General features: G+C 60.3%; 57 protein-coding genes (2 of these 57 only partly in view). 29 read left to right on the forward strand and 28 right to left on the reverse strand.

What is annotated here, in order from left to right:
* A protein-coding gene (locus tag J1D76_RS19415) for a methionine ABC transporter ATP-binding protein (RefSeq protein WP_421139928.1) crosses the window boundary here: on the reverse strand, positions 1–515 show its 5' portion. 493 nt of this gene lie to the left of the window's left edge; only the first 515 of its 1008 coding nucleotides appear in the window; its start codon is at positions 513–515; the stop codon falls past the left edge of the window.
* Positions 516–725: 210 nt separating this feature from the next.
* On the opposite strand from J1D76_RS19415, the gene katE reads away from it, so the two are divergent.
* Entirely contained in the window at positions 726–2864 is a 2139-nt protein-coding gene (katE, locus tag J1D76_RS19420) for a catalase HPII (RefSeq protein ID WP_421139929.1), read from the forward strand.
* 92 nt (positions 2865–2956) lie between these two features.
* Here katE and J1D76_RS19425 read toward each other — a convergent pair whose 3' ends face one another.
* From J1D76_RS19425 to zur, 4 genes are read right to left on the reverse strand one after another with little or no spacing between them, the layout of a single operon-like run.
* Entirely contained in the window at positions 2957–3673 is a 717-nt protein-coding gene (locus tag J1D76_RS19425; protein ID WP_421139931.1) for a PA5502 family lipoprotein, read from the reverse strand.
* A gap of 37 nt (positions 3674–3710) precedes the next feature.
* Positions 3711–4499 carry a zinc ABC transporter permease subunit ZnuB gene (gene znuB, locus J1D76_RS19430; RefSeq protein ID WP_421139932.1) on the reverse strand — a complete coding sequence of 263 codons (789 nt, stop codon included), beginning with the start codon at positions 4497–4499 and terminating at the stop codon, positions 3711–3713.
* Positions 4492–5277, reverse strand: coding sequence for a zinc ABC transporter ATP-binding protein ZnuC (gene znuC, locus J1D76_RS19435; RefSeq protein WP_421139934.1), 786 nt, complete (start codon positions 5275–5277; stop codon positions 4492–4494). Before znuC ends, znuB begins: the two co-directional genes overlap by 8 nt.
* Complete coding sequence (gene zur / locus J1D76_RS19440; RefSeq protein ID WP_421139935.1) at positions 5277–5759, reverse strand: zinc uptake transcriptional repressor Zur; 483 nt, start codon at positions 5757–5759, stop codon at positions 5277–5279. Before zur ends, znuC begins: the two co-directional genes overlap by 1 nt.
* Positions 5760–5825: 66 nt before the next feature.
* Between zur and J1D76_RS19445 the strand changes: the two genes are divergently transcribed.
* Positions 5826–6746, forward strand: a complete 921-nt coding sequence (locus J1D76_RS19445) for a zinc ABC transporter substrate-binding protein (RefSeq protein ID WP_421139936.1) — start codon at positions 5826–5828, stop codon at positions 6744–6746.
* Between the two features lie 43 nt (positions 6747–6789).
* Here the strand turns inward: J1D76_RS19445 and J1D76_RS19450 are convergent, their stop codons facing one another.
* Both J1D76_RS19450 and J1D76_RS19455 read right to left on the reverse strand, forming a co-directional pair.
* Positions 6790–7740, reverse strand: coding sequence for a homoserine kinase (locus J1D76_RS19450; RefSeq protein WP_421139937.1), 951 nt, complete (start codon positions 7738–7740; stop codon positions 6790–6792).
* A 57-nt stretch (positions 7741–7797) separates the two neighbouring features.
* Entirely contained in the window at positions 7798–8088 is a 291-nt protein-coding gene (locus J1D76_RS19455; protein ID WP_421139938.1) for a DUF2782 domain-containing protein, read from the reverse strand.
* A 74-nt stretch (positions 8089–8162) separates the two neighbouring features.
* On the opposite strand from J1D76_RS19455, the gene polA reads away from it, so the two are divergent.
* Complete coding sequence (gene polA, locus J1D76_RS19460) at positions 8163–10967, forward strand: DNA polymerase I (RefSeq protein WP_421139940.1); 2805 nt, start codon at positions 8163–8165, stop codon at positions 10965–10967.
* A 392-nt stretch (positions 10968–11359) separates the two neighbouring features.
* On the opposite strand, the gene yihA is transcribed toward polA, so the two are convergent.
* Positions 11360–12004, reverse strand: a complete 645-nt coding sequence (gene yihA / locus J1D76_RS19465) for a ribosome biogenesis GTP-binding protein YihA/YsxC (protein WP_421139941.1) — start codon at positions 12002–12004, stop codon at positions 11360–11362.
* A 191-nt stretch (positions 12005–12195) separates the two neighbouring features.
* On the opposite strand from yihA, the gene J1D76_RS19470 reads away from it, so the two are divergent.
* From J1D76_RS19470 to J1D76_RS19500, 7 genes are all read left to right on the forward strand, one after another.
* The gene (locus J1D76_RS19470) at positions 12196–12486 is read left to right on the forward strand and encodes a c-type cytochrome (protein ID WP_103397941.1); all 291 of its coding nucleotides are present in this window, start codon (positions 12196–12198) and stop codon (positions 12484–12486) included.
* Positions 12487–12531: 45 nt separating this feature from the next.
* On the forward strand, positions 12532–13161 hold the full coding sequence (locus J1D76_RS19475; protein WP_421139942.1) for a c-type cytochrome: 630 nt from the start codon (positions 12532–12534) through the stop codon (positions 13159–13161).
* Positions 13162–13360: 199 nt separating this feature from the next.
* Positions 13361–14002, forward strand: coding sequence for a thiol:disulfide interchange protein DsbA/DsbL (locus tag J1D76_RS19480; RefSeq protein ID WP_421139943.1), 642 nt, complete (start codon positions 13361–13363; stop codon positions 14000–14002).
* Positions 14003–14016: 14 nt separating this feature from the next.
* The gene (locus tag J1D76_RS19485) at positions 14017–14895 is read left to right on the forward strand and encodes an endonuclease/exonuclease/phosphatase family protein (protein WP_421139945.1); all 879 of its coding nucleotides are present in this window, start codon (positions 14017–14019) and stop codon (positions 14893–14895) included.
* A complete protein-coding gene (locus J1D76_RS19490; protein ID WP_421139947.1) occupies positions 14892–16910 on the forward strand; it encodes a diguanylate cyclase in 2019 nt (672 codons plus the stop codon). The genes J1D76_RS19485 and J1D76_RS19490 overlap by 4 nt, the downstream gene beginning before the upstream one ends.
* Before the next feature lie 103 nt (positions 16911–17013).
* Positions 17014–17793 carry an N-acetylmuramoyl-L-alanine amidase gene (locus tag J1D76_RS19495; protein ID WP_421139949.1) on the forward strand — a complete coding sequence of 260 codons (780 nt, stop codon included), beginning with the start codon at positions 17014–17016 and terminating at the stop codon, positions 17791–17793.
* A 76-nt stretch (positions 17794–17869) separates the two neighbouring features.
* Positions 17870–19483 carry an EAL domain-containing protein gene (locus tag J1D76_RS19500; RefSeq protein ID WP_421139950.1) on the forward strand — a complete coding sequence of 538 codons (1614 nt, stop codon included), beginning with the start codon at positions 17870–17872 and terminating at the stop codon, positions 19481–19483.
* 7 nt (positions 19484–19490) lie between these two features.
* Here the strand turns inward: J1D76_RS19500 and J1D76_RS19505 are convergent, their stop codons facing one another.
* Both J1D76_RS19505 and algB read right to left on the reverse strand, forming a co-directional pair.
* The gene (locus tag J1D76_RS19505; protein ID WP_421139951.1) at positions 19491–21281 is read right to left on the reverse strand and encodes a KinB sensor domain-containing domain; all 1791 of its coding nucleotides are present in this window, start codon (positions 21279–21281) and stop codon (positions 19491–19493) included.
* A gap of 10 nt (positions 21282–21291) precedes the next feature.
* Positions 21292–22638 carry a sigma-54-dependent response regulator transcription factor AlgB gene (algB, locus tag J1D76_RS19510; RefSeq protein ID WP_421139952.1) on the reverse strand — a complete coding sequence of 449 codons (1347 nt, stop codon included), beginning with the start codon at positions 22636–22638 and terminating at the stop codon, positions 21292–21294.
* Between the two features lie 441 nt (positions 22639–23079).
* Here algB and J1D76_RS19515 point away from each other — a divergent pair, with 441 nt between their 5' ends.
* The 3 genes from J1D76_RS19515 (at position 23080) to gltP (ending at position 25766) form a co-directional block, all read left to right on the forward strand.
* On the forward strand, positions 23080–23364 hold the full coding sequence (locus J1D76_RS19515) for a hypothetical protein (protein ID WP_421139953.1): 285 nt from the start codon (positions 23080–23082) through the stop codon (positions 23362–23364).
* Between the two features lie 69 nt (positions 23365–23433).
* Positions 23434–23598: a DUF1328 domain-containing protein gene (locus J1D76_RS19520; protein ID WP_003177151.1), complete on the forward strand. Its 165-nt coding sequence runs from the start codon at positions 23434–23436 to the stop codon at positions 23596–23598.
* A gap of 836 nt (positions 23599–24434) precedes the next feature.
* Positions 24435–25766, forward strand: coding sequence for a glutamate/aspartate:proton symporter GltP (gene gltP / locus J1D76_RS19525; protein WP_421139954.1), 1332 nt, complete (start codon positions 24435–24437; stop codon positions 25764–25766).
* A gap of 59 nt (positions 25767–25825) precedes the next feature.
* Here gltP and J1D76_RS19530 read toward each other — a convergent pair whose 3' ends face one another.
* Entirely contained in the window at positions 25826–26680 is an 855-nt protein-coding gene (locus J1D76_RS19530; protein ID WP_421139956.1) for an SDR family oxidoreductase, read from the reverse strand.
* Between the two features lie 189 nt (positions 26681–26869).
* Here J1D76_RS19530 and exbB point away from each other — a divergent pair, with 189 nt between their 5' ends.
* From exbB to J1D76_RS19565, 7 genes are all read left to right on the forward strand, one after another.
* Positions 26870–27838: a tonB-system energizer ExbB gene (exbB, locus tag J1D76_RS19535; RefSeq protein ID WP_421139958.1), complete on the forward strand. Its 969-nt coding sequence runs from the start codon at positions 26870–26872 to the stop codon at positions 27836–27838.
* A gap of 6 nt (positions 27839–27844) precedes the next feature.
* Positions 27845–28273, forward strand: coding sequence for a TonB system transport protein ExbD (gene exbD / locus J1D76_RS19540; protein ID WP_421139959.1), 429 nt, complete (start codon positions 27845–27847; stop codon positions 28271–28273).
* The gene (locus J1D76_RS19545; RefSeq protein ID WP_421139960.1) at positions 28270–29019 is read left to right on the forward strand and encodes a TonB family protein; all 750 of its coding nucleotides are present in this window, start codon (positions 28270–28272) and stop codon (positions 29017–29019) included. Before exbD ends, J1D76_RS19545 begins: the two co-directional genes overlap by 4 nt.
* A 222-nt stretch (positions 29020–29241) precedes the next feature.
* Positions 29242–30171, forward strand: a complete 930-nt coding sequence (locus tag J1D76_RS19550; protein WP_421139962.1) for a LysR substrate-binding domain-containing protein — start codon at positions 29242–29244, stop codon at positions 30169–30171.
* A 9-nt stretch (positions 30172–30180) separates the two neighbouring features.
* Complete coding sequence (recG, locus tag J1D76_RS19555; protein ID WP_421139963.1) at positions 30181–32256, forward strand: ATP-dependent DNA helicase RecG; 2076 nt, start codon at positions 30181–30183, stop codon at positions 32254–32256.
* 79 nt (positions 32257–32335) lie between these two features.
* The gene (locus tag J1D76_RS19560; RefSeq protein ID WP_421139964.1) at positions 32336–33736 is read left to right on the forward strand and encodes an aminoacyl-tRNA deacylase and HDOD domain-containing protein; all 1401 of its coding nucleotides are present in this window, start codon (positions 32336–32338) and stop codon (positions 33734–33736) included.
* A gap of 117 nt (positions 33737–33853) precedes the next feature.
* Positions 33854–35083 carry a nucleoside recognition domain-containing protein gene (locus J1D76_RS19565; protein ID WP_421139965.1) on the forward strand — a complete coding sequence of 410 codons (1230 nt, stop codon included), beginning with the start codon at positions 33854–33856 and terminating at the stop codon, positions 35081–35083.
* Here J1D76_RS19565 and J1D76_RS19570 read toward each other — a convergent pair.
* Positions 35065–36162: an aminopeptidase gene (locus J1D76_RS19570; protein ID WP_421139966.1), complete on the reverse strand. Its 1098-nt coding sequence runs from the start codon at positions 36160–36162 to the stop codon at positions 35065–35067. The genes J1D76_RS19565 and J1D76_RS19570 overlap by 19 nt on opposite strands.
* Positions 36163–36221: 59 nt before the next feature.
* Between J1D76_RS19570 and J1D76_RS19575 the strand changes: the two genes are divergently transcribed.
* A complete protein-coding gene (locus J1D76_RS19575; RefSeq protein ID WP_421139967.1) occupies positions 36222–36644 on the forward strand; it encodes a hypothetical protein in 423 nt (140 codons plus the stop codon).
* A gap of 40 nt (positions 36645–36684) precedes the next feature.
* Positions 36685–37107 carry a hypothetical protein gene (locus J1D76_RS19580; protein WP_421139969.1) on the forward strand — a complete coding sequence of 141 codons (423 nt, stop codon included), beginning with the start codon at positions 36685–36687 and terminating at the stop codon, positions 37105–37107.
* A gap of 4 nt (positions 37108–37111) precedes the next feature.
* Here J1D76_RS19580 and J1D76_RS19585 read toward each other — a convergent pair whose 3' ends face one another.
* Together J1D76_RS19585 and J1D76_RS19590 are read right to left on the reverse strand one after the other, a co-directional pair.
* Positions 37112–37345 (reverse strand): DUF1161 domain-containing protein, encoded by a 234-nt coding sequence (locus J1D76_RS19585; protein ID WP_421139970.1) that lies wholly within the window; start codon positions 37343–37345, stop codon positions 37112–37114.
* A gap of 182 nt (positions 37346–37527) precedes the next feature.
* Positions 37528–37959: an OsmC family protein gene (locus J1D76_RS19590; protein ID WP_421139971.1), complete on the reverse strand. Its 432-nt coding sequence runs from the start codon at positions 37957–37959 to the stop codon at positions 37528–37530.
* A 239-nt stretch (positions 37960–38198) separates the two neighbouring features.
* On the opposite strand from J1D76_RS19590, the gene J1D76_RS19595 reads away from it, so the two are divergent.
* The gene (locus tag J1D76_RS19595) at positions 38199–39200 is read left to right on the forward strand and encodes an LLM class flavin-dependent oxidoreductase (RefSeq protein ID WP_421139972.1); all 1002 of its coding nucleotides are present in this window, start codon (positions 38199–38201) and stop codon (positions 39198–39200) included.
* Positions 39201–39264: 64 nt separating this feature from the next.
* On the opposite strand, the gene J1D76_RS19600 is transcribed toward J1D76_RS19595, so the two are convergent.
* On the reverse strand, positions 39265–39486 hold the full coding sequence (locus tag J1D76_RS19600; protein WP_421139973.1) for a DUF1161 domain-containing protein: 222 nt from the start codon (positions 39484–39486) through the stop codon (positions 39265–39267).
* A 124-nt stretch (positions 39487–39610) separates the two neighbouring features.
* Positions 39611–39826, reverse strand: a complete 216-nt coding sequence (locus J1D76_RS19605; protein WP_421139974.1) for a dodecin — start codon at positions 39824–39826, stop codon at positions 39611–39613.
* A 156-nt stretch (positions 39827–39982) separates the two neighbouring features.
* Here J1D76_RS19605 and J1D76_RS19610 point away from each other — a divergent pair, with 156 nt between their 5' ends.
* The gene (locus tag J1D76_RS19610; protein ID WP_421139976.1) at positions 39983–40306 is read left to right on the forward strand and encodes a DUF883 family protein; all 324 of its coding nucleotides are present in this window, start codon (positions 39983–39985) and stop codon (positions 40304–40306) included.
* Here the strand turns inward: J1D76_RS19610 and J1D76_RS19615 are convergent.
* The gene (locus J1D76_RS19615; protein ID WP_421139978.1) at positions 40303–41196 is read right to left on the reverse strand and encodes a LysR family transcriptional regulator; all 894 of its coding nucleotides are present in this window, start codon (positions 41194–41196) and stop codon (positions 40303–40305) included. The two genes, J1D76_RS19610 and J1D76_RS19615, sit on opposite strands and share 4 nt — an antisense overlap.
* A gap of 112 nt (positions 41197–41308) precedes the next feature.
* Between J1D76_RS19615 and trpB the strand changes: the two genes are divergently transcribed.
* The 3 genes from trpB to J1D76_RS19630 all read left to right on the forward strand — a co-directional run bounded on the left by trpB (position 41309) and on the right by J1D76_RS19630 (position 43906).
* Positions 41309–42544, forward strand: a complete 1236-nt coding sequence (gene trpB / locus J1D76_RS19620; RefSeq protein ID WP_421139980.1) for a tryptophan synthase subunit beta — start codon at positions 41309–41311, stop codon at positions 42542–42544.
* Positions 42544–43356 carry a tryptophan synthase subunit alpha gene (gene trpA, locus J1D76_RS19625; RefSeq protein ID WP_421139981.1) on the forward strand — a complete coding sequence of 271 codons (813 nt, stop codon included), beginning with the start codon at positions 42544–42546 and terminating at the stop codon, positions 43354–43356. The genes trpB and trpA overlap by 1 nt, the downstream gene beginning before the upstream one ends.
* A gap of 121 nt (positions 43357–43477) precedes the next feature.
* The gene (locus J1D76_RS19630) at positions 43478–43906 is read left to right on the forward strand and encodes an anti-virulence regulator CigR family protein (protein ID WP_421139982.1); all 429 of its coding nucleotides are present in this window, start codon (positions 43478–43480) and stop codon (positions 43904–43906) included.
* Between the two features lie 121 nt (positions 43907–44027).
* Here the strand turns inward: J1D76_RS19630 and J1D76_RS19635 are convergent, their stop codons facing one another.
* The 11 genes from J1D76_RS19635 to J1D76_RS19685 all read right to left on the reverse strand — a co-directional run bounded on the left by J1D76_RS19635 (position 44028) and on the right by J1D76_RS19685 (position 54198).
* Complete coding sequence (locus J1D76_RS19635; RefSeq protein WP_421139983.1) at positions 44028–45989, reverse strand: DUF4105 domain-containing protein; 1962 nt, start codon at positions 45987–45989, stop codon at positions 44028–44030.
* Positions 45986–46306: a DUF2388 domain-containing protein gene (locus J1D76_RS19640; protein WP_008002141.1), complete on the reverse strand. Its 321-nt coding sequence runs from the start codon at positions 46304–46306 to the stop codon at positions 45986–45988. The genes J1D76_RS19635 and J1D76_RS19640 overlap by 4 nt, the downstream gene beginning before the upstream one ends.
* Positions 46307–46333: 27 nt before the next feature.
* Positions 46334–46648, reverse strand: a complete 315-nt coding sequence (locus tag J1D76_RS19645; RefSeq protein WP_421139984.1) for a DUF2388 domain-containing protein — start codon at positions 46646–46648, stop codon at positions 46334–46336.
* A gap of 108 nt (positions 46649–46756) precedes the next feature.
* On the reverse strand, positions 46757–47077 hold the full coding sequence (locus J1D76_RS19650) for a DUF2388 domain-containing protein (protein ID WP_421139985.1): 321 nt from the start codon (positions 47075–47077) through the stop codon (positions 46757–46759).
* A gap of 146 nt (positions 47078–47223) precedes the next feature.
* Positions 47224–47433: a DUF1127 domain-containing protein gene (locus J1D76_RS19655; protein ID WP_421139987.1), complete on the reverse strand. Its 210-nt coding sequence runs from the start codon at positions 47431–47433 to the stop codon at positions 47224–47226.
* Positions 47434–47691: 258 nt separating this feature from the next.
* Entirely contained in the window at positions 47692–47907 is a 216-nt protein-coding gene (locus J1D76_RS19660) for a DUF1127 domain-containing protein (protein ID WP_030129620.1), read from the reverse strand.
* Positions 47908–48227: 320 nt separating this feature from the next.
* The gene (locus tag J1D76_RS19665; protein ID WP_421139988.1) at positions 48228–49721 is read right to left on the reverse strand and encodes an acetyl-CoA hydrolase/transferase family protein; all 1494 of its coding nucleotides are present in this window, start codon (positions 49719–49721) and stop codon (positions 48228–48230) included.
* Positions 49722–49934: 213 nt separating this feature from the next.
* Positions 49935–51383 carry an NAD(P)(+) transhydrogenase (Re/Si-specific) subunit beta gene (locus tag J1D76_RS19670; protein ID WP_421139989.1) on the reverse strand — a complete coding sequence of 483 codons (1449 nt, stop codon included), beginning with the start codon at positions 51381–51383 and terminating at the stop codon, positions 49935–49937.
* Positions 51380–51730, reverse strand: a complete 351-nt coding sequence (locus J1D76_RS19675; RefSeq protein ID WP_421139990.1) for an NAD(P) transhydrogenase subunit alpha — start codon at positions 51728–51730, stop codon at positions 51380–51382. Before J1D76_RS19675 ends, J1D76_RS19670 begins: the two co-directional genes overlap by 4 nt.
* A gap of 11 nt (positions 51731–51741) precedes the next feature.
* Positions 51742–52863: a Re/Si-specific NAD(P)(+) transhydrogenase subunit alpha gene (locus J1D76_RS19680; protein WP_421139991.1), complete on the reverse strand. Its 1122-nt coding sequence runs from the start codon at positions 52861–52863 to the stop codon at positions 51742–51744.
* Between the two features lie 435 nt (positions 52864–53298).
* Entirely contained in the window at positions 53299–54198 is a 900-nt protein-coding gene (locus tag J1D76_RS19685) for a LysR family transcriptional regulator (protein ID WP_421139997.1), read from the reverse strand.
* A 157-nt stretch (positions 54199–54355) separates the two neighbouring features.
* Here J1D76_RS19685 and J1D76_RS19690 point away from each other — a divergent pair, with 157 nt between their 5' ends.
* Together J1D76_RS19690 and J1D76_RS19695 are read left to right on the forward strand one after the other, a co-directional pair.
* The gene (locus J1D76_RS19690) at positions 54356–55537 is read left to right on the forward strand and encodes an acyl-CoA dehydrogenase (RefSeq protein ID WP_007969743.1); all 1182 of its coding nucleotides are present in this window, start codon (positions 54356–54358) and stop codon (positions 55535–55537) included.
* A 13-nt stretch (positions 55538–55550) separates the two neighbouring features.
* Positions 55551–56004: the 5' end (the start) of a CaiB/BaiF CoA transferase family protein gene (locus J1D76_RS19695; RefSeq protein ID WP_421139992.1), read on the forward strand. Its footprint extends 767 nt past the window's final position; the window shows 454 of its 1221 coding nt (coding positions 1–454); it begins with the start codon at positions 55551–55553; its stop codon lies off the right edge, out of view.

Genomic DNA, 56004 nt, shown 5'->3' on the forward strand with positions numbered 1-56004 from the left:
AGGGCGCTGGTGGCTTCATCGCACAGCAGGATTTTCGGCTTGGTCGCCAAGGCGCGGGCAATGCCCACACGCTGCTTCTGGCCGCCGGACAATTGCGCCGGGTACTTTTTCGCGTGGTCGGACAAACCCACCCGCGCCAGCAACTCGGCCACGCGCGAGTCGATCTCGCTGCGCGACAGTTCGCCGGCCAGGGTCAGTGGCAGCGCGACGTTATCGGCGACTGTCTTGGAGGCCAGCAGGTTGAAGTGCTGGAAAATCATTCCGACCTGCTGACGGAAGCGGCGCAGGCCGTTGGCGTCGAGAGCGGTGACTTCTTCACCGTCGACGATGATCTTGCCGCCGCTGGCGTTTTCCAGGCGATTGATCAGACGCAGCAGGGTACTTTTTCCTGCGCCGGAATGACCGATCAAGCCGTAAACCTGCCCGTTCTCAATCGTCAGACTGGTCGGATGCAGGGCGGGAATTTCCTTACCGGCGACGCGGTAGGTTTTATGGACGTTTTGAAACTCGATCACGTAGCGAACCTTGTGGGGCGCGTTAGAAAAGGATCAGCGGATAGCCGGGCGCGCATTTTAGCCTGTCCGTATAGAGGTTCTTAGCATTTATTTTGCTTTTGTCCTGTCTTTTGGCAATAACGCGATCAAAGGTCAGAAAAAAGGAACGGCTGGAGAAGCCCGCCAGTCACTACTTAGGCCATGAAAATATGCCTGAGGAGTTCACGCCTGATGACTACCAAGAAGCCTGCCGCCACCCAGAGCGACCTGGCCGGGACCGATACCCCGGACCGCCACAACACCAACGCCAAGCTCGACAGCCTGGAAACCTTCCGCTCCGACGCCACCGGACAGGCCTTGCGCACCAACCAGGGCGTCAAGGTTTCGGACAACCAGAACACCCTGAAAGCCGGGGCCCGCGGGCCGTCGCTGCTGGAAGATTTCATCATGCGTGAAAAGATCACGCACTTTGACCATGAGCGCATTCCCGAGCGCATCGTTCATGCTCGCGGCACGGGTGCCCATGGGTTTTTCCAGAGCTACGACAATCACGCCCAACTGACTAAGGCCGGTTTCCTGCAGGACCCGGCGAAGAAAACCCCGGTGTTCGCGCGCTTTTCCACGGTGCAGGGGCCGCGAGGGTCAGGCGATACCGTGCGCGATGTGCGAGGTTTCGCCGTGAAGTTCTTCACTGACGAAGGAAACTTCGACCTGGTGGGCAACAACATGCCGGTATTCTTCATCCAGGACGCGATCAAGTTTCCCGACTTCGTGCACGCGGTCAAACCGGAGCCACACAACGAAATCCCCACCGGCGGCTCGGCCCACGATACGTTCTGGGACTTTGTCTCACTGGTGCCGGAATCCGCGCACATGGTGATGTGGGCGATGTCCGACCGGGCGATTCCAAAGAGCCTGCGCAGCATGCAGGGCTTTGGCGTGCATACCTTCCGACTGATCAACGCCGAAGGAAAGTCGCGCTTCGTCAAGTTCCACTGGCGCCCTACGGCCGGCACCTGTTCATTGGTGTGGGACGAAGCGCAGAAGCTTGCGGGAAAGGACACTGACTTCCATCGGCGGGATCTATGGGAATCGATCGAGACCGGCGACTACCCGGAATGGGAGTTGGGCGTGCAGATTGTCGAGGAAGAAAAGGAGCACGACTTCGATTTCGACATTCTCGACCCGACCAAGCTGATTCCCGAAGAAATCGTGCCCATTACACCATTGGGCAAGATGGTGCTGAACCGCAATCCGGACAACTTCTTTGCCGAAACCGAGCAGGTTGCCTTCTGCCCCGGGCATATCGTGCCGGGGATCGATTTTTCAAACGACCCTTTGCTGCAAGGTCGGTTGTTTTCCTACACCGATACGCAAATCAGCCGACTGGGCGGGCCGAATTTTCACGAGATCCCGATCAATCGCCCGGTGTCTCCGTTCCACAACGGTCAACGGGACGCGCAGCACCGCAGCACCATCGACAAGGGGCGCGCCTCCTACGAGCCGAACTCCATTGATGGCGGCTGGCCGAAAGAAACCCCGCCGGCTGCACAGGACGGCGGCTTCGAGAGCTACCCGGAGCGCATCGATGCAAACAAGATTCGCCAACGCAGCGAGTCGTTCGCCGACCACTTTTCTCAGGCGCGATTGTTCTTTAACAGCATGAGCAAGCACGAGCAGGAACACATCATCTCGGCCTACAGTTTTGAGTTGGGCAAGGTCGAGCGTGAGGCGATCCGCGCACGGGAGGTGAACGAGATCTTGGCCAACATCGATCTGGAACTGGCCAAGCGTGTGGCGCAGAACCTTGGGTTGCCCGCGCCAAGTGGGGGCACCGTTGAGGCGCGCAAAACCTCGCTGGATCATTCGCCAGCTTTGAGCCAGGCCAATTTGCTCCCGGAAAACATCAAGACACGCAAAGTCGCGATCCTGGCGGCCAATGGGGTCGATGGCGCTGCGATCGAGGCGATGAAGAAAGCCTTGGCCGCCGAAGGTGCCCACGCGAAGTTACTGGGCCCGACCTCGGCGCCGGTGAAAACCGCCGATGGCAAGACGCTCGCGGTCGATGCCTCGATGGAAGGCTCGCCCTCCGTGACCTTCGACGCGGTGTTCGTACCGGGCGGGGCAGCGTCGATCAAGGCACTGAGCACGGATGGCGTGGCGCTGCACTACTTGTTGGAGGCGTACAAGCATCTGAAAGCCATCGCCTTGCAGGGCGAGGCGAAGCAGTTGCTGGATGTATTGAAGCTGGAGGCGGATGCGGGGTTGATCGTGGGGGCGGATGCGAAACTGATCAAAGCGTTTTTCGCCGCGATCGGGCAGCATCGGGTGTGGGATCGGGAGGCGAAGGCCAAAATGATTCCGGCCTGAGGATTTTCGTTAGCAAAGTGGACGCCTTCGTTGGCAAGCGCTCCTACAGGTTCGGCGTGATCTCTGTAGGAGCGGGCTTGCCCGCGAAGCTTTTAAGGCTTGCGCGGACTCAGAACAACCTGCGCCGGCACAGTGCGCAGAATCTGCCGTTCAAGCTTCAGGTCAAACTGCGGATCGAGCTTGTTCACCCGTTTGGTCAGCAACGTCGACAACCACGGGAAGTCATCGGTGCGCGGTACCTGCAGGCTCACATCGCACTGATAATTCACCACATCGGTGGCGATGGCATCCAGTTGGCGTCGAAGTTTGCTCATATCGTTGATGTTCAGCGCAACGGTCGTGCTTTCGGCCGTCGGGTCGATGACCTTGGCTTTTGGCTTGGCTTCAGCGGCCTTGACGGCGGCTTCGGTTTTTTCCAGCTCGGCCTTGCGTGCCTGGGCTATCGGGCCGTTGGCGCCGCCGGTCAACGCCGGTGCCTTGGGCATCAAGGCGCGGGCGCGGCTCAGGGCCGTCGCGGCGGCATTGACGTCACCTTTTTGCAGCACGATCTGGCTGCGGCGCAGGTAGGCTTCGGCCAGTTGCCGCTGGTATTGCTCGAGTGAAGCATCGTTGGGCGATTCGGCCTGCAACGCTGCCAATTGATCCTCGGCGGTGGCCAGTTCATCGCTGGCGATGTTGTGCTCCAGCTGCACGATGGCCATGGCCCGTGCATCGGCGGCCTTGGTGGCTTGCGATGGCGTGCTTTGGCAGGCGCCCAGCAGCAAGGAAAATGCCACGAGGAGCAGATAACGGGAGGCGAACGACTTCATTCCTGCGACTCTCTATTTGCGCAAAAAACGAGCAAGTCTACACCCCTCGACGGGGCAGAACAAAACTCAGCAGAAACAGCGCGGCGGCCGTGACCACAATCGACGGGCCGGCCGGGGTGTCCTTGAACCAGGACAACGACAGCCCGCCGCACACGGCGAGTATGCCCAGCAGGCTCGCGCCCAGTGCCATCTGCTCCGGCGAACGGGCGTGACGTTGTGCCGCAGCGGCCGGGATGATCAACAGCGACGTAATCAACAATACGCCGACGATTTTCATCGCCACGGCAATCACCACCGCAATCAACAGCATCAACGCCATGCGCAACCCGGCGACGGGCAGGCCCTCGACCCTGGCCAGTTCCTCGTGCACCGTGATCGCCAGCAATGGCCGCCACAAGGCAATCAGCAACGCCAATACCGCTGCACTGCCGCCCAGGATCCACGCCAGGTCGGTCGGGCTGATCGCCAGCAGGTCGCCGAACAGGTACGCCATCAGGTCGATCCGTACTTCGTGCATGAAGCTTAGTACCACCAGGCCCAGAGAGAGCGTGCTGGGTGCGAGAATTCCCAAAAGTGTGTCGGATGCCAGCGGTTGGCGTTGTTGCAACGTCACCAACAGCACCGCCAGCAACAGGCAGCCGACGGTGACGGCCACGGTCGGGCTGACATCCAGCAGAAAGCCGAGCGCGACGCCGAGCAACGCGGCGTGGGACAGGGTGTCGCCAAAATAGGCCATGCGCCGCCAGACCACGAAGGACCCCAGCGGGCCAGCGACGATGGCCAGGGCCAAGCCTGCAAGCAGGGCGTAGAGCAGAAAATCAGCCATGCTTGCAGCTATCTCCGTGAACATGGGGTTGGCCCGACGCGGGTGCCTTGACCACCGAGCCGTGCAAATCGTGGGCGTGGTCGTGATGGTGGTGATAAATCGCCAGGCTTTGTGCGTTTTTTCCGAACAGCTCGACGAAGGCCGGATCGCCGCTGACCTGCTCCGGATGACCGGAGCAGCAGACATGACGATTGAGGCAAACCACCTGATCGGTGGTGCTCATCACCAAGTGCAAGTCGTGGGATACCATCAGTACGCCGCAACCGTGACGGTCGCGCAGGCGGGTGATCAGGCTGTACAGCTCAGCCTGACCGGCGACATCAACGCCTTGCACCGGTTCGTCGAGCACCAGCAGTTCCGGTTCGCGCAACAGCGCCCGGGCCAGTAGCACGCGTTGCATTTCGCCTCCGGAAACGCTTTGCACCGGGCTATCGATCACGTGTTCGGCACCGACTTCCTTGAGCGCCGACAGGGCCATCGCCCGGTCCACGCCCGGCACCAGCCGCAAAAAGCGCAGCACCGACAGTGGCAGGGTCGGGTCGACATGCAGCTTTTGCGGCATGTAGCCGACGCGCAGTTTTGGCTTGCGCCAGACGCTGCCGCTGTCAGGTTTCAGCAGGCCGAGCACGGCGCGCACCAGCGTGGTCTTGCCGGCGCCGTTGGGGCCGATCAGGGTCACGATCTGGCCCGGCTCGACGCTTAGCTCGATGTTGTCCAGCACCGCTTGCCCGGCGAACGTGACGGCGACCTGCTCAAGACGGATCAACGCGTTGCTCATCAAGCCCCCTGGCAACCCGAACACAGGCCGACCACTTCGACGGTCTGGCCTTCGACGATGAACCCGACATCCCTGGCGCTGGCGATAATCGAGTCGCTGATGGATTTTTGTTCGAGTTCGATAGCGGCGTGGCACACCCGGCAAATCAGGAACTGGCCTTGGTGGGTATGTTCCGGGTGGTTGCAGCCGATAAAGGCGTTAAGCGAGGAGATGCGGTGCACCAGGCCATTTTCCAGGAGGAAATCCAGCGCACGGTACACCGTCGGCGGCGCGGCGCGGCGGCCGTCCTGCTCACTGAGCACCGCGAGAATGTCGTAGGCACCCAGTGGCTTGTGGCTTTGCCACACCAGTTCCAGCACGCGCCGACGCAACGCGGTCAGGCGCAGGCCTTGGCGTGTGCACAAGGCATCGGCCTCGGACAGTGCGCTGTGAACGCAATGCGAGTGGTCGTGGGGGCGGCTGGCGATCGGTGTTTTTAGCATGAGCGGCGACGAGTTTTGTGAGAGACGTTATTATGTTACCCCTTCTCGCCTCTTCGAGTGGTCATCGTGTCCCGACTTTTTTCTATCTTTGTCGCATTTATCGCAAGTTTTCTGCTGATCGGTCCGGCGCAGGCCGAAGTCAACGTCCTGACCAGCATCAAGCCATTGCAGCTGATCGCGGCGGCGGTGCAGGACGGCGTGGCGGTTCCAGAGGTCTTGTTGCCACCGGGTGCCTCGCCGCATAACTACGCGTTGCGCCCTTCCGACGTGCGCAAGGTGCAATCGGTCGATCTTTTGTACTGGATCGGCCCGGACATGGAAGGTTTCCTGCCTCGCGTGCTCAATGGTCGTACGCTGCCCAGCGTCGCCGTGCAGGATTTACCGGGTATGAAACTGCGCCGCTTCGCCGAAGATAGCCACTCGCATGCTGAAGATGCCGACGAACATGACCACGATCACCGTCCTGGTACTTTGGACGCGCACTTGTGGCTCACACCGGTCAACGCCCGGGTCATCGCCACGAAAATGGCCGCTGATCTAAGCGCCGCCGACCCCACCAATGCGGCGCGTTACCAGAGCAACCTCAAGGCTTTCGACGAGCGCCTCGATGCGCTGGACCAACGCTTGAAAAAGCGCATGGCCGATGTCCAGGGCAAACCCTACTTCGTGTTCCACGAGGCCTTCGATTACTTTGAGGACGCCTATGGCCTCAAGCATGCCGGAGTGTTCAGCGTCGCAGCCGAGGTACAACCCGGTGCGCAGCACGTCGCGGCGATGCGTGCGCGATTGCAGGAAGTGGGCAAGACGTGCGTGTTCAGCGAACCGCCGTTGCGCCCGCGCCTGGCGGAAACCCTGGTGGCAGGTTTGCCGGTAAAACTGGCGGAACTGGATGCGCTGGGCGGGTATACGCCAGCCACTGCCCAGGGTTATGAGCAGGTGCTGGAGAAATTGGGGAATGATCTGGCGGGGTGCCTGGAGTCGTTGTAATCGACACCAAACCTGTGTCGAGGGGGCAACCCCCCTCGCCACATTAAAGGGCAAATGGCAGCGGTGTATTGACCGTCTGGCGCTGCGCCAACCGCAGCTGGAACTCCATCGGATCATGGATCAGCACGTCCTGCCCGGCGAACGACTGCGCCGCAATCAAGCGTGACAACCAGAACCGCACACACGCCACCCGCAACAGGGTCGGCCACAACTCGGCTTCGGCTGCGGTGAACGGTCGCAACGCTGCATAAGCACCGAGCAACGCGCGCGCGCGCGGGCCGTCAATCACGCCATCGTCGTCCGAGCACCAGTCGTTCAGGGCAATCGCCACGTCGTAGAGCATCGGCCCGGAACACGCATTGTAGAAATCGATCAGCCCGGTCAGGTGCGTGCCTTCGAACATCGCGTTGTCGCGGAACAGGTCGGCGTGGATGTTGGCGCGCGGCAACGCGAGAATTTTCTCTTTTTGTTGAGCGATTTCATCCAGCGCCCGCTGCAGCAGGCCTTTCTGCTCAGGGTTTACGTGGGACAGGAACTGCGTGCCCTCTTCCAGCATCCAGTCCAGGCCGCGGTCGGTCTTGCGCTTGATCATGTTGGCCTGGGTGGCCAGGTGCAGATGCCCGAGCAGCTCGCCGACCTGTGCGCAATGCTGCGCGTTGGCATGCTTGATGTGCTTGCCGGACAGGCGCGGTTGCAGCAGTGCAGGTTTGCCCGCCAGTTCGCGCAGGGCCACCCCGTCAGTGGTGCGAATGGCGTAAGGCACCGGCAGGTCGGCGCCGTGCAGCACGTCGAGCAGTTCGATGAAGAACGGCATTTCCTGGACCGGACCGCGCTCGACCAGGGTCAGGACGAATTCGCCCTGCTCCAGGCTGATAAAGAAATTGGTATTTTCGCTACCGGCGGCAATCCCCTGGAAATCAAGCAGGCGGCCGAGGCCATAAGGGGCGAGAAAAGCTTCCAGCTCGGGCCGAGCCAGGGGGGTGAACACAGACATGTTTTAACTGCCAGTACGGGCGCGGACGTTGGGCCTGCGCCAATTGAAATTAAGAAACTACTTCCACTCAAAGATCTTCCACGACGGAATCAGCATATCCGGCTGATCCGAGCGGACGAAGTTTGCATCGGTACCGTCCGCACGCACCAGAAAATACGGCTTGCCGCCTTTGGGTGTGACCTTGATCGCGTACAGGAAGCCGTTCTGACGGTATTCCTGAATGACCTTGTCCCCTTCCGTGTGGATCGTAACTTCTGGCTCCTGCTTGGAAACATCGTCCGCTGCCATGACGGCCAGTGGGGCGATTGCAAACAAGCCAGCGAGCAACAGGCGATTTAGTGTGCGCATGATAACCTTGTCCCTTTGTCGTCAACGGTCCCGCTATTCTAGCGCCGGACCCGCCGAAAAGGTTGATCCTGCTCATGAGCCAAGCCCCCCTCGTCCTGGTGGACGGTTCTTCTTACCTGTACCGCGCCTTTCATGCGCTGCCACCGTTGACCACGTCCAAAGGCCTGCCGACCGGCGCGGTCAAGGGCGTGTTGAACATGCTCAAGAGCCTGCGCAAGCAATACCCGGACAGCCCGTTCGCCGTGGTGTTCGACGCCAAGGGCGGGACATTCCGCGATGAAATGTTCGCCGAATACAAGGCCAACCGCCCGAGCATGCCCGACGACATGCGCGTGCAAATCGAGCCGCTGCACCAGAGCGTGATCGCCCTGGGCTTCCCGTTGCTGTGCGTCGAAGGCGTCGAGGCCGATGACGTGATCGGCACGCTGGCCCGCAGTAGCGCGGCCGCGGATCGTCCGGTGATCATCTCCACCGGCGACAAGGACATGGCGCAGCTGGTCGATGGCCACATTACCTTGGTCAACACCATGACCGGTAGCAGCATGGATGTGGAGGGCGTGAAGGAGAAATTCGGCGTCGCTCCCGAGCAGATCATCGATTATCTGGCGCTCATGGGCGATTCTTCCGACAACATTCCGGGCGTTCCGGGCATCGGCCCGAAGACCGCATCCGGCCTGCTGGTGGGGGTGAACGGCGGCCTGACCGAGCTCTATGCGCAGCTCGATATCGTGCCGACCCTGCCGATTCGCGGCGCCAAGACCCTGCCGGCCAAGCTCGAAGAACACAAGGAGATGGCGTTCCTTTCCTATCAACTGGCGACCATCAAGGTCGATGTGCCACTGGACGTGGGCCTCGAGGATTTGCAGATGGGCCCGGAAGACCCGGCCAAGCTCTACGAGCTGTACACCCTGCTGGAATTCAAGAGCTGGTTGAACGACCTCGATCGCGACGCCAAGCGTCTGGAATTGAGCGCTGCCGCCGAACCTGCACCGGCCGCCGATTTGTTCAGCGCGCCAGAGGCTGAAGTGCCAGCGGTGGCCGCTGAAGCCCAGTACGAAACCATCCTCGACCAAGCGCGATTCGATGCCTGGCTGGAAAAACTGCACAACGCCGAGTTGTTCGCCTTCGACACCGAAACCACCGGCATCGACGCGCAGCAGGCGCAACTGGTCGGCCTGTCGTTTGCGGTCCAGGCCAACGAAGCGGCCTACATCCCGTTGACCCACTCCTACATCGGCGTGCCGCAGCAACTGGATCGCGACACCGTGCTGCGCGCGCTCAAGCCGATTCTGGAAGATCCGGACAAACTCAAGGTCGGCCAGCACGCCAAGTTCGACATGAACATCCTGGCCAACTGCGCCATCGGCGGCGATCAAGGCAACGGCATCACCGTGCGCGGTATTGCCTTCGACACCATGCTTGAGTCCTATGTGCTCAATTCCACAGCCACGCGCCACGACATGGACAGCCTGGCGCAGAAGTATCTGGACCACACCACCGTGAGTTTCCAGGACATCGCCGGTAAAGGCGTGAAACAGCTGACGTTCGACCAGATCGCCCTGGAGCAGGCCGGGCCGTATGCCGCTGAAGACGCGGACATCACCTTGCGCCTGCACCAGGCCCTGTTTGAAAAGCTCTCGGCCATTCCAAGCCTGGCGAGCGTGCTGACGGATATCGAAATCCCGTTGGTGCCAGTGCTGGCGCGCATCGAGCGCCAGGGTGCCTTCGTCGACGCCGCGCTGCTGGGCGTGCAAAGCATCGAACTGGGCGACAAGATGGTCGCCCTGGAGCGCGAAGCTTTCGAGATCGCCGGTGAAGAGTTCAACCTCGGTTCGCCCAAGCAACTGGGGGTGATTCTCTACGAGAAACTCGGTCTGCCGGTGCTGAAAAAGACCGCCAAGGGCCAGCCATCCACGGCCGAAGAAGTGCTGGCGAAACTGGCCGAGGATGATTATCGGTTGCCTAAGGTGCTGATGGAATACCGTTCCATGAGCAAGCTGAAAAGCACTTACACCGACCGTCTGCCGGAGCAGATCAACCCGCGTACCGGGCGGATTCACACCTCCTATCATCAGGCCGTGGCCTCCACTGGGCGGTTGTCCTCCAGCGATCCGAACCTGCAAAACATCCCGGTGCGTACCGCCGAAGGGCGGCGCATCCGCCAGGCGTTCGTGGCGCCGGCCGGTTACAAGCTGCTGGCTGCGGACTACTCGCAGATTGAACTGCGGATCATGGCCCACCTGTCGCGTGACGAAGGGCTGATGAATGCCTTCCGCGACAATCTGGACGTGCACACCGCGACCGCCGCCGAAGTGTTCAAGGTCGAATTGGCCGAGGTCACCTCCAACCAGCGCCGCAGCGCCAAGGCGATCAACTTCGGCCTGATCTACGGCATGGGCGCGCAGAAGCTCGGCAAGGACATTGGCGTCGACACCAAGACGGCCAAGGCGTACATCGACACCTACTTCACCCGTTACCCAGGCGTTCGCCAGTACATGGACCGCACGCGGACCCAGGCGGCCGAGCAAGGCTATGTCGAGACGTTCTTCGGCCGTCGCCTGTACTTGCCGGATATTAACTCCAACAAGCCACAGGAGCGCGCCGCGGCCGAACGCACGGCGATCAACGCGCCGATGCAGGGCACGGCGGCGGACATCATCAAGAAAGCCATGGTGGCGGTGGATAACTGGCTGGCGGCATCGGGCCTCGATGCGAAAGTCATTTTGCAGGTGCACGATGAACTGGTGCTCGAGGTGCGTGAAGACCTGGTGGACCAGGTTCGCGATGAAATTCGCGTGCACATGAGTGAGGCGGCGAAACTGGATGTGCCGTTGCTGGTCGAAGTAGGTATCGGAAATAACTGGGACGAGGCTCACTGACCCTTGTTGTGGGAGCGAGCCAGTTTGCGATGGCGTGTCAGGCGCATCTATTTCGAATGGATTCCATCGCGAGCAAGCTTGCTCCTACAGGAAAAGGTCGTCTTCTGCGGCGGCAGCCAGCAAGGACACTGCTTAGTTCAGTTGGTTATCAGAATTATTCCAAAGCCATTAGAAAAAAATCTGAACTAATCTTGTAAATCACCACTCAGAGTTACTGAATGGCTGGTGAAGCCCTTCGATGCTCCTATGTTGTGTTAAGTGTTGGCAGATATCTGGACCCCGCCCTAGCGGTCTAGAACTTGAACCCCGGAACTTCTCCCTCCCCATATGAAGTCCGGGGTTTTTTTTGCCTGCAGAAACTGCCTGGGGGCGCCCCAGGCAGTTTTCGCGGCTTACTCGGGCGCTGACTCGGCGCCCTTGTCCGCCAGTTCCATCCAGCCAGCCAGCACGGTATACGCCTCTTCCAGGCCCATACGCTTGGGGGCCGAAAACAGCTGGATCGTGATGAGATCGCCCCAACCCTTGCGGATTTCTGCCTGGACCTTGAGCAAAGTGTTCTTGGCTGCGCCGTAGGTCAGCTTGTCCGCTTTGGTCAGCAGAATGTGCATCGGCATGCCGGCGGCGACGGCCCAATCGAGCATCAACAGGTCGAAATCGGTCATCGGATGGCGGATGTCCATCATCAGGATCAGACCTTTCAAACTCTCTCGGCCGCCCAGATACGCTTCCAGGTGACGCTGCCAGTGTTGCTTGAGCGGGATCGGTACTTTTGCATAACCGTAACCCGGCAGGTCGACCAGACGGCGTTCATCGTCTAGCTTGAAGAAATTCAACAGTTGCGTGCGCCCCGGCGTTTTCGAGGTGCGCGCCAGGCTGGCATGGGTCAGGGTGTTCAACGCACTCGACTTGCCAGCGTTGGAACGCCCGGCGAAGGCGACTTCGAAGCCCTCGTCATCCGGACATTGGTCGACTTTGGCGGCGCTGAGCATGAAGGTGGACTGTTGGCACAGACCGAGAATGGGATTCTTGAGTTGCATGGGATTTCCGATGTGGGCGGCGCCAGGAATGGGCGCGGCAAGCGGTGTCGCTTCCGTTTCAGTGACGCCAGTATATAATGCCGCAGATTTTGTGTGCGCTTTGTCCCAGCGTAGGATGAAGTTCACGAGAGCGACAGACCTTGATTGCGCATTAGAACGCAGCGCGCTCTCAACCCTGAAAAGGTCGTTTTATGACGAAATGGCTGCTAGCTGCCGGTGTCTTGATGCCGCTTTACAGCGCTCAGGCTACACAGGATCCGGAAGCTGTGTACAACCGTGTTTGTGGTGCCTGTCATTCCGGCCAACTCCCAACGGCGCCGAAAAAGGGCGATCAGGAAGCCTGGACGCCGAGGTTGGCGAAAGGTATGGAGACGCTGGTGCAACACGTGACCCAGGGTTTCAAGGCGATGCCGCCGCGTGGTTTGTGCATGGACTGCAGTGCCGAGGATTACCAAGCCATCATCCATTGGATGAGCGAGTAAGCCCGGCCCATAACTCTTAACCCTTAGCCGTAGTTGGATTAGCTGATGAAGAAATTGATCGTGAGTCTGCTGTTGACCGTGGGCATCTCCGGCATGGCCCATGCTGCAGGTGAGGCAGTACAACCGGGTGATGCAAAGGCCGGCCAGGCCAAAGCCGCCGTCTGTGGCGCCTGCCACGGCCCGGATGGCAACAGCATGGCGCCAAACTTTCCAAAGCTGGCGGGTCAAGGTGAACGCTACCTGACCAAGCAACTGCACGACATCAAGTCGGGCAAGCGCACCGTTCTGGAAATGACTGGCCTGCTCACCAACCTGAGCGATCAGGACCTGGCGGACATCGCCGCCTACTTCTCCAGCCAGAAAGGCAGTGTTGGTGCCGCCGACGAGAAACTGGTCAAGCGCGGCGAGAACCTGTTCCGCGGCGGTGACCTGGCTAAAGGCCTGCCCGCGTGCACCGGTTGCCATTCGCCAAATGGCGCAGGTAACGCCGCCGCCGGCTTCCCGCACCTGGGTGGCCAGCACGCTCAATACGTTGCCAAGCAACTGACCGACTTCCGCAAGGAAGAAGGTGGTCGCACCAACGATGGCGATGCCAAAACGATGCAAACCATTGCCAAGCGACTGAGCGATGAAGACATCGCCGCGGTGTCCAGTTACATTCAAGGCCTGCACTAAGGCCGACGGATCGGGCGTTGAACGGGGTGCTTATCGCTCGCCACGTTAACGCTCGATTAATCCGTCACGGCAAGTATAAAAAGGGTGGCTTTGGCCGCCCTTTTTTGTGGCCGCTGCCGTTACACTACAGAACTCAAGCCCGCCAGGATCTGTCTGAAAAGCAGCCGCGCGAGGCGAAAAAATTGTCCAGGAGTGAAGCATGCGTAATCTGATCATCAGCGCCGTTTTTGCCGCTGCCAGCCTGTTTGGCATGACTGCCCAGGCCGCTGAAGCCCCCGCCGCCCCTTATGTAGAACTGAGCAACCCGGTCCCGGTCGCCGTGCCTGGCAAGATCGAAGTGGTGGAGCTGTTCTGGTACGGCTGCCCGCATTGCTACGCGTTTGAGCCGGTGATCAATCCATGGGTCGAGAAGCTGCCGTCGGACGTGAACTTCGTGCGCATTCCTGCCATGTTCGGTGGTCCATGGGACGCCCACGGTCAAATGTTCCTGACCCTTGAAGCCATGGGTGTCGAGCACAACGTTCACGCCGCGGTGTTCAATGCGATCCAGAAAGAACACAAGAAGCTGACCGACAAGAATGACATGGCTGACTTCCTGGCTACCCAGGGCGTCGACAAGGAAAAATTCCTCGCCACCTTCGACTCGTTCGCCATCAAGGGTCAGATCACCAAGGCCCGTGAACTGGCCAAGAAGTATGAAATCTCTGGCGTGCCAACCATGATCGTCAATGGCAAGTACCGCTTTGACGTGGGTTCCGCCGGCGGTGCCGAACAGGCCCTGCAACTCGCCGACCAACTGATCGATAAAGAGCGGGCGGCTAACAAGGCTGCCGCCAACTAAGGGCAGTCGCTGCCATGCGCCGATGGGGTACTGAACGCATCGTTGGCCGGCATGATCCGCGGGTCAACGAACATCACCTGGAGTCCACGGGCTTGCCCGCAGACAGCCGTCTTCGCTTGCTCAGTTTCAACATCCAGGTCGGCATCAGCACCGAGCGCTATCGGCACTACCTGACCCGGGGCTGGCAGCACCTGCTTCCGCACACCGGGCGCGCCGACAACCTGCAAAAGATTGGCAACCTGCTCAGCGACTTCGATCTGGTCGCCCTGCAGGAAGCCGATGGCGGCAGCCTGCGTTCAGGCTATGTCAACCAGGTCGAGCACTTGGCCCAGCTCGGTGCCTTCCCCTATTGGTATCAACAACTCAATCGAAACCTCGGTCGCCTCGGCCAGCACAGCAATGGCGTGCTTAGCCGTCTGCGGCCGTGGGCCATCGAAGATCATCCGTTGCCGGGGCCAAAAGGTCGTGGGGCGATTCTGGTCCGCTTCGGCGAAGGCCCGGAAGCACTGGTGGTGGTCATGATGCACCTGGCACTTGGGGCTCGCGCCCGGAGCCTGCAACTGGCCTACATTCGCAACCTGATCGGCGATTACAAGCACCAGGTGCTGATGGGTGACATGAACACCCATGCCAGCGACCTGCTGCAAAACTCCCCGCTGCGCGATCTCGGCCTGCTTGCGCCGCAGCTGGAAGCGACGTTCCCCAGTTGGCGCCCTCAGCGTTGCCTGGACCATATCCTCCTGAGCCCGAGCCTGACCCTGGAAAAGGTCGAGGTGCTGGCACAGCCCATTTCCGATCACCTGCCGGTCGCGGTAGAGATTCGTCTGCCGGGTTCGCTCACGGCCGATGCATTGCCCGCGTTGAGTCCTGCCCTTCGCGGAACCCCTGAATGAGCGACGACGCACAGCGCTGGAAAGAGAAATACCTCAAAGGCATCGAACAACAGGAAAAACTCGAACGGCGCTGGGACGCGCGGCTCGACCTGTTGCGTCGCGGGCTGGTGCGCAGCACGCTGGCGGCGGAGGGCACAGACCGCGCGGTGGACCAGTGCATGAAGGAAATGCGCGAAGTCGTGCGCACCGATGACATGGACGCCGGCCTGGCCGCGCTGATTCCACGCCTGGAAAAAGCCGTGCTCGACTCCGAGCAGCGCCGGGAAACGCGGGTCAACCAGACCAGCGCGGCCCTGACGGCACTGGTCACCCAGTTGCAAACGTTACCATTGCCTCGGGACGTGAGCCGACCTCTGAAGAATTTCGCCAAGCAACTGGATGCACGAGTCAGTCAGGCTCGTGAGATTCCACTCTTGCTCAGCGAACTGAGCGGCTTGCAGGGCAAAGCCCTAAGCCAGTTGGAAACGCCGGCGGAACCGGGTCGGCCGAGCCTGCTCCAGCGATTGTTCGGTGGTCGCGAGGCGCAAGAGACGGCGCAATCAACGGCCGCGCCGCCCGTTCAGACCATCGCCTCGCCGCCCGCCGCTTTGGCAGAAGTCCCGGCGGCGCCGGTCGATTCGGCCCCGGTTGTGAGTGAGCCGGCTAACGTTGAGGTGCCCGCAGTCGAGCCCGCGCCGGCGATGGGTGCACCTTCTCCGGTTTCGGCAGCTGCCGTTGTTCAGCCACAGCCACAGCCCGCCAGCACAGCAGAGGTTTGCCCCCAAGCGGAAGCCGTCATCGATTCGATCGAGCACCCGGCCCCGGAAACCTTCGCAACGCCGCTTGAACCGGAAACAAATCCGGACGAATGGATTGCGCCAATCTCACCCGATAGCCCACTGCCGAAGCCCGCGCAAGACGTCGACGTTATCGGCCCGGCGCCAATCGAACACGACTTTCACTACGCACTCCCGGATTCCCCCGAACCTTCCTACAGTTCGGTCGCCAGCCATATCGAAGACACCCTGCTGGGATTGCTCGAAGACCTGACGCTGCCCGAGCGTCATCGCCCGCAAGCCGAATCCATGCGCGATCGGCTGAAAAACGGTCTGAACTGGTACGAATTGCTGCCGATTCTCGACGACTTCGCCACGCTGATGTTGGCCATCACCGACAGCGGCCAGCATGAGTTCGAAGCCTATCTGCAGCGGTTGAACGAACGCCTCGAATCGTTCCAGAGCAACCTGCAAGCCGCCTCCGCAGGGCACGCCGACAATCGTTCGGCGGCGCGGGAGATGGACACGCAGATCCGCGAACAAGTCGACGGCTTGCAAAGCAGCATGCAGGAAGCGGCGGACCTGGATGACCTCAAGCACGTCCTGGAAAACCATCTAGAAGGCCTGCTGGGCACGATGGACCAGCACCAAAAACAGCGTGACGAGCGTGAACAGGAAGTTGCAGCGCGCCTGCACAGCCTGGCCGAGCGGGTCGCGCACATGGAGCAGGAGGCCCAGGGGTATCGCGAACACCTTGAAGAGCAACGGCAGAAGGCGATGGTCGACCCGTTGACCGGCCTGCCCAACCGGGCGGCCTGGAGCGAGCGCCTGGAGCATGAAGTCAAAGAGTGGCAGCAGCATGGCAACACCCTGCTGTTGGCCATGCTCGACCTCGATCATTTCAAGCGCATCAACGATAACTACGGGCACCTGGCCGGTGACAAGGTGCTGAAGATCATCGCCAGTGTGTTGCGCAAGCGGCTGCGCGGGACGGATTTCATTGCCCGGTTCGGCGGTGAAGAGTTTGTGCTGCTGATGCCGTCCACGGTGCCGGCGGCGGGGCTGAAGTTGCTGGAAAACCTGCGCGCTTCGATACAAGCCTGTCCGTTTCACTTCAAGGGTGAGCCAGTGACCATCACCGTTTCGATGGGCATGACGGCGTTCAGGCCCGGCGAGCATGGCGACCAGGTACTCAAAAGAGCCGATCAAGCGCTGTATCGTGCAAAAAATGCCGGCCGCAACCGGGTGGAGCCGGGCTAAGCCTCAAGTGTTCCAATTTGTTTAATTCGTCTCGATAGCCGTCAGGTCCCCGGGCAGTACGTTACACTGTTGCATTATCGTCTTGTGTGTACTGCCCTTCGCCATGAAATATTTTGTCCTGATTGTCTCGTTGATCCTGTTGGCCGGTTGCTCCAGCGGTCCCCGCATCGACACCAGCCATCCTTCGGCCAATTACGACAGCCGCGTGCAGTTCGTCGTGGTGCATTACACCAACGCTTCGCTTGAACGTTCATTGCAATTGCTGACCCATGGCGAAGTCAGTAGCCATTACCTGATCGGCGACGACAAGGGCGCAACCATCTACAAGCTAATGGATGAAAATCTGCGCGCCTGGCACGCCGGGGAAAGTGAATGGAGTGGCCGGACCTGGCTGAACTCCAGCTCGATCGGGATCGAAATCGTCAACCCGGGCTTCAAGGACACCCCTACCGGGCGCCTGTGGTATCCCTACAGCGAAGCCCAGGTGCAATCGTTGATCGTGTTGCTCAAGGACATCAGCAAACGCCACGGCATCAAGCCTCGCGACATCATCGGCCACAGCGATATCGCGCCGTTGCGCAAGCTTGACCCGGGACCGCTGTTCCCCTGGAAGCGCTTGGCCGCCGAAGGCCTGGGCCTCTGGCCGAACGAACAGGCAGTGGCACGTCAGCAAGTGCAATTTAACGCGCAATTGCCGAGCATCAGTTGGTTCCAGGCGCAATTGGCCCGCCTGGGTTATGCCTCGCCGCAAACCGGCGAGCTGGATGTTGCGACCCGTCACGTGATCGCGGCATTCCAGATGCATTTCCGTCCAGCGCGATTCGATGGCACGCCCGATGCGCAGACCGCCGCCCTGCTTTTGGTCCTGAATCAGACAAAATAATGACGACCGCCAGACGGTGCGCGCTTTTTTTCAAGTAGCAGCTATAACTCATTGGTAATCCGCCGGATATTCCAAAATGCCTGCTGCTCGAGAAACCTTACGGAATTGGTTCCATCGCCCTTGGTTTTTGGGGCTGCTGGCGGCTGTCTTGAGTGCGACCTTGTTGATGACGGGCAGCCTGTTTGTGGCCATCCATCAGGTCGAACAGAACGAAAGTGAAGAAATGAATGCCCAGGGCGAACGCTTTCTCGCGCGTCTGGAACAGCTCTTCGGACAACTGCGTGAAAGCCTCGACGACCTTGAGGCGCAACCTCTGCGTGGCTGCGATGCGGAAATGATCGCGACCTTGCAGCAAGTGACGTTCAATTATCGCTTCGTCTACGAAGCCGCCTACATGGACGCTTCGCGAATCTGCTCCAATCGCCCTCGCCAGGAAGGCTTGTCATTGAGTCGCCGGCCAGACATCAGGGGTCCGACCTACAGCTATTGGCTCAATACCACCACCGAGCCCGATGACAATCGCGCAGCGCTGATGCTCGGCCGGGGGAATTTCAGGGTCGCCACGTCACGCGGGCATCTCACCGACATGGTTGATTTGTCACCGGGCAGCAGCCTGCTGGTGGTTCTTGACCATGGCACGCGGGCCATCCCGGTGATCGGCGCATCACAGGTCTGGCCGCCAACCCAGGCCTGGCCGCCGAAAAACCGCGACGCGCTGCAAATTACCCAGACGCGCCTGATCTACCGCATGCCCACCGATAACCCGGAATATCAATTGGTGCTGATCAGCCCGCGCTCCGGCATGCATATTCCGACAGTCTGGTGGTGGCTGCTGCCGGCGAGCCTGGCGCTTGGTATTTGCGTTGGCTTCCTGGTGTTCCTACTGGTTCGCCAGCGCCAGTCACTGGATGCCGAATTGACCGGCGCGATTCGCCGTGGCGAGTTGCAGGTGCTCTATCAACCGATCTTCGATCTCGACAGCCGCAATTGTGTCGGCGCAGAAGCGCTGCTGCGCTGGCGCAGGCCGGATGGCACCCTGACCAGCCCCGACCTGTTCATTCCAATGGCCGAGAACACCGGGCAGATCCGGCAGATGACCGACTTCGTCCTGCAGCGTTTGCTTGAACAACTCGGCCAATTGTTGCGGGCCAATCCGCAACTCTACATCTCGGTCAATCTCGCCGCGTGTGACGTGATGGTGCCGCGGATCGGCCAGGTGATGGCGCGGCTGCTGACCTTGCACCGCGTTGCGGCGCAGCAGATTGCCTTTGAAGTCACCGAGCGTGGGCTGATCGATGTGGTGGTAGCCCGGGAAAACCTGCAAGCCTTGCGCGATGTCGGGCACCAGGTGCTGATCGACGACTTTGGTACCGGCTATTGCAGCCTCGCCTACCTGCAAACCCTGCCGGTCGATTGCCTGAAAATCGACAAGGCGTTCATTGATGCACTGGGGCACGACGCCGCCAGCAGCGGCGTGGCCCCGCACATCATTCACATGGCGCAGTCGTTGCACCTGAAGGTGATTGCCGAAGGCATCGAGCATGAGTCCCAGGCGGAACTCCTGAGCAGCGAAGGTGTGAGGTTCGGCCAGGGCTGGTTGTTTGCCCACGCGTTGAGCGCGGTTCAGCTCATCGAGTTGATAACCCGCGGGCGGCGCCTCGCGGGCCGGCGCATGGACGATGAGGCGTGAAGCCAGCCTAGACCGTCAGCGCCATGTAGAACTGGGTGCCCTGCCCCGGTCGTGAATAGACGCCCATGCGCCCGCCGTGCAATTGCACAATCTCCTTGCACAGCGCCAAGCCGAGCCCGGCACCTCCTTTTTTGCGCCCGACTTGCACGAACGGCTCGAAGATCCGCCCTTGCTGGCCGTAGGCGATGCCTTCGCCATTGTCCTCGACACTGATAATGACGCGGTCGCCGTGGCGCCTGGCCTGCAGACGTATCCGCCCGCCGGCGCCGGTGTGGCGCAAGGCGTTGTCGATCAGGTTGTCGAGCACCCGCTCGAGTTGCGGCTGGTCGGCCTGCAATCGTGGCAAGGGGCCCTGCACTTCAACCAGCACATTGACGTCCTTTTCCACGGCCGATGAGGCAAAGCGTGCCTGCGCCTGCTCCAGCAAGTCCTCGATGGAACACGGTGCCAGGCTGAGTTTCTGCAGGCCGTTCTGATAGCGCGAGAAATTCAGCAAGTCGTTGATCAACTGCATCAATCGCTGCATCTCTTCGTTCACGGTGTCGAGCAGGTCGGCTTCGCGGGAATCCGCAGCAAAGTGCGCACGCTCGCGGAACAAGCCGAAGGCCATGTGCATGCCGGTGACCGGTGTGCGCAACTCATGGGAGGCGCGCAATACAAACTCGCTGCGTACCCGTTCGAACGCGCGCTGTTCGGTGACGTCGTGCAGCACCATCACCGCGCCGAGAATATGCCCCTGGGTATGGCTGACCGGGGTCAGGCTGTAGGTGAGCAGGCGCGATTCGCCGTCGACTTCGATACTCAGGTCCTCCGGCGCCCGCTCCAGCGTGCCGCCGCGCAGGACCAGTTGCAGTTGTTCATCCAGCTCAGGGCGTCCGAGGGCCGTGCCCAGTCCTTGCCCCAGGCGATCGGAATCCCAGCCCAGTTGACGCTGGGCGACGGGGTTCAGGTGTTCCAGGTGGCCTTGGCGGTCGATCATCAGCAGGCCGTCGTCGATGCTGTCGAGCACCGCTTGCAGGCGCTGCTGACCGGCCAGCAGTTCATCGACATTGGTGGCCTGATGCTCACGCAGTGCCTGGGCCATAATCCCGAAGCGCCGGGTCAGCTGGTTCAGCTCCACTGCCGAGGAGATGGGCAGGGTGACATCGAAATTGCCTTGGCCGATGTTGTCCGCCGCTTTCGCCAGCGCCTCGATCGGCGCACCGAAACGGCGGGCGATCGCCTGCGCGGTCACGAAGCCGATGATCAGCACCGCCAACCCGACAAGGCCAAGCAATCCGGCGATCAGCAAGGCCCGTTCCCGGGCCTGGCGCTCGGTGTCATTGATGTTGTCCAGTGCGCGTTTGTGTTCGGCGATCAGGCCATTGCGCAACGTGTTGAATTTGTCCGTGAGGTCATCGTGGCTGCTGAGCACATTGGTCGTATCCGGGGAGGCTTCATAAGCCTGGATAAAACGCTGGTAGTCAGCCTTGGCTTTTCTGAAGCCGTATTCGCCGCCCATGTCGGTCGGCTCTTGGGCGATGCCTTCTTCGAGCAGTTCGAAGTAATGTTGCTTGGAGGCGTCGAAAGCTGCCGTGTCCGGCTTCTGGCTGAGCATGATGATCAACTGATCACCCAGGGTCTGGCGCAACTTGAGCCCCAGGTCCAGGGTAATGAAGTTACTGCGGATCAGCGCTTCCTGGCTGCCGGCCATCTGCATCACGCTGACCAGGCCGAGCAGCAGCCCGAGCAACGCCACGGTGATCAGCGCGGAGATACTCAGGAACAGCCGGGTCCGCAACTTCATCGCCAGTTTCATCGGCTGTCGCTCACAGGTTGTACTGCTTGCGTTTGCGGTACAGCGTCGAGGCGTCGATGCCCAGGGTTTTTGCCGCTTGATCCAGCGTGTCGGCGGTGGCGAGGACCGCCCCGATGTGGGCTTTTTCCAGCTCGTCCAGGCTCAACGCCGCACCGATGCGCGGAGTATTGTTGACTGGCGTCTCGGCCATGCCCAGGTGACTGATTTCGACCCGCTCCTGCGGACAGATGATGCTCGCCCGCTCGATCACGTTGCGCAATTCGCGGATGTTGCCCGGCCAGCGATAGCTCAGCAGTGCTTCACGGGCCTCGTCGCTGAACCCACGTGCAGGACGGGCGTATTCCTTGACGAAACGCGCCAGGAAGCGATCGGCCAGGTTGAGAATGTCTTCACGGCGTTCGCGCAACGGCGGCAGGTGCAGGGTAATGACATTCAGGCGGTACAGCAGGTCTTCACGGAAACGACCATCGCGGACCATGTCTTCAAGGTTGAGGTTGGTGGCGGCGAGGATGCGCACATCGGCGCGGCGGGTGACCGGATCACCGACGCGCTCGTATTCCTTGTCTTGGATGAAACGCAGCAACTTGGGTTGTAAGGTGAGTGGAAAATCACCGATTTCATCGAGAAACAGCGTTCCGCCGTCCGCCTGATTGACCCGGCCCAGGGTGCTTTCGCTGGCGCCGGTGAAAGCGCCACGGCTGTGGCCGAAGAGTTCGCTCTCCATGAGTTCTGCGGTCAGCGACGGGCAGTTGATGGTGACGCAGGATTTCTTCGCCCGCTTGCTCCAGCCGTGAATGGCTTGGGACAACTCGCCCTTGCCAGTGCCGGACTCACCCAGGATCAGGATGTTGGCATCGGTGCTGGCCACCTGGCGCGCGGTTTCGAGGACCACTTTCATTGCCGGGCTGTGGGAATCCAGGCCGTCCTTGGGTTTGCGTACTTCACCTTCCAGGGCTTCCAGGCGCGCCGACAGCTGTCGCACTTCCAGTTGCTTGGCGGTGGCCAGGCGCAATTGGTCGGGGCTGCACGGCTTGACCAGGTAGTCGGCGGCACCGGCCTGAATCGCATCCACGGCGGTATCGACGGCCGAATGCGCCGTGACGATCACCACGCGCATCCAGGGCGCCTGGATGCGCATCTGCGCCAGGACATCCAGGCCGTTGTCTTCACCCAGGCGCAAATCGAGAAAGCACAGGTCGAACACCTGCCGCTGCAACAGCGTTTCCGCCTGCGCGGCGCTCGTGGCGGTGGCCACGCTGTAACCTTCGTCTTCCAGGCAGTATCGGAAAGTACGCAGGATGGCGGTCTCATCATCCACCAGCAGAATGCGGCCTTGATGCTCAGTGGCTGATTCCATGTTCCTACGCTCCTTAAAGAATGATCTTTTGGTTGATTCCCGGAAAAATCGGGCAAGTTGCATGATTGATTCTGAGCCATTCCTGCCATGGCAGGGTAGCTTTCATCCTGTCTATCGTTCAGCCGCCTGATTTTGCGGGCTTTTGGTCGATGCCCGGCTTCTTACAGCGGTCAGCGTGTATTTCTGACATCCGCGTCCTCCTTTCAATTCAAAAAATTTACGTCTTCCCTCAAGCCGATCGTGCATTACGCACGACGACGCGGCAGGCATTCGTGCAGGATGCGTGCGCAGTGATTTCCTTTGTTTAGGTAACTAATTGATTTAAAAGAAAAAATTATCTCTTTTAAAGCTGGCATGCGGTCTGCAATTGTCTGGTTAACCAGGGCATTCAACAACAAGCGCCCGCTACCGAATACCGACCCGAGTGGTAGGAGCTCCAGGATGAACCGTCAACATGCCGTCCACCTGCACCTTTCGCCCGCGCATATCCAGCAAGGTCTGTTTGCTGTCCTGGCGTTGTTGATCACGTTGATCGGCGGCCAGCAGTTTGCACGTTGGGAACAGGGCCAGCAGCCACAAGCGCCGCGTGTGTCGATGCAGCATCCGACCCAGACCCATTTCAGCGCTGTCAGCAGTCTTCAGGCCGACAGCACCCCGATGCGCATGATGGACGTCGACCAGGCCGGGCCTGTGGGTGAGCGTCATCAGGAGCGCTGGGTTTTCTAGGCAATAACTTCCGCCGCCCAGGCGTCGGGAAAGGCAACACCTCTAAATAGAAGCGTAAGGAGAATCACCATGTTGAGCTGGGCAATCACATTCCTGATCATTGCCATCATCGCTGCCGTACTGGGCTTCGGTGGTATCGCGGGCACCGCCACGGGTATCGCCAAGATTCTGTTTGTCGTGTTCCTGGTGATGTTCATTGCTTCTTTCTTCTTTGGCCGTCGCGGCCGAGGCTGACATGAAAGGCTTGTACAGAACACTGGCAGCCGCCCTGTATTTGGGGCGGTGGCGCCAGGAATGGCGGTTAGTGTTTCGCCGACAAGCCTGATTGCTGTACGCAGGAATTGGAAAGCGCATCCGAATTTGCACATGAAGGAGGACCACGCCTCCTTCCACCTGCGCCGCCCGAGGAGGGTGGGCGCATGACCAAGGGGTCGGGATGTTCTGCCTGTTTCAGGGGCGGAGTGACCTACGGGTACAGGGAGTACCTGCGCAAGGGCCGGGTCAGGTATAGCTGCGACGCAAGTTCGCCGGACCTTTGTGGCTCGACGGACTTGCGAAGGGCTTGTCCGCGTAACCCTTTGATGTAGCGCGTTGCCCAGATTGCTTGTGCGCAATCGCTTCCTAAACCGGTAGGCATCGGAAAATCCCTCCGCCGATGTCCAGCCTGCGACCGTATATCGTGAAAAAACACTTTTCTTTAACGGCAATTTTTCTGCCTGACCGGTCGGTTTTTGCAGAAAAACCCGCGCGCAGCCGCTGCTCAAAAAACAATCAATCCGACCTGTGATGACCGGTTCACGGCACTTATGCCTGCCGAAATGTCGCATTCGAACCGTTTGCGAGGTCGGTTCCGGTAAAAAAACCTCATGCCGATTCGGCATGGGGTAGGCGTTTACGGCATTAGACGGCGCTTCCTTGCATCGGAATAGTTGCGCCTTTTTTCGCCCGCCAGAGAGCCGTAAATACGCGTTCCGGGGCACCTTATACGGGGGCAGATGCACTAGACTTTTTCGCCATGAGCGTTCCAGTTCGCGCATCTCCCTGAGTCAAACGCAAGTAAGGGTAAAGATATGAAGAAGGCAAAGCTTAGCCTCGCCTGGCAGATCCTCATCGGTCTGGTATTGGGGATTGCAATCGGTGCGCTGCTCAACCATTTCAGTGCCGAAAAAGCCTGGTGGATCAGCAACGTCCTGCAACCGGCGGGCGATATCTTTATCCGTCTGATCAAGATGATCGTGATCCCGATCGTCATCTCTTCCCTGATCGTCGGCATTGCCGGCGTCGGTGACGCCAAGAAGCTGGGGCGCATCGGCCTCAAGACCATCGTTTACTTCGAGATCGTCACCACCATCGCCATCGTGGTCGGTCTGCTGCTGGCCAACCTGTTCCATCCAGGTTCGGGCATCGACATGAGCACTCTGGGTACCGTAGACATTTCCAAGTACCAGGCCACGGCGGCTGAGGTTCAGCATGAACACGCGTTCATCGAAACCATCCTCAACCTGATCCCGTCGAACATCTTCGCGGCCATGGCCCGCGGCGAAATGCTGCCGATCATCTTCTTCTCCGTGTTGTTCGGTCTCGGCCTGTCGAGCCTGCAAGCGGACCTGCGCGAGCCGCTGGTGAAGATGTTCCAGGGCGTATCGGAAAGCATGTTCAAGGTCACCCACATGATCATGAATTACGCTCCGATCGGCGTATTCGCACTGATCGCCGTGACCGTGGCCAACTTCGGTTTCGCCTCGCTGTTGCCGCTGGCCAAGCTGGTGATCCTGGTTTATGTCGCCATCGCCTTCTTCGCTTTCGTGGTGCTGGGCCTGATCGCTCGCCTGTTCGGCTTCTCGGTCATCAAGCTGATGCGCATCTTCAAGGATGAGCTGGTACTGGCCTACTCCACCGCCAGTTCCGAAACCGTGCTGCCGCGTGTGATCGAGAAAATGGAAGCCTACGGTGCGCCGAAAGCCATTTGCAGCTTCGTGGTGCCGACTGGTTATTCGTTCAACCTCGACGGTTCGACCCTGTACCAGAGCATCGCGGCGATCTTCATTGCCCAGCTGTATGGCATCGATCTGTCAATCAGCCAGCAGTTGCTGCTGGTACTGACGCTGATGGTCACCTCCAAAGGCATCGCCGGCGTACCGGGTGTGTCCTTCGTGGTCTTGCTGGCGACTTTGGGCAGCGTGGGCATTCCGCTGGAAGGCCTGGCGTTCATCGCCGGTGTCGACCGCGTCATGGACATGGCCCGTACCGCACTGAACGTGATCGGCAACGCCCTGGCTGTTCTGGTTATCTCGCGTTGGGAAGGCATGTACGACGACGCCAAGGGCCAGCGCTACTGGAACTCCCTGCCGCATTGGCGCAGCAAAGAAAAACTGCCCGCGGGCGAGATCACCCGCAACTGATGCAATAACCCCTGTGGGAGCGAGCGTGCTCCCACAGTTGTTTTCGGGGGCTGAATGTTCTAGCGCCCTTCCAGCACCGCCGCATACCCCTCGCGAAAACTCGGATACTTCGGCATCCAGCCCAGGGCTTTTGCCCGCGCATTGCTGCAACGCTTGCTGCCGGTGCGCCGCACGCTGGCATCTTCTGCCCACTGCGTCACACCCAGGTACTCGCGCAACCAGCCCACCACGTCCGCCAACGCTGCGGGCTCGTCATCGACACCTATATAGCAAGGATCCAGCTTCTCGCCTCGACGATCGGCTTCGAGCAGGCACGCCAGCAATCCTGCGGCGTCGTCGGCATGAATGCGGTTGGCGTACAGCGGCGGCTCGACCGCCACGCGATAACCCCGACGCACCTGCGTCAACAACCATTCGCGGCCGGGACCGTAGATGCCGGTCAAGCGCACGACACTGCTCGCAATGCCACTCTTGAGCGCCAGTTGCTCGGCTTCGAGCATGACACGACCTGAGTAACCCGCTGCCACCGCCGGCGAAGCCTCGTCGACCCATTCGCCATCCTGCTGCCCGTACACGCTGCTGCTGGAAACGAACAGCAGGCGATTGGGCACCTGCCCATAGTCGTCCAGCCATTCCAGGACATGCGCCAGGCCCTGGACATAGGCGGCGCGATACCCGGCTTCATCATGGTCGGTGGCTGCTGCGCAATAAACGACGTAATCGACGGCGCCGACTGGCCAGGTGGCCGGGCAGTCTTTATTGAACAAGTCCCCGGCGATGCCGATGACGCCTGCGGGCAGGCGTGAAACATCGCGTCGCAGGCCATGAACCTCCCAACCTTGGGCCATCAATTGCGTGGCCAGGCGGCTGCCGACATCGCCGCAGCCGGCGATCAAAACAGTTGGCGCAGACATCAGAAAACTCCCATCGCAAAGGCACAGACTAGCGCCGGCAATAGACAGGCGGCTAGCAATGCAGGAAAAAAAGAGACTCTATTACTTTTGTTAACAAGAATTAATTGCAATAATACGCACCGCTTTTGTTCTCGGCCTCTCGAGGCCTGGAAGAACATCACTCGCTTTATTCTCTCAGGTCCGGCCAGCATGACACGCAATCACTTCTCCGCTTCGCCTACCAAACGACCTCGCGCCTGGAGCGCGGTGGCCGCCCTGCTTCTGAGCCTGATGCTTGCGCCAGTCGCCGCGTTCGCCGATGCACAGGCGCCGGCCGCTCCGGCTGCCGCTGCAGCACCGGCCGATCACGCCACGCCGGCCGTCGCCCCGGTCGCGACCGATGCTGCGCAGGCAGCACCGGCAGAAGCCTTGGGTGAAGACGTTCCTGAAGTCCTCGAAGCCGACAACACCCTGGGCATGGCCCATGACCTGTCGCCGTGGGGCATGTACAAGAATGCCGACATCATCGTGAAAATCGTGATGATCGGCCTGGCCATCGCCTCGATCATCACCTGGACCATCTGGATCGCCAAGGGCCTGGAGCTGATCGGGGCCAAGCGTCGCCTGCGCGATGAAATTGCCCAGCTGAAAAAATCAGCGACCCTCAAGGAAGCCAGCGCCACCTCGGCGAAGGAAGGCACGCTTGCCAACCTGCTGGTACACGATGCCCTCGAAGAGATGCGCCTGTCGGTCAACAGCCGCGAGAAGGAAGGCATCAAGGAACGCGTCAGCTTCCGTCTTGAGCGCCTGGTCGCGGCCTGCGGTCGCAACATGAGCAGTGGCACCGGCGTGCTGGCGACCATTGGTTCGACCGCACCCTTCGTCGGCCTGTTCGGTACCGTTTGGGGCATCATGAACAGCTTCATCGGCATCGCCAAAACCCAGACCACCAACCTCGCCGTCGTCGCCCCCGGCATCGCCGAAGCCCTGCTGGCTACCGCGCTGGGCCTGGTTGCCGCGATCCCGGCGGTGGTGATCTACAACGTTTTCGCCCGCTCCATCGCCGGTTACAAGGCCCAGGTGTCCGATGCGTCGGCTCAGGTCCTGCTGCTGGTCAGCCGCGACCTCGACCACCAGCCTGAGCGCATCTCGCAACCGCACATGGTGAAAGTGGGGTAATCGGCCATGGGCCTGCATTTGAAAGAAGGGGCAGACGACGATCTGTCCGAAAACCACGAAATCAACGTCACGCCGTTCATCGACGTGATGCTGGTGCTGTTGATCATCTTCATGGTGGCGGCCCCGCTGGCCACCGTGGACATCAAGGTCGACTTGCCAGCCTCGACAGCCAAACCGGCACCGCGGCCAGAGAAACCGGTGTTCCTCAGCGTCAAGGCTGACCAGCGCCTGTTCCTCGGTGAAGATGAAGTGAAGGCCGATGCACTCGGTGCCACGCTCGACGCCAGGACCCATGGCAAGAAAGACACGACCATCTTCTTCCAGGCCGACAAGGGCGTGGATTACGGCGACCTGATGAGCGTGATGGACAACCTGCGTTCTGCCGGTTACCTGAAAGTAGGTCTGGTCGGTCTCGAGTCGGCAGTCAAGAAATGATCACACCGCGCCATAAGCTGACGCGTTACGGCGGTAGCCTGGCGGTGGTGCTGGGCGTTCACGCGCTGGCCATCGCGCTGGCGCTTAACTGGTCTGCCCGTGCGCCCATCGAATTGCCGCCGCAGGCAATGTTGGTCGAACTGGCACCGGTTCCAGCCCCGCCACCGCCTGCCCCGCCGAAGGTCGTTACCCCGCCGCAGCCACCGGCTCCGGTTGAAGAACTGCCGATACCCAAGCTTGCCGAAGCGCCGAAGGCTGAAATTGCCGTGCCCAAGCCCGTCAAGCCCAAGCCCAAGCCGCAACCGCCCAAGCCGGTCGAGAAGAAACCCGATCCGCCGAAGGTAAAGCCAGCCGAGGAGAAACCTGCCGAACCTCAGCAGACTCAGGCGCCAACGGAGAAATCCGCCCAGCCTGCGCCTGGCCCTTCGCCGGCTCAGTTGGCAGCCAAGGCCAGTTGGCAAGGCACCCTGCTGGCGCACTTGCAGAAGTACAAGAAGTACCCGGCCAGTGCACAGGCGCGGGGCAAGGAAGGCATGAACCGCCTGCGTTTCGTGGTGGATGCCGAGGGCAATGTGTTGTCGTTTGAGCTGGTCGGTGCCTCGGGCACTGCCGATCTGGACCGGGCCACCCTGGAAATGATCCGCCGCGCCCAACCGCTGCCCAAGCCTCCGGCCGACATGCTGACCAACGGCTCCATCGAAATCGTTGCGCCGTTTGTTTATTCGCTGGAAAAACGCCGCCGCTGATAACGCCCAACCCCCTGTAGGAGCGAGCCTGCTCGCGATAGCGGTTTAACATTCAACGAAAATGTCGATTGTGCGCCCTCATCGCGAGCAGGCTCGCTCCTACAGGGGTTCTGTCAGCGGTAAACCGGCATTGGCCAGTGTCACCCGACACACTCAGTCTGATAACGTGCGTCTATCGATTGCAGCCGGTATGCTTGGCCCGCAAACTCATGGACGCTTGCTATGACCCTCACAGAATTACGCTACATCGTTACCCTCGCCCAAGAGCAGCATTTCGGCCACGCGGCCGAGCGTTGCCACGTCAGTCAGCCGACCCTGTCGGTGGGCGTGAAAAAGCTTGAAGACGAACTCGGTGTGCTGATTTTCGAGCGCAGCAAAAGCGCCGTGCGCCTGACCCCGGTCGGCGAAGGCATCGTGGCCCAGGCGCAAAAGGTATTGGAGCAGGCCCAAGGCATCCGCGAGCTGGCCCAGGCCGGCAAGAACCAGCTGACCGCCCCGCTGAAAGTCGGTGCGATCTACACCGTTGGCCCCTACCTGTTTCCGCACCTGATTCCACAACTGCATCGGGTCGCCCCGCAGATGCCGTTGTACATCGAAGAAAACTTCACCCATGTGCTGCGCGATAAACTGCGCAACGGCGAGCTCGACGCGATCATCATCGCCCTGCCGTTCAACGAAGCCGATGTGCTGACCCTGCAACTCTACGACGAGCCGTTCTACGTGTTGATGCCGGCGCAACATCCCTGGACGCAAAAAGAGTCCATCGACGCCAGCCTGCTCAACGACAAGAGCCTGCTGCTGCTCGGCGAAGGTCACTGCTTCCGCGACCAGGTGCTGGAAGCCTGCCCGACCCTGACCAAAGGCCACGACGGCGCCAAGCACACCACGGTGGAATCCAGTTCGCTGGAAACCATTCGGCACATGGTCGCGTCCGGCCTGGGTATTTCGATCCTGCCGTTGTCGGCGGTCGACAGCCATCACTACGCTCCCGGCGTCATCGAAGTGCGCCCGCTCTCGGCACCCGTGCCGTACCGCACCGTGGCCATCGCCTGGCGGGCGAGCTTCCCGCGGCCGAAGGCGATTGAGATCCTCGCCGACTCCATTCGCCTGTGCTCGGTGGCCAAGCCAGCGGCACAGGTTGCTGCGGGTTAAGCGACGGTCATGAGCGAGTTGTCGCAAGTGTCGGTGACGGCACTCAAGGGTGTCGGTGAAGCCATGGCCGAGAAACTGGCCAAGGTCGGCCTGGAAAATCTCCAGGACGTGTTGTTTCACCTGCCCTTGCGCTATCAGGATCGCACCCGCGTGGTGCCGATTGGCGCATTGCGACCAGGGCAAGACGCGGTCATCGAAGGTACGGTCAGCGGCGCCGATGTGGTCATGGGCCGTCGGCGTAGCCTGGTGGTTCGCTTGCAGGACGGCACCGGTGGCTTAAGCCTGCGTTTCTACCATTTCAGCAATGCGCAGAAAGAAGGCCTGAAACGCGGCACGCGGATTCGCTGCTACGGCGAGGCCCGGCCCGGCGCTTCGGGCCTGGAGATCTACCACCCGGAATACCGCGCCATCACCGGCGACGAACCGCCACCGGTGGATGAAACCCTGACTCCGGTCTATCCGCTCACCGAAGGCCTGACCCAACAGCGCTTGCGCCAGTTGTGCTTGCAGACCCTCACCCTGCTCGGCCCCAGCAGCCTGCCCGACTGGTTGCCGAAGGAACTGGCCCGCGACTATCAGTTGGCGCCACTGGCCGATGCGATCCGCTACCTGCACAACCCGCCCGCCGATGCCGACGTCGACGAACTGGCCCTCGGTCATCACTGGGCGCAACACCGCCTGGCCTTCGAAGAACTGCTGACCCATCAACTGTCGCAACAGCGCCTGCGTGAAAGCATGCGTTCCCTGCGGGCGCCAGCGATGCCCAACGCCACCCGGCTGCCCGCGCAATACCTGGCCAATCTCGGCTTCAACCCGACCGGCGCGCAGCAACGGGTGGGCAATGAAATCGCCTATGACCTCAGCCAGCACGAACCGATGCTGCGCCTGATCCAGGGCGATGTCGGCGCGGGCAAGACCGTGGTCGCTGCCCTCGCTGCGTTGCAAGCCTTGGAGGCCGGCTACCAGGTTGCGCTGATGGCGCCTACCGAGATTCTTGCCGAGCAGCACTTCATCACCTTCAAGAAATGGCTTGAACCGCTGGGCATCGACGTCGCGTGGCTGGCCGGCAAGCTCAAGGGCAAGAACCGCGTGGCGGCGCTAGAGCAAATCGCCAGTGGCACACCAATGGTGGTCGGCACCCACGCGTTGTTCCAGGATGAAGTGCAGTTCAAGAACCTCGCGCTGGTGATCATTGACGAGCAGCACCGCTTTGGCGTCCAGCAGCGCCTGGCCTTGCGGCAAAAAGGTGTCGGCGGGCGTATGTGCCCGCATCAGTTGATCATGACCGCCACGCCGATTCCGCGCACGCTGGCCATGAGCGCCTACGCCGACCTCGACACCTCGATCCTCGACGAACTGCCGCCGGGCCGAACTCCGGTCAACACCGTACTGATCACCGACACTCGCCGGGTCGAAGTCATCGAGCGGGTGCGCAGCGCTTGCGCCGAAGGGCGCCAGGCCTATTGGGTGTGCACGCTGATCGAAGAGTCCGAAGAGCTGACCTGCCAAGCGGCAGAAACCACCTATGAAGACCTCACCGCCGCCCTCGGCGAGTTGAAGGTCGGGCTGATCCACGGCCGCATGAAGCCTGCGGAAAAAGCCGCAGTGATGGCCGAGTTCAAGGCCGGCAACCTGCAACTGCTGGTGGCGACCACAGTGATCGAAGTCGGCGTGGACGTACCCAACGCCAGCCTGATGATCATCGAGAACCCCGAGCGCCTGGGCCTGGCGCAATTGCACCAGTTGCGCGGCCGGGTCGGCCGGGGCAGCGCCGTCAGTCACTGCGTGCTGCTCTACCATCCGCCGCTGTCGCAGATCGGTCGTCAGCGCTTGGGTATCATGCGTGAAACAAACGATGGTTTTGTCATCGCCGAAAAGGATCTGGAGTTGCGTGGCCCCGGCGAGATGCTCGGCACACGGCAAACCGGCCTGCTGCAATTCAAGGTTGCCGACCTGATGCGCGATGCCGATTTACTGCCCGCCGTACGCGATGCCGCCCAGGCATTGATCGAGCGCTGGCCGACTCACGTCAGCCCGCTGCTCGACCGTTGGCTGCGTCATGGCCAACAATACGGCCAAGTGTGACAACCGTCACAGTTTGTGAAGCGTCGCCTCAAACAAGCTGGTTATACTCCTGCCCATTGTTTTAGTACGGATACAGACCATGACCGAAGTTGCCTTCGCACCCGACACCCCGCACGCTCCGTCGGTTATTCGGCTGATGCTGGGCAAGTTGGGCATTGCCTACGAAGAAGTGCTGGACCATCACGGCCTCAATGCCGCACGCAAAGTGCAGGCCGTTTTGCTGGACGACAGCGTTGGCGCGCTGATGGTGTTGTTCCCTCAGAGCCAATTGCTCGACCTCAATCGCCTCACCGAACTCACCGGTCGCCGCCTCACGGCAGTACCGACCGAACGCCTGGAAAAAATGCTCGGCAAACACAGCCTGAGCCTGTTGCCTGGCCTGCCGGCGCTCACCAGCTCGCCGTGCCTGTACGAAGAAAGTCTGCTGCGTGAACCGAAGCTGCTGGTTAATTCCGGTGAGCCGGGTGTGTTGCTGGAAATCAACAGTGACGACTTCAAGTCGATGCTGAACAAGGCCAGCGCTGCCAACTTCGGCGAAAACCTGACCAGCATCCGGCCGAACCTCGACCGCCCCGATGATGACCGCGAGGAAATCACCCAGGCCGTCCAGGCGTTTACCGCACGGCGCATCCAGCAACGTCTGGAAGCGACCATCGAGATTCCGCCACTGGCCGAAACCGCGCAAAAAATCATCAAGCTGCGCGTCGATCCCAACGCCACCATCGACGACATCACCGGGGTGGTCGAAACCGACCCGGCGCTCGCCGCCCAAGTGGTGAGCTGGGCCGCGTCGCCGTACTACGCTTCGCCGGGCAAGATTCGCTCGGTGGAAGACGCCATCGTCCGTGTGCTGGGTTTCGACCTGGTGATCAACCTGGCGCTGGGCCTGGCCCTTGGCAAAACCCTGAGCCTGCCCAAGGACCACCCGCAGCATTCCACGCCGTACTGGCAGCAATCGATTTACACTGCCGCCGTCATCGAAGGCCTGACCCGCGCCATGCCCCGCGCCCAGCGCCCGGAAGCCGGCCTGACCTACCTCGCCGGCCTGCTGCACAACTTTGGCTACCTGCTGCTGGCCCATGTGTTCCCGCCGCACTTTTCGCTGATCTGCCGCCACCTGGAGGTCAACCCGCACTTGTGCCACAGCTTTGTCGAGCAACACCTGCTGGGCATCAGCCGTGAGCAGATCGGCTCGTGGCTGATGCGCTATTGGGACATGCCCGAAGAACTGGCCACCGCCCTGCGCTTCCAGCACGACCCGGCCTATGACGGCGACCACGCCGAATACCCGAACCTGGTCTGCCTGTCGGTGCGCCTGCTGCGCAGTCGTGGTATTGGCTCCGGCCCGGACGAAGACATTCCCGAAGCCCTGCTCGAACGCCTGGGACTGAGCCGCGAAAAAGCCAACGACGTGGTCAGCAAGGTGCTGGAAGCCGAAGTGCTGCTGCGCGAACTGGCTTCGCAATTCACCCAGCAGTAGCCTGTCGCGACGTTCAAGGGCTGCGCGCAATACCTCAGACAAACCCCGGAGAAATCCGGGGTTTGTCGTTTCTGGTCACCCCGCTATCATTCGCGGATCTTTTGGGGGATTTGACTGATGCTCAATGGCCTGTGGCTTGGCTTCTTCATCGTGGCAGCCGTCTCGGCGCTGGCGCAGTGGCTGATCGGTGGTAACGCCGGGATCTTCGCGGCGATGGTGGAGAGCATTTTCGCCATGGCCAAGCTGTCGGTCGAAGTCATGGTGCTGTTGTTTGGCACCCTGACGCTCTGGCTCGGCTTTTTGCGCATTGCCGAGAAAGCGGGGATCGTCGAATGGCTGGCCAAGGCCTTGGGGCCGCTGTTCTTGCGCCTGATGCCGGAAGTCCCGCCGGGCCACCCAGCCATCGGCCTGATTACCCTCAACTTCGCCGCCAACGGCCTGGGCCTGGACAACGCCGCCACGCCGATCGGCCTGAAGGCCATGAAAGCGCTGCAAGAGCTTAACCCCAGTGCGACCGTTGCCAGCAACGCGCAGATCCTGTTCCTGGTGCTCAACGCCTCCTCGCTGACCCTGCTCCCGGTGACGATCTTCATGTACCGCGCCCAGCAAGGTGCGCCTGACCCGACGCTGGTGTTCCTGCCGATCCTGCTGGCCACCAGTTGCTCGACCATCGTTGGTTTTCTGTCGGTGGCGTTCATGCAGCGCCTGCGTATCTGGGACCCGGTGGTGCTGGCCTACCTGATCCCCGGTGCACTTGCCCTCGGTGGTTTCATGGCGCTGCTGGCGACCCTGTCGGCGACCGCGTTGGCTGGCTTGTCGTCGATTCTCGGCAACCTGACGCTGTTCGGCCTGATCATGCTGTTCCTGCTGATCGGCGCGCTGCGCAAGGTGAAGGTCTACGAGGCGTTCGTCGAAGGCGCCAAAGAGGGTTTCGATGTCGCCAAGAACTTGCTGCCCTACCTGGTGGCGATGCTCTGCGCCGTCGGGGTCCTGCGGGCGTCGGGGGCGCTGGACTTCGGCCTGGACGGCATTCGCCATCTGGTGGCGTGGGCCGGTTGGGACACGCGCTTCGTCGATGCGCTGCCCACTGCCATGGTCAAACCCTTCTCGGGCAGCGCCGCCCGGGCGATGCTGATTGAAACCATGAAGACCTCTGGCGTAGACAGCTTCCCGGCGCTGGTGGCGGCAACGGTCCAGGGCAGTACCGAGACGACCTTCTATGTGCTGGCGGTTTACTTCGGTGCCGTCGGCATCCAGCGGGCACGGCATGCGGTGGGCTGCGCATTGCTGGCAGAATTTGCCGGCGTGCTGGGCGCCATCGGGGTGTGCTACTGGTTCTTTGGTTGATCGACCCCGTCGCCCAAGGTTTTCAACGCAGCCTTGCGCTGGTCCGGTGGCAAGGCACCGAGTTTTTCCACGGCAGCGTAAAACCTTAGCCAGTCGCCATCTTCCTGATGGAACAACGCGGCGAACGCCGGCACCCATTGGTCGTACAAGCCAAACGGCAGTACTCGGGCGTTGTTCATCGGCGCATAGATCCACGCGTCGTAGCGTTTATCGCCTGCCCACTGATTGTCGCGCAGGCTTCGGTATTCGCTGCGCAAGCGCTCGAACTCGGCTGCTTTGCGCTGGCGCATGGGCTCGGCGGGCAATGGCAAGGCGTAGAGCGCTTCCAGGCGGGTTCGGGTCTTGAGCACCAACTCAGTGAACTGGTCGCGCTGCCGTGCCTGGGCGTCGTTATCGGGTGGCAGGTGGCGATAGGCGCGCCATTGGCGCGTACCTTCCTGCTCGACGAAGGTAGCAAAGGACTCATTGAACTCGGTGTCATCCTTCACATAGAAGCGCTGATGGGCCAGCTCGTGAAAGATCAGCGTGGCCAGTCGCTCATCGCCCCAGCCGATCATCGAGCTGATGATCGGGTCGTTGAACCAGCCGAGCGTCGAATAAGCCTCGACGCCCCCCATCGCTACGTCCAGACCCTGCAAGCGTTGCAACGCCGCTTCGCCCCGGGCTGCGCTCTGGTTGTAATAACCGCGGTAGGCCACGCAACCGGCGATGGGGAAACAGTGGCTGACGGGTTTCAGGGAAAATTCCGGCGTGGCGAAGACATTCCAGACGACGAAGGGCCGACCGATGTCGGCGTACAGTCGGTAGCTCTGGTTGTCGGGCAGGTGCAATTGCTGGCTGGCGAATGTGCGGGCCTTTTGCGATTGCGCCAGGTGCGTGCGTAGTTTTTGATCGCGCGCCGGGTCAGAGATCACGCTCGACACCGGCTCCCTCGCACGCAGCAACTGCAACTGGCCGCTGGCCAATTGGCTGTAATAGCTGACGCTGGTACAACCGTTGAGCAACAAAAACAGTGCCCCCGGAAACAAAACGCGAAAAACGCGATCAAGTAACCCAAGGCTAGGAAGCGGCCTGATCACAATAATTCTTCCTTGGAGAGTCTTTGCACAAGACTATCCCGCCAGACTGGAGCTCCGCTATGCGCATGTTGATACTGACAGGAGGCCTGCTGATGCTGGTCGGCTGTGCTGGTTTCGGAATACCGCGCCAAGATCCTGCGCAAGCCTGGATCGATCTCGACTCAAAGCAAAAAGACACGGCGTTGCAGGCCCTAGAGGTTGATGACAGGGCCACCGACGATAAACGCTATTTTGAAGTCCAGCCCGGTAGTCATGAATTGACGGTGCGCTACCAATTCGCGGTCCAGCCCACCAACATCGGCCCCGACGCCGAGCCGTTGTGGCGCGATTGCCAGATCAACGTGAAATTCAAGGATTTCAACGCCGGCGAACGCTATCAGCTGCAAGCAGGAAATATCGGTTTCCGCCCCTGGGCAAAACTCTACGATCAACAACGCAAAGTGATCGGCCACGGCACGCCGGCGGGCTGCCAACACACCTGATCGGGGTTATGCTGGATGTATCTCCCTTGGGACATCCATCATGCGCAGGTTGATGCTGTTACTCGCCGTCGGTGTGGTCGCGGGCTGCCAGAGCCCGATGCCGACCCCCAATCCAAAAATGGCCTGGGTCGAATTCTCGACCCCCTTCCCCAATGACAAGTTGTTGATGGCCGAACGACTGGACAAACAACGCCTGCCCGATGGGCGTTATTTCGAGGTGATGCCCGGCAGCCACGAGCTGATCGTGCGTTTCGACTTTGAAGTGCCCGGTGGCGGGGGGATGGACTTGATGGGCGGCCCTTCTGAGCGCATCTGTTACTTGACCATCAACTTCGATCATTTCGAAGCCGGCCAACGTTATGTGCTTCAAGGCCGCTCGATTGCCTTCACCCCGGAGGCCAGGCTGTACAACGCCAAGCGCGAGATCGTTGCCGAAGACCGGGAGTCCTACTGCCTGATGTGACGTGTCAGCGGTCGTTTTTCTGGTAGATGATTTTTTTCGTACCGTTTTCGCAGGTGCCCACGACCATGTTCTGGTCATGGACTTCGTCGTTGGTGACGATTTCGAGCGTGTAGGACGTGACGCCGCGGGCCTGGATCTTGGCTTCGATCTCGGCCTTGAGCTCTTCGCAGGGTTTCGGTGCCGCGAGGGCCGACGTGGCCAGTGCGCAACATATAACCGCCAGGGCAAAACGTTTCATGGTTGAAGCTCCTTTGAGGCAGCACCCATACAGTCATGGGTTTTCGCTGCTGTCATTTATTCGACCACAGTTTTGGCGGGCAAATCTGACGCAACGCAAAAAAGATCGCCGCCTTGGGCACCTTCTGCCGAATGATCCCGGCAGGATGTCCAAGGCGGCGATCTTTTGGCTGTAACGCCAGCCTAGCCGACCAGCGTGGCTTCCAGGCTGATCTTCGCATTCAGCACCTTGGACACTGGGCAGCCCTCCTTGGCCTTGGCGCTCAGTTCATCGAATTGCGCCTGCGTCGCCCCGGGGATTTTTGCCTTGAGGATCAACTTCACGGCGGTGATCGCGAAGCCGCCATCCACCTGGTCGAGGGTGACTTCTGCCTGGGTGTCGATGCTTTCTGCCTTCAACCCGGCGTCCCCGAGGATCATGGAGAACGCCATGGAGAAACAGCCGGCGTGGGCGGCACCGATCAACTCTTCCGGGTTCGTCCCCTTGCCGCCTTCGAAGCGCGCCTTGAAGCCGTAGGGCGCTTCGCGCAGCACACCGGTTTCGGTGGAAATCGAGCCAATGCCGGTTTTCAGATCACCTGCCCAATGAGCCGATGCTTTCTTGATGATAGCCATGCCTGTCTCCTCAAGGTCGGCGCGAAGTGTCGCGCCTTCGTGGTTTTTGGTTGCCAGGGTTGTGAGGATAGACGGTGGCGCAAAGTTCACTTCATCCGATCGGTCTGCTTTTTTCGCAGGATTTTTTACCTGGCTATTGAAACTCGGGTATATGCCCACATTGCATGAACACGCTTTTGGATTCGGCAGGTTTGCGTTCGCAAGGACAGACCTGCGCCCTCAATTGGAGAAGCAGGTTTATGAAACGACTGTCCGATATCAAGTTTTCGACCCTCGATCTGGTGCCGGTGCGCGAAAACGGCAGCGCGGCCCAGTCGCTACGCAATTCGCTGGACCTGGCGCAACACGTCGAGAAGTTCGGTTACAACCGCTTCTGGGTAGCTGAACACCACAACATGGACGGCATCGCCAGTTCCGCGACGTCGGTGTTGCTGGGTTACCTGGCGGGAGGCACATCGACCATTCGGGTCGGTTCGGGTGGCGTGATGTTGCCCAACCACGCACCACTGGTGATTGCCGAGCAGTTCGGCACTCTGGAAAGCCTGTATCCGGGCCGGATCGACTTGGGTCTGGGTCGCGCCCCTGGTTCCGACCAAATGACCGCCCGGGCCTTGCGCCGTGAGCGTTCCGGCAGCGCCGACGACTTCCCGCAGGACGTTGCTGAACTGGTGCGCTACCTCGGGCCACGTACGCCGGACCAACGCATCATCGCCATGCCGGGTACCGGGACCAACGTGCCGGTCTGGTTGCTGGGCTCGAGCCTGTTCAGCGCGCAACTGGCGGGTGAGCGTGGCTTGCCTTACGCCTTCGCCTCGCATTTTGCACCGCGCTACATGCACGAAGCGATTCGCGTCTACCGCAATCATTTCAAACCATCTGCCGTGCTAGACAAGCCCTACGTGATGCTCGGTGTGCCGTTGGTGGCCGCCGACACCGACGAGCAGGCCGATTACCTGGCGACGTCGGTGTTCCAGCGCATTCTGGCGCTGATGCGTGGACAAAGCCTGGTGCAACGTCCACCGGTGAAAACCATGGACGGGCTGTGGCTGCCCCATGAGAAAGAGGCGGTACATGATTTCCTCGGCCTGGCGATGATCGGCAGTGCGCAGAAAATCCGCGCCAAACTGGAGGTGCTGATCGAGCAGACTCAAGCCGACGAGCTGATTTTCACCTGCGACCTGTACGAACACGCCGATCGCCTGCATTCCTACGAGTTGCTGGCGCAGGTCATGCGTGGCTGAGGCCGAACGATGGGCCTGAAAAAGCCGACGCGCAGGCGTCGGCTTTTGCATTTCAGGCGCCGGCTTATTTTTTGTAGACGATCACTTTGGCGCCGGCCTCGCATTTGCCGACGACTTTCCCACCGGCTGCGGCGCCTTTATCGGCAATTTCCAGCGAATAACCGGAAACGCCCTTGGCATCGAGTTTCGCTGCGATTTCGGCTTTCAGCTCTTCGCATGACTTGCCGCCCGCAAACGCGGTCCCCGCAAGGCTCAACAAACCTACCGCCAACATAAACTTCTTCATCGGTTGCATTCCCTGGTCGGATCAAAAAGGGGTTATCCAGTTGTCAGCCGTAAGCACTCATGTAGCGCTTTGCCATTCCCTATGGCATTCGGCCAGCGCGCAAGTTCAGAAGACTAGCCCAAAGTCAGCTACTGGCAATCCGGAAACCGACTTTGAGGGTCACCTGAAAGTGCGCAGCCTTACCGTCCCTGATATGCCCACGGGTCTCGGTCACTTCAAACCATTCCATGTGCTTGAGGCTTTTACTGGCTTCTGCCAGGGCGTTGTTGATCGCATCTTCGATACTGCTGGTGGACGAGCCAACCAGTTCGACTTTCTTGTAGGTGTGATGATCAGTCATGGCGTTCTCCTCGGCGTGTGAATTACAGCCTAGCAGTGATTTTTCCTATTTCTTGTGTCGGCCATTGAGAGGGTGAAGTTCAGATTTTCTGCACTTTCTCGAACCCCTGAAGTCCCAACCAACACACGCACTCATCAACAATGCAGGAGAGCCACCATGGCAAACACCTCGTTACGCAAAGCCTCATTGCAAAGCATGGAAGCGGAGATCGAGAGTCTGCTCAAGTCTTTGGAAAGCCTGAAGGACGACGCCTCGGACGAGTCGCGTAAAACCCTCAAGACCTTGAAAAGCAATGCCGAGAATGCGTTGAAGCATTCGCGCCATTTGCTGGCCGATGCCTATGAAGAGGTCAAGGTCAAAACCCGTGAAACCGGACTCGCCACCCGCGACTACGCTCAGGAACACCCTTGGACGACTGCCGGGGTTGCGGTGGGCGCTTTGGGCCTGTTGGCCGCTTATCTGTTGTGTAAACGTGATTAATCCGCTCGACGCAGCTCGTTCTTGAGCCACTGCGCCAGTTGCCGGGCGCGCCCGTCTGCGGCGCGCTTGGGCAGCCACAACGCCAGTTGTGCCGGGGTTTCGCTGAAGCCCCATGGCGCAACGAGGCGGCCAGCCTTCAAGTCTTCGGTCACCAAGGGTTCAGGGGCGATTGCCACCCCCAGACCGGCGACTGCCGCTTCCAGCAAGTAATACAAATGTTCAAACCCCTGACCGTATTTTAGTGCCCCGGCGTCGAGGCCGTGCGATTGCGCCCAACTTGGCCATGCTTGTGGGCGTGAGGTGGTGTGCAGCAAGGGTTCGGCTAACAGTGCGCTGGCTGGCGCGTCCTCGAGTCGTCCATAGTCGACGAAGCGAGGGCTGATGACCGGCCCGATACGTTCGCTGGTCAGTTCAAACACCTGCATGTCTGCCGGCCACGGCGGCTCGGCAAACACCAGCAAGGCATCCAGCCCGGGCCTGCGCGGGTCGAGATCGCCCTCACCCGCTGACAGGTGCAGGCGCAAGTCTGGCAGATCGGCATTGAGCCGCCCGAGCCGCGGGATGAACCAGCGCGCCAACAGGCTTCCCGAGCAGCCGAGCACGAAGGGCGCGTCGGCGGTATTTTGTGTGAGTTCAGCGCACACACTGCGCAGGCGCTCGAACGCTTCACTGCTGGCGTCTCGCAGCCGCAACCCGGCATCTGTGAGTTTCAGGCCGCGACCCTCCTTGACGAACAGGCTGATGCCGAGGTGTTCTTCCAGCACCTTCAACTGTCGGCTGACCGCGCCATGAGTGACGTGCAGCTGCTCGGCTGCCTGGCTGACGCTGCTGAGGCGGGCAGTGGCCTCAAAGGCGCGAAGCGCGTTCAACGGGGGAAGGTCATGGCTCATGGGATCTGTGATTTTTCCTGACAGGTTGCTGAGATCTTATCGGTTTTCAGACCGGGACGTCAGGGGTAGAGTGAAGCCCATTGTCATCCCACGCATTCAACTGGAGCGCCCCATGACCCAGACTAATCTGCGCAACGGCCCTGATGCCAACGGCCTGTTTGGCGCGTTCGGCGGCCGCTACGTTGCCGAAACCCTGATGCCGTTGATCCTCGACCTGGCCCGCGAATATGAGCTGGCCAAGGAAGATCCGGCGTTCAAGGAGGAATTGGCCTACTTCCAGCGCGACTATGTCGGACGCCCAAGCCCTCTGTATTTCGCCGAGCGCCTGACCGAGTTCTGCGGCGGCGCGAAGATCTACCTCAAGCGCGAAGAGCTGAACCACACCGGCGCGCACAAGATCAACAACTGCATCGGCCAGATCCTGCTGGCGCGGCGCATGGGCAAGAAGCGCATCATCGCCGAGACCGGCGCCGGCATGCACGGTGTGGCCACGGCCACCGTTGCCGCGCGTTTCGGCCTGGATTGCGTGATCTACATGGGCACCACGGACATCGAGCGTCAGCAAGCCAACGTGTTCCGCATGAAGCTGCTGGGCGCCGAAGTGATCCCGGTGGTGGCCGGTACCGGCACGCTGAAAGATGCGATGAACGAGGCCTTGCGTGACTGGGTGACCAACGTCGACAGCACCTTCTACCTGATCGGCACCGTGGCCGGTCCACACCCTTATCCGGCGATGGTGCGCGACTTCCAGGCCGTGATCGGCAAGGAAACCCGCGATCAGTTGCAAGCCCAGGAAGGTCGCCTGCCGGACAGCCTGGTGGCGTGCATTGGCGGCGGTTCCAACGCCATGGGCCTGTTCCACCCGTTCCTTGATGACAAGAGCGTCGAGATCATCGGCGTTGAAGCGGCCGGCTACGGCATCGAGACCGGCAAGCACGCGGCCAGCCTGAATGGCGGCGTACCGGGTGTGCTGCACGGAAACCGTACGTTCCTGCTGCAGGATGACGATGGCCAGATCATCGACGCCCACTCGATCTCTGCCGGCCTCGATTACCCGGGCATCGGCCCGGAACACGCCTGGTTGCACGACATTGGCCGCGTCCAGTACACCTCGGTGACCGACCACGAAGCCCTCGCCGCGTTCCACCAGTGCTGCCGCCTGGAAGGGATCATCCCGGCCCTGGAAAGCGCCCATGCCCTGGCTGAAGTCTTCAAGCGCGCACCGAGCCTGCCAAAAGATCACCTGATGGTGGTCAATCTGTCCGGCCGTGGCGACAAAGACATGCAGACCGTGATGCACCACATGGAAAACTCTCTTCAAGAGCCAGCCAAGCAGGAGAAACACTGATGAGCCGCCTGCAAACGCGTTTTGCCGAACTCAAGGAACAGAACCGCGCCGCCCTGGTGACCTTCGTCACCGCGGGTGACCCGAGCTACGACACTTCCCTGGCGATCCTCAAAGGCTTGCCGGCGGCTGGCGCTGACGTGATCGAGTTGGGCATGCCCTTCACCGATCCGATGGCGGACGGCCCGGCCATTCAGTTGGCCAACATCCGTGCGTTGGGTGCCAAGCAGAACCTGGCAAAAACCCTGCAAATGGTTCGCGAGTTCCGCCAGGACAACCAGCAAACGCCGCTGGTGCTGATGGGGTACTTCAACCCGATCCACATGTACGGGGTGCCGCGCTTCATTGCCGAAGCCAAAGAGGCCGGCGTCGACGGCCTGATCGTGGTCGACCTGCCGCCCGAGCACAACGGCGAGCTGTGCGACCCGGCACAAGCGGCGGGTCTGGACTTCATTCGCCTGACCACGCCGACTACCGATGATGTACGCCTGCCGACCGTCCTCAACGGCAGTTCCGGGTTCGTCTACTACGTGTCGGTGGCTGGTGTGACCGGTGCCGGCGCTGCGACCCTGGAACACGTCGAGGAAGCGGTCGCTCGCCTGCGCCGCCATACCGACCTGCCAATCAGCATCGGTTTCGGCATCCGGACACCGGAGCAAGCGGCGTCCATCGCCCGCCTCGCTGATGGTGTGGTGGTGGGTTCGGCGTTAATCGATCACATCGCCAATGCGACTACGCCAGAGCAGGCCGTGGACGGTGTGCTGAGCCTTTGCTCGGCGCTGGCCGAAGGTGTGCGTAAGGCGCGCGTCAGCTGAAGGTAAAGTTCCTGATACAGAGGAATTAGCGCCTCGCGGCACAGACTAATCAGCAAGACCGAGGGCTTCAGGACTGCGTTCTGAGGCCCTTTTTGCTGTGTGTGTTGTGAGGAAAGACCTGATGAAGATGTCGAAACGCCTGATTGCCGGCCTCGGTGTGCTGCTACTCGGCGCAACCCTGCATGCCAACGCCGATCAACATGACGATCACGGCCATTACGATAACCATGGGGAGTATCACGGCGATGATCACCATGACCACGATAACCATCGTGGCGGACCTCCACCCCGGGACTTCGCGCCGGTTCGCCAGTCGATCCATGACAATCACGTCTATTTCGTCCGCGGCGCTCCACCTCCACCGGGCGTCATCGTCGTGCGTGGCCGACCCCTGCCCCATGGCTACTATGGCGAGCGTCTGGATAACCGCGCGCTGAGCCATTTGCCCTATTACCCGGGTTACGAATGGCGCCGTGCTGGCGCTGACGTTGTACTGATCGCCGCGGGCACCGGGATTGTCTATGAAGTCCTGCAAGGGGTCCTGTACTGACACCGGGCTGAAACCGGAACCCTGTAGGAGCGAGCCTGCTCGCGAATAGGCCATCAGCCTTAACATCCCTGTTGGCTGATACATCGCCTTCGCGAGCAGGCTCGCTCCTACAGGTTCGGGATCAAGGCAACTCTATCCCGCCCGCCGCCTTGTGCAGTTTGCGCAGGTGCTCACCGATCTGCTTCACGTTGGCCTCGTTGGCGGCCATTTCCGCCGCACGGGCCGGTTCGAGCAACGCCCTCACCTCTTTGTCCAGATCCCCGGACAGCGCCAGCAACTGCTTCTGGCGCTGGCTGCTCTCCGATTCCAAATGCTCCCACTCGCTCGGCTGCGGCAAGCCATAACCGCTGGTGCCGAGCAGTTCCGCGGGACGGCTGAGGAAGCCGCTGTTGGCGAGAATGTCCTTGAGTGTTTCGTTGGCCTTGTCCATACCGCCATTCTTCAGCTCGCGGGCGCCGAGGTAGCGCTGTTTCACTTCATCCTGGGCCAGCAGCAACTGTTGTCGGAAGCTCGCCTGCTCCAGCAATAGCAGCGCGGCGCTGGTGCGCAAGTCGGCCCGTTCAAACCACTGCCGACGTTGCTCGGCCTTCAAGTCGAGCCACTCTTCGACGGTGTCCTGTTTGACCGGCAACTGCTTTTTCAGGATCTCGAACATGGCTTGATAGCGTTCGCGGAAAGAGTCGAAACGATAGCCCAGGCGCAAGGCTTCACGTTTATCGTCCAACACACGGGTGTCCGCCAGCCCGCGGCCCTTGAGCACTTCCAGCAAGCCGTTGGGCATGATGTTGTCCAGGCCCACCAGTTTTGGATTGTTGGTGCCGCCGCGCAGCAGTTTCAGTTCTTCCACCGCACAGTTGTTCGACAGGAAGAAGTAGCTGCCGTCGTAACTCCAGTGCAACTCGGCGGCGCGTCCGACCATCTCTTCAATTTCTGTGCGTGAGAGGTTCAATGGCACGGAAGCCAGGCTGCGCAATTCGGTCTTGGTGTATTCGTCGATGACCTGGGACAGCGGCAGGATAAACAGCCGCGACGGGTATTTACCGACCAGGCCATCCCAGCTCGACAGCTGCACATCGCCGACGAAGGCGCGGTACGACAGCACCAGGTGCTGGTCCAGGTCCAGGCGACAATCCGGGCCACGGGGACGGCCCGGTGCGCAGATCACCAGGCGCAACATGCTGTGGCCCCAGCGACTGAACAGGTTCTGATTAGCCTCGGCAAGCAGGTAGTCGACGGCATACACCCGTTCCGGATCGATCTGGGCCAAGGGCGTCTTGGCGAAATCGTTGCCGGCATTGAGGAAGGCGAAGGTCTTGCTGCAGGTGTCCTTGGCGGCAGGTGCCCAGCCGAAACGGTCCTGGTAGTAGCGGTACAGTGACGGGCGTCGGCAAGCGTAGCTCGGGTCGAGGAGGAAATACTCCATGTTGACCGCGACGAACTCCTTTGGACTGCTGATCTCGTAGATGTCCGGGCTGCGGGCGATCTGGCGGTTATGCTGTTCACGCTCGCCACGACGGCCAACGTATTGCTGCCAACCGGCGAGGTCGAGAAAGCGCGGATCATCGCTGAGGGTAAAGCGCCGATCCGACTGGCCCCGGCATTGGTCGGGAATGCCCACCAGGCCGGAACTGCTGCTGCGCCGGGTGCATTGCTGGATCAACTTGCGCTCGGCATCGGTCCACAGGCGCGAACGGTCGTAGATGTGCGTCAGTTCGTGGAGCACCGTAGCCAGCATCTCCCGGCGCACGGTGCCGTGCGGGCGATAAGTCTTCTTTGTCGCGGCACTGCCGTCGGTCAGGCCGGCCAGCAGGTTGCGATTCAGATCGAGCTCGGCCACCAACGATGCCTGGCCGTAGGCATTGGCGGGCATCTTATCGGTCCAGCCGACGACGATCCGCCGGTCCAGTTGCTCGATGAACCGCGGCGGCAAAGCCTGCATGGCTTCATCGAGCAGAGCCTGGCTGGCTTGCTGTTGCTCGGGTGTCAGACCTTCGGTCTTGAGCTGTAATTGAAGGCCTGCGTGAGCCGTGTTGCCGAGCAGCAACAGGGCTCCGGTCAGCAGCCAGGCGCCTGGACGCTTCACAGAGCGAGGATGGCTTCGGCGAGATCCTGGTCGCTGGCATCACGGGCTTCCGGTACACGGGTGCGCAGCAAATCGAAAGCGGATTCCAGGTGGGCACCACGGATGTCGCCATTGCTGGCCACGAAACTGGCAGCGTCGTCCTGGGCTTCGCGCACTATCTTCGAATCGCGAATGGACGTGGTGGTATCGGAGGTGAAATCGAGGGTGCGCTGGGTGGCGCGGATCAGCATGTTACTGGTAGCAACCAGAGTATGTGCCTGGGCCACATCGGCCAGCAGCAACAGGCCTAAGGTGGCGGCAATCAGCGGGTTACGCATGGAACGACTCCAGAAAAACAGGGATAGCTATTGGACGAGAATTGCTTGTGCCAGTTCAAGGTCGCTGGCATGAAGTTTTGCGTGGGTGCGGCGCAAATACCGCAGGGCCGACTCCAGTTGTGCGCCTCTCAGTTGGCCGTCACTGGCAATGAACGCCGCGGCGTCATCGTGGGCGGCGAGCAGTATTTTATGGTCGAAGGGCGCGCTGGTCACCAAACTTGTGGCGTAACCGCTGGCGACGATGCCTTGGGTCGACAGGTTGAACCCATCGTAAGCCTGGGCTGATCCGTATCCAAGGGCGAGAAAGACTGAGGCAAGCAGGAAGCTGGAAGGAAAACGCATGAGGCTCGACAGCTGAACGTGAGCCCCAAGGCTAGCGCAAGGCCCGTGCTAGAGCCAGCGTCGAAACATGGGGACACGTTGGATGTGTCCCCAAGCCTGTGCAGGCGATCAGATGGTCAGGATCGCTTGCGCCAGTTGAGTGTCGCTGGCATTCAGCTGCGGTGCCTGGTGGCGAATGTGGTCGAGGGCGCTTTCCAGTTTCACGCCGCGGATCGAGCCTTCGCTGGCAACGAAGCTGGCAGCGTCGTCACGGGCGGCGAGGACGATCTTGTCATCCTTGAACGACGACGAAACCACGTCGGTGGTGGCATCGGAGGTGGCTTTGAGCGCATTGACCACAGCATCGGTGGTCACGATGAAGCTGGTGGCACTGGCATTGGCAGCCACAGCAAGCAGGGCTGCAGCGCTGAGCAGGCGAAATCGGGACATGGGGGTAACTCCTTTGGGTAAAGCCATTGAAAGATGATGCAGGTTCTGCAAAGTCGGACGCCAGCCATTCGCCGCTCGCCACGTTCTGGTTGGATATTAGGCCTATGTGTACCGGTTCGCACAGCCCGTCCCTGCGATCGGAAACATCAGCGCCAGGACGGTTTATCCAATTCATGGATACGGTCCGCGTGGCTGATCCCCAGATCGGATAGCTGGCGATCATCGAGTTGAGCCAGTAATTGTCGCGTTCTCGCCCTTTCCAAGCTGGCGCAGAATCCTTTTATCAGGGCTTTAAGCCAGTAGCTGCGAGGTTTCGACTGAATGGAAGTGGCGCAAACATCCTGTAAAGAACTCATGGTGCGATCCCTGTCCTAATAAATGGAGAGCTCCATCCTGTCACCGACCGAATGCTGGCTACAGACACACTGCGACAATATTGTACTCGTTAAGTTTATGCTTTTAACAAACTGTACTGGTATTCGCGTTTGTCTACTGTTAGACCAGATGCGAAAGGCCAAAACGACAAAACCCGTCGTGGTTTCCCACGACGGGTTTTGTGTGTTCAATTCAGGTTGCTGGCGGTGGACCTTGTGGTCAGGGCCAGCGACGCTAGCTTAGCGCCAGAACGGCTTGCTCAGCTCTTCGTAGCGTTGTGCTTCGCTGATCCCGGCGTCAGCCAGCAAACGCGAATCCAGGCGAGCCAGTTGATGGCGGCTGGTAATGCGGCGCTGCCACAACATCAGGTTGGCGATAACGCGAAGAGGCATGGAAGCCTGGGTTTTTGCAGCAGTGTCTTCGAAGAACAGTTCGGAACTGAGTGTACGTTCCATGGTTGACATCCTTCCGCTTGTGGCGGGATTAGGTAGTGGTTTAACTGGTGCCCATGATCCTCTTGTTTGCCTAGCCTCTGTAGATACAGTTCATCTGTATTGTGAGAGCTCAGTTAACTGTTTATAGGGGGTGTACTGGTCGAAATTGAGGCAACTGTACTTGTCTGCACCAAAGTTGTGCATTTATGGGCTTTTGGTCAGGCGGTGTACGGATTTCAGCTAGGAAATGACCAGTACAGCAGTACAGTTTTTTTCAGTCTTGGCATTTGGTAGTCGCAAGCTGACGAAACTGTGTTTGCGTCAGCTGCGATCTGTACCAATTACTTCTTGAGCATGTGCCCGGTTTCTTCCAGGTTGATATGCCAGCTCAGGGCATCGCGCAGGATATGCGGGGTATGCCCGCCGATGGCGCACGCCGCTGTGAAGTAGTTGTCGAGTGCATCGCGGTAATCCGCGTGCACGCATTGGTCGATGATGACCCGCGCGCGCTCCCGCGGGGCCAGGCCACGCAAGTCAGCCAGGCCAACTTCAGTCACGAGGATGTCGACGTCATGTTCGGTGTGGTCAACGTGGCTGACCATCGGCACCACGCTGGAGATCGCGCCGCCCTTGGCAATCGATTTGGTCACGAACACGGACAAGTGTGCGTTACGCGCGAAATCGCCTGAGCCGCCGATGCCATTCATCATCCGCGTACCGCAGACGTGCGTGGAGTTGACGTTGCCGTACAGGTCGAATTCCAGCGCCGTGTTGATGCCAATGATACCAAGGCGGCGCACTACTTCAGGGTGGTTGGAAATCTCCTGTGGACGCAGGACCAGTTTGTCCTTGTAGCGCTCCAGATTGCCAAACACGTCGGCATTGCGCCGGCTCGACAGGGTGATCGAACTGCCCGAGGCAAAGCTCAGCTTGCCTGCGTCGATCAGGTCGAAAGTGGAATCCTGCAGTACTTCGGAGTACATCGTCAGGTCTTCGAACGGTGAGTCGATCAGGCCGCACATCACCGAGTTGGCGATGGTGCCGATGCCAGCCTGCAACGGACCGAGCTTGTTGGTCATGCGCCCGGCGGCCACTTCCTGCTTGAAGAAGTCGATCAGGTGATCGGCGATGGCCTGGGTCTCGGCGTCCGGCGCCAGAACCGTGGACGGCGAGTCAGTCTGGTTGGTGACTACAATGGCGACTATCTTGTCCGCCGGGATCGGAATGGCGGTGCTGCCGATGCGGTCGTCGACCTTGACCAGCGGAATCGGGGTGCGGGTCGGACGGTAGGTCGGGATATAGATGTCGTGCAGACCTTCGAGATTCGGGTTGTGCGCCATGTTGATCTCGACGATCACGTGCTTGGCGAAAATCGCGAAGCTGGCCGAGTTGCCCACCGAGGTGGTCGGCACGATATGTCCTTGCTCGGTAATCGCTACGGCTTCAATCACGGCAATGTCCGGCAGCTTTAGCTGCTGGTTGCGCAGTTGTTCGACCGTTTCCGACAAGTGCTGGTCAATGAACATGACCTGGCCGGCGTTGATCGCCTTGCGCAGGGTGCTGTCGACCTGGAACGGCATGCGCCGCGACAGCACGCCGGCTTCGGTCAATTGCTTGTCGAGGTCGTTGCCCAGGCTGGCGCCGGTCATCAGGCTGATCTTCAGCGGCGTGACCTTGGCGCGTTCGGCCAGCGCTTGTGGCACAGCCTTGGCTTCACCGGCGCGGGTGAAGCCGCTCATGCCGACGGTCATGCCGTCCTCAATCAAAGCGGCAGCGTCGGCAGCGCTCATCACTTTGTCCAACAACGAAGGCAGGCGAATACGGTCACGGTACATGGATGATTATCTCGGGCAACAAGTAGCAGGACGTGCAGTCTAGTGAATTGCGCCAGCTTCTGTCCCGCTACCAAGGTCGCAATCAAGGCGTCTATTCCGGGCCTTTCAGGCAAAACACCGTTACCGGATCGGTAACAAAAGCATAGATTGTCCGAGGGTTTGCGCAAACAAAAACGCCCCGACAAGTCGGGGCGTTTTTTGGGCCGCAGTGTATTACTCGACGGCTTTGACCATGTCTTCGATGACCTTTTTAGCGTCGCCGAACACCATCATGGTTTTGTCCAGGTAGAACAGTTCGTTGTCCAGGCCGGCATAGCCGCTGGCCATCGAACGCTTGTTGACGATGATGGTCTTGGCCTTGAACGCTTCGAGAATCGGCATGCCGGCAATCGGCGATTTCGGATCGTTCTTGGCGGCCGGGTTAACCACGTCGTTGGCGCCCAGAACCAGTACCACGTCAGCCTGGCCGAACTCGGAGTTGATGTCTTCCATCTCGAACACTTGGTCGTAAGGCACTTCGGCCTCGGCCAGTAGCACGTTCATGTGGCCCGGCATACGACCGGCCACCGGGTGGATCGCATACTTTACGGTCACGCCGCGATGGGTCAGCTTCTCGGTCAGTTCCTTCAGCGCATGTTGTGCCCGTGCTACCGCAAGGCCATAGCCCGGAACGATGATCACGGTGTCGGCGTTGGTCAGCAGGAACGTGGCGTCGTCAGCCGAACCGGATTTCACCGGACGGGCTTCCTTGGCGCCTGCAGGACCGGCGTCCGCGGTATTGCCGAAACCACCGAGCAGTACGTTAAAGAAGGAACGGTTCATCGCCTTGCACATGATGTACGAAAGGATCGCACCGCTTGAGCCCACCAGCGAACCGGCAATGATCAGCATCGAGTTGTTCAGCGAAAAACCGATACCTGCCGCTGCCCAGCCGGAGTAGCTGTTGAGCATCGACACCACCACCGGCATGTCCGCCCCACCAATCGGAATGATGATCAGCACGCCCATCACGAATGCCAGGGCCAGCATCAGCGCGAACGCCGTGAGGTCGCCGGTGAGCATGAAGGTCACGCCGAGTGCCAGTGTTGCCAGGCCCAATACCGCGTTCAGCTTGTGCTGGCCAGCGAACTGTACCGGTGCGCCCTGGAACAGGCGGAACTTGTACTTGCCGGCCAGTTTGCCGAAGGCAATCACAGATCCGGAGAAGGTGATTGCACCGATGGCCGCGCCGAGGAACAGCTCCAGGCGGTTACCAGTCGGAATTTCGTCGCCCAGATGCTGGACGATGCCCAGCGACTGCGGCTCGACCACCGCGGCAATGGCAATGAACACTGCTGCCAGACCGATCATGCTGTGCATGAAGGCGACCAGTTCCGGCATCTTGGTCATTTCAACGCGTTTGGCCATGATCGAACCGGCAGTGCCACCGATCAGCAGGCCGACGATCACGTAGACGATACCGGCTTGGGCCCCGCCTTGCTCAAAAGAGAGCGCAGCTAGTTTGTAGATCAAGCCGATAGTGGTCAGGATCGCCAGGCCCATGCCGAGCATGCCGAACAGGTTGCCGCGGCGCGAGGTGGTCGGGTGCGAAAGACCCTTGAGCGCCTGGATGAAACAGACCGAGGCGATCAAATACAGGGAAGTAACCAGGTTCATGCTCATGCTTGCTGCACCTCAGCCTTGACTTCGGCGGCCTTGGCGGCAGGAGCTTTGGCGGCTTTCTTCTTGAACATTTCCAGCATGCGCCGGGTCACCAGGAAGCCACCGAACACGTTGACCGCAGCCAGGGCCACGGCCAGGGTGCCCATGGTTTTGCCCAGCGGGGTCACGGTGAGTGCAGCGGCGAGCATCGCGCCGACGATGACGATGGCCGAGATGGCGTTGGTAACGGCCATCAGCGGGGTGTGCAGTGCAGGTGTCACGTTCCAGACCACGTGGTAGCCAACATAGATGGCCAGCACGAAGATGATCAGGTTGTAGATACCGTGAGAGATCAGCATGTCTTCCATTGTTTTTATCCTCAGCCGTTCTTGCGCACGATCTGGCCATCGCGGCACATCAGGCACGCGGCGACGATGTCGTCTTCAAGGTTGATCACCAGTTGTCCTTCTTTATCGAACAACAGTTTCATGAAGTCCAGCAGGTTGCGGGCATACAGCGCCGAAGCGTCAGCCGCCACGGCGCCGGCCAGGTTGGTCGGGCCAACGATGGTCACGCCATTTTCGACGACCACCTGATCGGCCACGGTCAGCGGGCAGTTGCCGCCCTGGGCGGCCGCGAGGTCGATGACCACCGAGCCCGGCTTCATCTGGGCCACGGTTTGCGCGCTGAGCAGCGTCGGTGCCTTGCGGCCGGGAATCAGCGCGGTGGTGATGACGATGTCAGCCTGTTTGGCGCGCTCGTGCACGGCCAGGGCCTGACGCTGCATCCAGCTGGCCGGCATCGGGCGGGCGTAACCGCCGACACCGACGGCGCATTCGCGCTCTTCATCGGTCTCGTAGGGCACGTCGACGAATTTGGCGCCGAGGGATTCGATCTGCTCTTTTACCGCAGGACGCACATCGGAGGCTTCGATGACCGCACCGAGGCGTTTTGCCGTGGCAATCGCCTGCAAGCCGGCCACGCCTGCGCCGAGAATCAGCACACGCGCCGCTTTCACGGTGCCCGCGGCAGTCATCAGCATCGGCATGAAGCGAGGGTAATGGTGAGCGGCCAGCAGCACGGCTTTATAGCCAGCAATGTTGGCTTGCGACGACAGCACGTCCAGGCTTTGGGCACGGGAGGTACGAGGCGCAGCTTCCAGGGCAAACGCGGTAATGCCGCACTCGGCCATTTTGGCGATGGTTTCATTACTGAACGGATTGAGCATCCCGACGACAACGGTGCCGCTTTTAATCAGCGCCAGCTCGCTGTCGCTGGGGGCGACGACCTTCAAAATCAGCTCTGCACCAAACGCATCATTGGCGCTGCCAATGGTGGCGCCTGCCGCTGCATAAGCACTGTCGACAACGCTGGCGTTAATGCCGGCGCCGCTTTGTACAGTGACCTTATGACCCTGGCTGATCAGCTTCTTGATGGTTTCCGGGGTTGCAGCAACCCGTGTTTCACCGGTCTGGGTTTCGAGAGGAACACCAATGTGCACGTCAAATCTCCTGCGTGATCTTATTGAGTAAACCCATGCACTGCGGATGGTGCGGCTGGGGCGGCCGATCAGCACGGTCCCGCCAAATCAGGGCGGGGCGCGGCATTTTGCAGGCGAACTTTGTGCCCTTCAAGGGATTATGACGGGTGACGGAAAATTAACTACAAGTCACCCCGTGACCGAATGTCGCAACCAGCCGGCTCAATCCCTTGTAGACCGTGCTTTACAAGGATTCTGGCCGAAATTGAAGAATTTATACATCGGCCGTATGAATGATGCGGCATCGTCTCGAAATAGTGGCGCAAAGCCGCGTGAGCAGGCGCTTGTAGGACGTTTGTACGACTTCGCGATACAGTTTGCTGGTATGCGACAAATACTTATATCTGTAGGGCTTTATTTTTGCTGACTACGAGGTCAGGTAATGCCGAAGGCCCTTTATCCTTCTAGGCTGTAGCTGTGCGCTTGATTTACCAGCCAGTCACGAAATGCCCGTAATGACGCAGATTCGACCTTTCGCTCAGGAATTATCAGGTAGTAAGCCTTGATGCTGGACAGTGCCTGCGGGTTTGCGATCACCAAGCGCTTTTCTTTCAGCTCCCTTTGAATCAGGAACGGCGGGATCAAGGCAACGCCCATGTCATGCATGGCTGCCTGAGCGAGCATGGAGAATAGTTCGTAGCGGGGACCTGTCATGTCTCGCGGGACATTCAGGTGTTGGGAGTCGAACCACTGGCGCCAGGCGTAAGGGCGTGTGGTTTGTTGGAGCAGAGGTAATTCGGCGATTTCGCCGGGCGTCAGACTGGTCTTGTTGGCCACCAGGATGGGGCTGCAAACGGGCATTGGATTTTCGCCCATCAGCCTGTGGGACTCTGTACCTGACCAATCCGCATCACCGAAGTAGATGGCGGCATCGAAGTCAGTGTCGGCGAACAGAAACGGCCGGGTGCGGTTGGTCAGGTTGACCGTCACTTCCGGATGCTTTTGCTGGAAGTCTTTGAGGCGTGGCAGCAACCACTGCGTGCCGAAGGTCGGAACCACCGCCAGTTCGATCACGTTGGCGCCCTGCTGGCCCATGACCGACAAGGTATCGCGCTCAACGGCATCGAGTTGAGTGGCGACCCTGCGGCTGTAGGAAAGACCGGCTTCCGTCAGCTTCACTCCGCGCCGCGAGCGTCGGAACAGTTCCACGCTGAGGAACTCCTCAAGGCTGGCGATCTGTCGGCAAATCGCCCCTTGGGTCAGCGAAAGCTCCTGGGCAGCCTTGGTGAAGCTTTCATGGCGCGCTGCGGCCTCAAAACTGATCAGGGCGGTGGTGCTGGGTATCTTCCTGCGCATGTACGTCAACCTCACTAATACATCGCATAAAAGCCGTTTTGCGACGTTTCGGAGTGAGAAATTAGCACAACAGTATGCGAAATCCTCGTTTGCCGTAACGCTGAACCCGGCCTAGGATCAGTCCACGTTATTTGACCCGATTCGAGAGGACACACTCATGGGTGGTAAAGCTAGCTTCAACTGGATCGATCCCCTGCTGCTGGATCAACAGCTCACCGAAGAAGAACGCATGATTCGAGACACGGCTGCGCAGTTCGCTCAGCAAAGCCTCGCGCCACGCATTCTTGAAGCTTTCCGTCATGAGAAGACCGATCCGGCCATCTTCCGCGAAATGGGTGAAGTGGGCCTGTTGGGCGCCACCATCCCCGAGCAGTACGGCGGCAGCGGCCTGAACTATGTCAGCTACGGCCTGATCGCCCGCGAAGTCGAGCGCATTGATTCGGGCTACCGCTCGATGATGAGCGTTCAGTCCTCGCTGGTGATGGTGCCGATCAATGAATTCGGTACCGAAGCGCAGAAACAGAAGTACCTGCCAAAACTGGCATCGGGCGAGTGGATCGGTTGCTTCGGCCTGACCGAGCCTAACCACGGTTCCGACCCGGGCGCGATGATCACTCGTGCGCGCAAAGTGGAAGGCGGCTACAGCCTCACCGGCAGCAAGATGTGGATCACCAACAGCCCGATCGCCGATGTGTTCGTAGTTTGGGGCAAAGACGACGCTGGCGACATCCGTGGCTTCGTCCTGGAAAAGGGCTGGAAAGGCCTGAGCGCTCCAGCGATTCACGGCAAGGTCGGCCTGCGCGCCTCGATCACCGGTGAGATCGTGATGGACAACGTGTTCGTACCGGAAGAGAACATTTTTCCGGATGTCCGTGGTTTGAAGGGTCCATTCACTTGCCTCAACTCGGCGCGCTACGGCATCTCTTGGGGTGCGTTGGGTGCGGCAGAGTTCTGCTGGCACACCGCTCGCCAGTACACCCTGGATCGCCAACAGTTCGGCCGCCCGCTGGCAGCCACTCAGTTGATCCAGAAGAAACTGGCCGACATGCAGACCGAGATCACCATGGCGCTGCAAGGCTGCCTGCGTCTGGGGCGCATGAAGGATGAAGGCACTGCGGCGGTTGAAATTACGTCGATGATGAAGCGCAACTCTTGCGGCAAGTCGCTGGACATTGCACGCATGGCCCGTGACATGTTGGGCGGCAACGGTATCTCCGACGAGTTCGGCGTTGCTCGTCACTTGGTCAACCTGGAAGTGGTGAATACCTATGAAGGTACGCATGACGTCCACGCACTGATCCTCGGTCGTGCACAAACCGGCATCCAGGCGTTCTATTAATAGGAGAACGTCGATGGGCGCGCTTTCGCATCTACGGGTACTGGATTTATCGCGGGTGTTGGCCGGGCCTTGGGCCGGGCAGATCCTGGCCGACCTTGGCGCTGAAGTGATCAAGGTCGAGCGTCCGGGTAACGGCGATGACACGCGCGCCTGGGGGCCACCGTTTCTTAAAGACGCTTATGGCGAGAATACCAGCGAGGCCGCCTATTACCTGTCGGCTAATCGCAACAAGCAGTCAGTCACCATCGACTTCACACGTCCGGAAGGGCAGAAGTTGGTGCGAGATCTGGCCGCCAAGTCAGATATTCTGATCGAGAACTTCAAGGTCGGCGGTCTGGCGGCCTACGGCCTGGACTACGAATCGCTGAAGGTAATCAATCCGGATCTGATCTATTGCTCGATTACCGGGTTTGGGCAGACCGGTCCTTACGCCAAGCGTGCGGGTTATGACTTCATGATCCAGGGGC

It is taken from the genome of Pseudomonas sp. NFX15, assembly GCF_049132105.1.
Taxonomy (GTDB): Bacteria; Pseudomonadota; Gammaproteobacteria; order Pseudomonadales; family Pseudomonadaceae; genus Aquipseudomonas.

Coding starts and splice junctions, on each gene's coding strand:
- katE (WP_421139929.1), top strand. CDS start 726: ATGACTACCAAGAAGCCTGCCGCCACCCAGAGCGACCTGGCCGGGACC.
- J1D76_RS19425 (WP_421139931.1), bottom strand. CDS start 3,673: ATGAAGTCGTTCGCCTCCCGTTATCTGCTCCTCGTGGCATTTTCCTTG.
- znuB (WP_421139932.1), bottom strand. CDS start 4,499: ATGGCTGATTTTCTGCTCTACGCCCTGCTTGCAGGCTTGGCCCTGGCC.
- znuC (WP_421139934.1), bottom strand. CDS start 5,277: ATGAGCAACGCGTTGATCCGTCTTGAGCAGGTCGCCGTCACGTTCGCC.
- zur (WP_421139935.1), bottom strand. CDS start 5,759: ATGCTAAAAACACCGATCGCCAGCCGCCCCCACGACCACTCGCATTGC.
- J1D76_RS19450 (WP_421139937.1), bottom strand. CDS start 7,740: ATGTCTGTGTTCACCCCCCTGGCTCGGCCCGAGCTGGAAGCTTTTCTC.
- J1D76_RS19455 (WP_421139938.1), bottom strand. CDS start 8,088: ATGCGCACACTAAATCGCCTGTTGCTCGCTGGCTTGTTTGCAATCGCC.
- polA (WP_421139940.1), top strand. CDS start 8,163: ATGAGCCAAGCCCCCCTCGTCCTGGTGGACGGTTCTTCTTACCTGTAC.
- yihA (WP_421139941.1), bottom strand. CDS start 12,004: ATGCAACTCAAGAATCCCATTCTCGGTCTGTGCCAACAGTCCACCTTC.
- J1D76_RS19470 (WP_103397941.1), top strand. CDS start 12,196: ATGACGAAATGGCTGCTAGCTGCCGGTGTCTTGATGCCGCTTTACAGC.
- J1D76_RS19475 (WP_421139942.1), top strand. CDS start 12,532: ATGAAGAAATTGATCGTGAGTCTGCTGTTGACCGTGGGCATCTCCGGC.
- J1D76_RS19480 (WP_421139943.1), top strand. CDS start 13,361: ATGCGTAATCTGATCATCAGCGCCGTTTTTGCCGCTGCCAGCCTGTTT.
- J1D76_RS19485 (WP_421139945.1), top strand. CDS start 14,017: ATGCGCCGATGGGGTACTGAACGCATCGTTGGCCGGCATGATCCGCGG.
- J1D76_RS19490 (WP_421139947.1), top strand. CDS start 14,892: ATGAGCGACGACGCACAGCGCTGGAAAGAGAAATACCTCAAAGGCATC.
- J1D76_RS19495 (WP_421139949.1), top strand. CDS start 17,014: ATGAAATATTTTGTCCTGATTGTCTCGTTGATCCTGTTGGCCGGTTGC.
- J1D76_RS19500 (WP_421139950.1), top strand. CDS start 17,870: ATGCCTGCTGCTCGAGAAACCTTACGGAATTGGTTCCATCGCCCTTGG.
- J1D76_RS19505 (WP_421139951.1), bottom strand. CDS start 21,281: ATGAAACTGGCGATGAAGTTGCGGACCCGGCTGTTCCTGAGTATCTCC.
- algB (WP_421139952.1), bottom strand. CDS start 22,638: ATGGAATCAGCCACTGAGCATCAAGGCCGCATTCTGCTGGTGGATGAT.
- J1D76_RS19515 (WP_421139953.1), top strand. CDS start 23,080: ATGAACCGTCAACATGCCGTCCACCTGCACCTTTCGCCCGCGCATATC.
- J1D76_RS19520 (WP_003177151.1), top strand. CDS start 23,434: ATGTTGAGCTGGGCAATCACATTCCTGATCATTGCCATCATCGCTGCC.
- gltP (WP_421139954.1), top strand. CDS start 24,435: ATGAAGAAGGCAAAGCTTAGCCTCGCCTGGCAGATCCTCATCGGTCTG.
- J1D76_RS19530 (WP_421139956.1), bottom strand. CDS start 26,680: ATGTCTGCGCCAACTGTTTTGATCGCCGGCTGCGGCGATGTCGGCAGC.
- exbB (WP_421139958.1), top strand. CDS start 26,870: ATGACACGCAATCACTTCTCCGCTTCGCCTACCAAACGACCTCGCGCC.
- exbD (WP_421139959.1), top strand. CDS start 27,845: ATGGGCCTGCATTTGAAAGAAGGGGCAGACGACGATCTGTCCGAAAAC.
- J1D76_RS19545 (WP_421139960.1), top strand. CDS start 28,270: ATGATCACACCGCGCCATAAGCTGACGCGTTACGGCGGTAGCCTGGCG.
- J1D76_RS19550 (WP_421139962.1), top strand. CDS start 29,242: ATGACCCTCACAGAATTACGCTACATCGTTACCCTCGCCCAAGAGCAG.
- recG (WP_421139963.1), top strand. CDS start 30,181: ATGAGCGAGTTGTCGCAAGTGTCGGTGACGGCACTCAAGGGTGTCGGT.
- J1D76_RS19560 (WP_421139964.1), top strand. CDS start 32,336: ATGACCGAAGTTGCCTTCGCACCCGACACCCCGCACGCTCCGTCGGTT.
- J1D76_RS19565 (WP_421139965.1), top strand. CDS start 33,854: ATGCTCAATGGCCTGTGGCTTGGCTTCTTCATCGTGGCAGCCGTCTCG.
- J1D76_RS19575 (WP_421139967.1), top strand. CDS start 36,222: ATGCGCATGTTGATACTGACAGGAGGCCTGCTGATGCTGGTCGGCTGT.
- J1D76_RS19580 (WP_421139969.1), top strand. CDS start 36,685: ATGCGCAGGTTGATGCTGTTACTCGCCGTCGGTGTGGTCGCGGGCTGC.
- J1D76_RS19585 (WP_421139970.1), bottom strand. CDS start 37,345: ATGAAACGTTTTGCCCTGGCGGTTATATGTTGCGCACTGGCCACGTCG.
- J1D76_RS19590 (WP_421139971.1), bottom strand. CDS start 37,959: ATGGCTATCATCAAGAAAGCATCGGCTCATTGGGCAGGTGATCTGAAA.
- J1D76_RS19595 (WP_421139972.1), top strand. CDS start 38,199: ATGAAACGACTGTCCGATATCAAGTTTTCGACCCTCGATCTGGTGCCG.
- J1D76_RS19600 (WP_421139973.1), bottom strand. CDS start 39,486: ATGAAGAAGTTTATGTTGGCGGTAGGTTTGTTGAGCCTTGCGGGGACC.
- J1D76_RS19605 (WP_421139974.1), bottom strand. CDS start 39,826: ATGACTGATCATCACACCTACAAGAAAGTCGAACTGGTTGGCTCGTCC.
- J1D76_RS19610 (WP_421139976.1), top strand. CDS start 39,983: ATGGCAAACACCTCGTTACGCAAAGCCTCATTGCAAAGCATGGAAGCG.
- J1D76_RS19615 (WP_421139978.1), bottom strand. CDS start 41,196: ATGAGCCATGACCTTCCCCCGTTGAACGCGCTTCGCGCCTTTGAGGCC.
- trpB (WP_421139980.1), top strand. CDS start 41,309: ATGACCCAGACTAATCTGCGCAACGGCCCTGATGCCAACGGCCTGTTT.
- trpA (WP_421139981.1), top strand. CDS start 42,544: ATGAGCCGCCTGCAAACGCGTTTTGCCGAACTCAAGGAACAGAACCGC.
- J1D76_RS19630 (WP_421139982.1), top strand. CDS start 43,478: ATGAAGATGTCGAAACGCCTGATTGCCGGCCTCGGTGTGCTGCTACTC.
- J1D76_RS19640 (WP_008002141.1), bottom strand. CDS start 46,306: ATGCGTAACCCGCTGATTGCCGCCACCTTAGGCCTGTTGCTGCTGGCC.
- J1D76_RS19645 (WP_421139984.1), bottom strand. CDS start 46,648: ATGCGTTTTCCTTCCAGCTTCCTGCTTGCCTCAGTCTTTCTCGCCCTT.
- J1D76_RS19650 (WP_421139985.1), bottom strand. CDS start 47,077: ATGTCCCGATTTCGCCTGCTCAGCGCTGCAGCCCTGCTTGCTGTGGCT.
- J1D76_RS19655 (WP_421139987.1), bottom strand. CDS start 47,433: ATGAGTTCTTTACAGGATGTTTGCGCCACTTCCATTCAGTCGAAACCT.
- J1D76_RS19660 (WP_030129620.1), bottom strand. CDS start 47,907: ATGGAACGTACACTCAGTTCCGAACTGTTCTTCGAAGACACTGCTGCA.
- J1D76_RS19665 (WP_421139988.1), bottom strand. CDS start 49,721: ATGTACCGTGACCGTATTCGCCTGCCTTCGTTGTTGGACAAAGTGATG.
- J1D76_RS19670 (WP_421139989.1), bottom strand. CDS start 51,383: ATGAGCATGAACCTGGTTACTTCCCTGTATTTGATCGCCTCGGTCTGT.
- J1D76_RS19675 (WP_421139990.1), bottom strand. CDS start 51,730: ATGGAAGACATGCTGATCTCTCACGGTATCTACAACCTGATCATCTTC.
- J1D76_RS19685 (WP_421139997.1), bottom strand. CDS start 54,198: ATGCGCAGGAAGATACCCAGCACCACCGCCCTGATCAGTTTTGAGGCC.
- J1D76_RS19690 (WP_007969743.1), top strand. CDS start 54,356: ATGGGTGGTAAAGCTAGCTTCAACTGGATCGATCCCCTGCTGCTGGAT.